The sequence below is a fragment of the Streptomyces sp. NPDC051740 genome (assembly GCF_044453165.1).
GTDB classification, from domain to species: domain Bacteria; phylum Actinomycetota; class Actinomycetes; order Streptomycetales; family Streptomycetaceae; genus Streptomyces; species Streptomyces atrovirens.
The window spans coordinates 1-54945 of record NZ_JBITCL010000029.1; the positions used below are offsets into that span (position 1 = coordinate 1).

General features: G+C 70.9%; 58 protein-coding genes, 1 tRNA gene, 6 pseudogenes and 1 riboswitch (1 of these 66 only partly in view). Of the genes and pseudogenes, 38 read left to right on the forward strand and 27 right to left on the reverse strand.

Translation table 11 applies throughout. The annotated features are described in order from the left end of the window. The first annotated feature begins 98 nt into the window (after positions 1-98). A complete protein-coding gene (locus ACIA6T_RS31960; protein WP_399450015.1) occupies positions 99-416 on the forward strand; it encodes an IS3 family transposase in 318 nt (105 codons plus the stop codon). 119 nt (positions 417-535) lie between these two features. Continuing rightward, the gene (locus ACIA6T_RS31965; protein ID WP_399450087.1) at positions 536-994 is read left to right on the forward strand and encodes a cytochrome P450; all 459 of its coding nucleotides are present in this window, start codon (positions 536-538) and stop codon (positions 992-994) included. A 161-nt stretch (positions 995-1155) separates the two neighbouring features. On the opposite strand, the gene ACIA6T_RS31970 is transcribed toward ACIA6T_RS31965, so the two are convergent. The 3 genes from ACIA6T_RS31970 to ACIA6T_RS31980 form a co-directional block, all read right to left on the reverse strand. Then, positions 1156-1431, reverse strand: a complete 276-nt coding sequence (locus ACIA6T_RS31970; protein WP_399450016.1) for a hypothetical protein — start codon at positions 1429-1431, stop codon at positions 1156-1158. A 73-nt stretch (positions 1432-1504) separates the two neighbouring features. Beyond that, positions 1505-2275, reverse strand: a complete 771-nt coding sequence (locus ACIA6T_RS31975) for an IS5 family transposase (RefSeq protein ID WP_399450017.1) — start codon at positions 2273-2275, stop codon at positions 1505-1507. A gap of 353 nt (positions 2276-2628) precedes the next feature. After that, positions 2629-3513: a helix-turn-helix transcriptional regulator gene (locus tag ACIA6T_RS31980; RefSeq protein WP_399450018.1), complete on the reverse strand. Its 885-nt coding sequence runs from the start codon at positions 3511-3513 to the stop codon at positions 2629-2631. 197 nt (positions 3514-3710) lie between these two features. On the opposite strand from ACIA6T_RS31980, the gene ACIA6T_RS31985 reads away from it, so the two are divergent. From ACIA6T_RS31985 to ACIA6T_RS32000, 4 genes are all read left to right on the forward strand, one after another. Further along, positions 3711-4727, forward strand: coding sequence for a zinc-dependent alcohol dehydrogenase family protein (locus ACIA6T_RS31985; RefSeq protein ID WP_399450019.1), 1017 nt, complete (start codon positions 3711-3713; stop codon positions 4725-4727). 31 nt (positions 4728-4758) lie between these two features. Further along, on the forward strand, positions 4759-5169 hold the full coding sequence (locus ACIA6T_RS31990; protein ID WP_399450020.1) for a cupin domain-containing protein: 411 nt from the start codon (positions 4759-4761) through the stop codon (positions 5167-5169). Between the two features lie 107 nt (positions 5170-5276). Next, the gene (locus ACIA6T_RS31995) at positions 5277-5936 is read left to right on the forward strand and encodes a cyclophilin-like fold protein (RefSeq protein WP_399450021.1); all 660 of its coding nucleotides are present in this window, start codon (positions 5277-5279) and stop codon (positions 5934-5936) included. A gap of 43 nt (positions 5937-5979) precedes the next feature. Then, positions 5980-7383 carry an MFS transporter gene (locus ACIA6T_RS32000; protein ID WP_399450022.1) on the forward strand — a complete coding sequence of 468 codons (1404 nt, stop codon included), beginning with the start codon at positions 5980-5982 and terminating at the stop codon, positions 7381-7383. 401 nt (positions 7384-7784) lie between these two features. Here ACIA6T_RS32000 and ACIA6T_RS32005 read toward each other — a convergent pair. Both ACIA6T_RS32005 and ACIA6T_RS32010 read right to left on the reverse strand, forming a co-directional pair. Continuing rightward, positions 7785-7858, reverse strand: a tRNA-Met gene (locus tag ACIA6T_RS32005). A gap of 46 nt (positions 7859-7904) precedes the next feature. Next, positions 7905-8108 carry a cold-shock protein gene (locus tag ACIA6T_RS32010; protein ID WP_009192932.1) on the reverse strand — a complete coding sequence of 68 codons (204 nt, stop codon included), beginning with the start codon at positions 8106-8108 and terminating at the stop codon, positions 7905-7907. Between the two features lie 454 nt (positions 8109-8562). Here ACIA6T_RS32010 and ACIA6T_RS32015 point away from each other — a divergent pair, with 454 nt between their 5' ends. Further along, positions 8563-8724 carry a hypothetical protein gene (locus tag ACIA6T_RS32015; RefSeq protein ID WP_399450023.1) on the forward strand — a complete coding sequence of 54 codons (162 nt, stop codon included), beginning with the start codon at positions 8563-8565 and terminating at the stop codon, positions 8722-8724. Between the two features lie 475 nt (positions 8725-9199). On the opposite strand, the pseudogene ACIA6T_RS32020 reads toward ACIA6T_RS32015, so the two are convergent. Further along, positions 9200-9304, reverse strand: a pseudogene (locus tag ACIA6T_RS32020) (WhiB family transcriptional regulator); the annotation flags it as partial. Positions 9305-9730: 426 nt separating this feature from the next. On the opposite strand from ACIA6T_RS32020, the gene ACIA6T_RS32025 reads away from it, so the two are divergent. The 3 genes from ACIA6T_RS32025 to ACIA6T_RS32035 all read left to right on the forward strand — a co-directional run bounded on the left by ACIA6T_RS32025 (position 9731) and on the right by ACIA6T_RS32035 (position 11388). Next, complete coding sequence (locus tag ACIA6T_RS32025) at positions 9731-10525, forward strand: BlaI/MecI/CopY family transcriptional regulator (protein WP_399450024.1); 795 nt, start codon at positions 9731-9733, stop codon at positions 10523-10525. Positions 10526-10861: 336 nt separating this feature from the next. Beyond that, a complete protein-coding gene (locus ACIA6T_RS32030) occupies positions 10862-11065 on the forward strand; it encodes a hypothetical protein (protein ID WP_399450026.1) in 204 nt (67 codons plus the stop codon). A gap of 104 nt (positions 11066-11169) precedes the next feature. Continuing rightward, a complete protein-coding gene (locus ACIA6T_RS32035; protein WP_399450027.1) occupies positions 11170-11388 on the forward strand; it encodes an EF-hand domain-containing protein in 219 nt (72 codons plus the stop codon). A gap of 60 nt (positions 11389-11448) precedes the next feature. On the opposite strand, the gene ACIA6T_RS32040 is transcribed toward ACIA6T_RS32035, so the two are convergent. From ACIA6T_RS32040 to ACIA6T_RS32050, 3 genes are all read right to left on the reverse strand, one after another. Then, positions 11449-11709: a hypothetical protein gene (locus ACIA6T_RS32040; protein ID WP_399450028.1), complete on the reverse strand. Its 261-nt coding sequence runs from the start codon at positions 11707-11709 to the stop codon at positions 11449-11451. Then, positions 11706-12335, reverse strand: a complete 630-nt coding sequence (locus ACIA6T_RS32045) for an aminotransferase class I/II-fold pyridoxal phosphate-dependent enzyme (RefSeq protein WP_399450029.1) — start codon at positions 12333-12335, stop codon at positions 11706-11708. Before ACIA6T_RS32045 ends, ACIA6T_RS32040 begins: the two co-directional genes overlap by 4 nt. Before the next feature lie 344 nt (positions 12336-12679). Continuing rightward, positions 12680-12907 carry a hypothetical protein gene (locus ACIA6T_RS32050; RefSeq protein WP_399450031.1) on the reverse strand — a complete coding sequence of 76 codons (228 nt, stop codon included), beginning with the start codon at positions 12905-12907 and terminating at the stop codon, positions 12680-12682. 71 nt (positions 12908-12978) lie between these two features. Between ACIA6T_RS32050 and ACIA6T_RS32055 the strand changes: the two genes are divergently transcribed. From ACIA6T_RS32055 to ACIA6T_RS32065, 3 genes are all read left to right on the forward strand, one after another. Continuing rightward, positions 12979-13833, forward strand: coding sequence for a hypothetical protein (locus ACIA6T_RS32055; protein WP_399450032.1), 855 nt, complete (start codon positions 12979-12981; stop codon positions 13831-13833). Then, positions 13734-13970 carry a helix-turn-helix domain-containing protein gene (locus ACIA6T_RS32060; protein WP_399450088.1) on the forward strand — a complete coding sequence of 79 codons (237 nt, stop codon included), beginning with the start codon at positions 13734-13736 and terminating at the stop codon, positions 13968-13970. Before ACIA6T_RS32055 ends, ACIA6T_RS32060 begins: the two co-directional genes overlap by 100 nt. 324 nt (positions 13971-14294) lie before the next feature. After that, positions 14295-15380 (forward strand): PQQ-binding-like beta-propeller repeat protein, encoded by a 1086-nt coding sequence (locus ACIA6T_RS32065; RefSeq protein WP_399450033.1) that lies wholly within the window; start codon positions 14295-14297, stop codon positions 15378-15380. Here ACIA6T_RS32065 and ACIA6T_RS32070 read toward each other — a convergent pair. Further along, entirely contained in the window at positions 15295-15711 is a 417-nt protein-coding gene (locus ACIA6T_RS32070; RefSeq protein ID WP_399450034.1) for a transposase, read from the reverse strand. The genes ACIA6T_RS32065 and ACIA6T_RS32070 overlap by 86 nt on opposite strands. Before the next feature lie 562 nt (positions 15712-16273). Here ACIA6T_RS32070 and ACIA6T_RS32075 point away from each other — a divergent pair. Beyond that, positions 16274-16489 (forward strand): hypothetical protein, encoded by a 216-nt coding sequence (locus tag ACIA6T_RS32075; protein WP_399450035.1) that lies wholly within the window; start codon positions 16274-16276, stop codon positions 16487-16489. A gap of 132 nt (positions 16490-16621) precedes the next feature. Here ACIA6T_RS32075 and ACIA6T_RS32080 read toward each other — a convergent pair whose 3' ends face one another. Both ACIA6T_RS32080 and ACIA6T_RS32085 read right to left on the reverse strand, forming a co-directional pair. Beyond that, entirely contained in the window at positions 16622-16813 is a 192-nt protein-coding gene (locus ACIA6T_RS32080; protein ID WP_399450036.1) for a hypothetical protein, read from the reverse strand. Between the two features lie 120 nt (positions 16814-16933). Beyond that, positions 16934-18589, reverse strand: coding sequence for a multicopper oxidase family protein (locus tag ACIA6T_RS32085; RefSeq protein WP_399450038.1), 1656 nt, complete (start codon positions 18587-18589; stop codon positions 16934-16936). 513 nt (positions 18590-19102) lie between these two features. On the opposite strand from ACIA6T_RS32085, the pseudogene ACIA6T_RS32090 reads away from it, so the two are divergent. After that, positions 19103-19649: pseudogene (locus tag ACIA6T_RS32090) on the forward strand (winged helix-turn-helix domain-containing protein). 15 nt (positions 19650-19664) lie between these two features. On the opposite strand, the pseudogene ACIA6T_RS32095 reads toward ACIA6T_RS32090, so the two are convergent. The 6 genes and pseudogenes from ACIA6T_RS32095 to ACIA6T_RS32120 all read right to left on the reverse strand — a co-directional run. Continuing rightward, positions 19665-20051, reverse strand: a pseudogene (locus ACIA6T_RS32095) (transposase); the annotation flags it as partial. A gap of 499 nt (positions 20052-20550) precedes the next feature. Beyond that, positions 20551-20943, reverse strand: a complete 393-nt coding sequence (locus tag ACIA6T_RS32100) for a beta/gamma crystallin domain-containing protein (protein WP_399450039.1) — start codon at positions 20941-20943, stop codon at positions 20551-20553. A 251-nt stretch (positions 20944-21194) separates the two neighbouring features. Beyond that, positions 21195-21458, reverse strand: a pseudogene (locus ACIA6T_RS32105) ((2Fe-2S) ferredoxin domain-containing protein); the annotation flags it as partial. 28 nt (positions 21459-21486) lie between these two features. Beyond that, positions 21487-22308, reverse strand: coding sequence for an ABC transporter ATP-binding protein (locus ACIA6T_RS32110; protein ID WP_399450040.1), 822 nt, complete (start codon positions 22306-22308; stop codon positions 21487-21489). Next, a complete protein-coding gene (locus ACIA6T_RS32115; protein ID WP_399450041.1) occupies positions 22305-23318 on the reverse strand; it encodes a FecCD family ABC transporter permease in 1014 nt (337 codons plus the stop codon). The genes ACIA6T_RS32110 and ACIA6T_RS32115 overlap by 4 nt, the downstream gene beginning before the upstream one ends. Further along, a complete protein-coding gene (locus tag ACIA6T_RS32120) occupies positions 23315-24367 on the reverse strand; it encodes an ABC transporter substrate-binding protein (protein WP_399450042.1) in 1053 nt (350 codons plus the stop codon). The genes ACIA6T_RS32115 and ACIA6T_RS32120 overlap by 4 nt, the downstream gene beginning before the upstream one ends. A 54-nt stretch (positions 24368-24421) precedes the next feature. Further along, a riboswitch (cobalamin riboswitch) is annotated at positions 24422-24598 on the reverse strand. Between the two features lie 27 nt (positions 24599-24625). On the opposite strand from ACIA6T_RS32120, the pseudogene ACIA6T_RS32125 reads away from it, so the two are divergent. The 3 genes and pseudogenes from ACIA6T_RS32125 to ACIA6T_RS32135 form a co-directional block, all read left to right on the forward strand. Beyond that, positions 24626-24715 (forward strand): annotated as a pseudogene (locus ACIA6T_RS32125) (cation transporter); the annotation flags it as partial. Positions 24716-25106: 391 nt separating this feature from the next. Beyond that, positions 25107-25857: pseudogene (locus ACIA6T_RS32130) on the forward strand (TSUP family transporter); the annotation flags it as partial. Between the two features lie 269 nt (positions 25858-26126). Next, positions 26127-26486 (forward strand): DoxX family protein, encoded by a 360-nt coding sequence (locus tag ACIA6T_RS32135; RefSeq protein ID WP_399450043.1) that lies wholly within the window; start codon positions 26127-26129, stop codon positions 26484-26486. Positions 26487-26587: 101 nt separating this feature from the next. Here ACIA6T_RS32135 and ACIA6T_RS32140 read toward each other — a convergent pair whose 3' ends face one another. Then, entirely contained in the window at positions 26588-27781 is a 1194-nt protein-coding gene (locus ACIA6T_RS32140) for a Cmx/CmrA family chloramphenicol efflux MFS transporter (RefSeq protein WP_399450044.1), read from the reverse strand. 545 nt (positions 27782-28326) lie between these two features. On the opposite strand from ACIA6T_RS32140, the gene uppS reads away from it, so the two are divergent. Further along, positions 28327-29040: a polyprenyl diphosphate synthase gene (gene uppS, locus ACIA6T_RS32145; protein ID WP_399450089.1), complete on the forward strand. Its 714-nt coding sequence runs from the start codon at positions 28327-28329 to the stop codon at positions 29038-29040. A 146-nt stretch (positions 29041-29186) separates the two neighbouring features. Then, positions 29187-30536, forward strand: a complete 1350-nt coding sequence (locus ACIA6T_RS32150) for an oxygenase MpaB family protein (RefSeq protein ID WP_399450045.1) — start codon at positions 29187-29189, stop codon at positions 30534-30536. Between the two features lie 138 nt (positions 30537-30674). Here ACIA6T_RS32150 and ACIA6T_RS32155 read toward each other — a convergent pair whose 3' ends face one another. Next, a complete protein-coding gene (locus tag ACIA6T_RS32155; RefSeq protein WP_399450046.1) occupies positions 30675-31631 on the reverse strand; it encodes a hypothetical protein in 957 nt (318 codons plus the stop codon). A 598-nt stretch (positions 31632-32229) separates the two neighbouring features. Next, positions 32230-33519, reverse strand: a complete 1290-nt coding sequence (locus ACIA6T_RS32160; protein WP_399450047.1) for a LuxR C-terminal-related transcriptional regulator — start codon at positions 33517-33519, stop codon at positions 32230-32232. Positions 33520-33672: 153 nt separating this feature from the next. On the opposite strand from ACIA6T_RS32160, the gene ACIA6T_RS32165 reads away from it, so the two are divergent. From ACIA6T_RS32165 to ACIA6T_RS32175, 3 genes are all read left to right on the forward strand, one after another. Next, on the forward strand, positions 33673-34758 hold the full coding sequence (locus ACIA6T_RS32165) for an S-(hydroxymethyl)mycothiol dehydrogenase (protein ID WP_399450048.1): 1086 nt from the start codon (positions 33673-33675) through the stop codon (positions 34756-34758). Then, entirely contained in the window at positions 34755-35384 is a 630-nt protein-coding gene (locus ACIA6T_RS32170; RefSeq protein ID WP_399450049.1) for an MBL fold metallo-hydrolase, read from the forward strand. The genes ACIA6T_RS32165 and ACIA6T_RS32170 overlap by 4 nt, the downstream gene beginning before the upstream one ends. 180 nt (positions 35385-35564) lie before the next feature. Continuing rightward, positions 35565-36137, forward strand: coding sequence for an STAS domain-containing protein (locus ACIA6T_RS32175; RefSeq protein WP_399450050.1), 573 nt, complete (start codon positions 35565-35567; stop codon positions 36135-36137). On the opposite strand, the gene ACIA6T_RS32180 is transcribed toward ACIA6T_RS32175, so the two are convergent. Continuing rightward, complete coding sequence (locus ACIA6T_RS32180; protein WP_399450051.1) at positions 36040-36459, reverse strand: winged helix-turn-helix transcriptional regulator; 420 nt, start codon at positions 36457-36459, stop codon at positions 36040-36042. The two genes, ACIA6T_RS32175 and ACIA6T_RS32180, sit on opposite strands and share 98 nt — an antisense overlap. Positions 36460-36546: 87 nt before the next feature. Between ACIA6T_RS32180 and ACIA6T_RS32185 the strand changes: the two genes are divergently transcribed. Next, positions 36547-37368: an NmrA family transcriptional regulator gene (locus tag ACIA6T_RS32185; RefSeq protein ID WP_399450052.1), complete on the forward strand. Its 822-nt coding sequence runs from the start codon at positions 36547-36549 to the stop codon at positions 37366-37368. Positions 37369-37528: 160 nt separating this feature from the next. Here the strand turns inward: ACIA6T_RS32185 and ACIA6T_RS32190 are convergent, their stop codons facing one another. Then, positions 37529-38062 (reverse strand): 2'-5' RNA ligase family protein, encoded by a 534-nt coding sequence (locus tag ACIA6T_RS32190; protein ID WP_399450053.1) that lies wholly within the window; start codon positions 38060-38062, stop codon positions 37529-37531. Positions 38063-38646: 584 nt separating this feature from the next. Here ACIA6T_RS32190 and ACIA6T_RS32195 point away from each other — a divergent pair. From ACIA6T_RS32195 to ACIA6T_RS32205, 3 genes are all read left to right on the forward strand, one after another. Next, entirely contained in the window at positions 38647-39267 is a 621-nt protein-coding gene (locus ACIA6T_RS32195; protein ID WP_399450054.1) for an SRPBCC family protein, read from the forward strand. Between the two features lie 38 nt (positions 39268-39305). Then, positions 39306-41618: an FdhF/YdeP family oxidoreductase gene (locus tag ACIA6T_RS32200; protein ID WP_399450055.1), complete on the forward strand. Its 2313-nt coding sequence runs from the start codon at positions 39306-39308 to the stop codon at positions 41616-41618. 489 nt (positions 41619-42107) lie between these two features. Continuing rightward, a complete protein-coding gene (locus ACIA6T_RS32205; protein WP_399450056.1) occupies positions 42108-42842 on the forward strand; it encodes a D-Ala-D-Ala carboxypeptidase family metallohydrolase in 735 nt (244 codons plus the stop codon). A gap of 172 nt (positions 42843-43014) precedes the next feature. On the opposite strand, the gene ACIA6T_RS32210 is transcribed toward ACIA6T_RS32205, so the two are convergent. After that, the gene (locus ACIA6T_RS32210) at positions 43015-44211 is read right to left on the reverse strand and encodes a cytochrome P450 (protein WP_399450057.1); all 1197 of its coding nucleotides are present in this window, start codon (positions 44209-44211) and stop codon (positions 43015-43017) included. Between the two features lie 771 nt (positions 44212-44982). Continuing rightward, positions 44983-45258, reverse strand: a complete 276-nt coding sequence (locus ACIA6T_RS32215; protein WP_399450058.1) for a hypothetical protein — start codon at positions 45256-45258, stop codon at positions 44983-44985. Positions 45259-45523: 265 nt separating this feature from the next. Here ACIA6T_RS32215 and ACIA6T_RS32220 point away from each other — a divergent pair, with 265 nt between their 5' ends. Both ACIA6T_RS32220 and ACIA6T_RS32225 read left to right on the forward strand, forming a co-directional pair. Next, the gene (locus tag ACIA6T_RS32220; RefSeq protein WP_399450059.1) at positions 45524-46351 is read left to right on the forward strand and encodes a helix-turn-helix domain-containing protein; all 828 of its coding nucleotides are present in this window, start codon (positions 45524-45526) and stop codon (positions 46349-46351) included. 42 nt (positions 46352-46393) lie between these two features. Continuing rightward, positions 46394-47256, forward strand: a protein-coding gene (locus ACIA6T_RS32225) for an IS5 family transposase (RefSeq protein WP_399450060.1) whose coding sequence is annotated in 2 segments (ribosomal slippage) — positions 46394-46750 and positions 46753-47256 — 861 coding nt in all. Because the reading frame shifts where the segments join, the coding sequence is not laid out codon by codon here. A gap of 98 nt (positions 47257-47354) precedes the next feature. Here ACIA6T_RS32225 and ACIA6T_RS32230 read toward each other — a convergent pair. Continuing rightward, on the reverse strand, positions 47355-47651 hold the full coding sequence (locus ACIA6T_RS32230) for a hypothetical protein (protein ID WP_399450061.1): 297 nt from the start codon (positions 47649-47651) through the stop codon (positions 47355-47357). A 566-nt stretch (positions 47652-48217) separates the two neighbouring features. Between ACIA6T_RS32230 and ACIA6T_RS32235 the strand changes: the two genes are divergently transcribed. The 7 genes from ACIA6T_RS32235 to ACIA6T_RS32265 all read left to right on the forward strand — a co-directional run bounded on the left by ACIA6T_RS32235 (position 48218) and on the right by ACIA6T_RS32265 (position 53047). Beyond that, positions 48218-48580, forward strand: a complete 363-nt coding sequence (locus ACIA6T_RS32235; RefSeq protein WP_399450062.1) for a rhodanese-like domain-containing protein — start codon at positions 48218-48220, stop codon at positions 48578-48580. Then, complete coding sequence (locus ACIA6T_RS32240) at positions 48577-49980, forward strand: rhodanese-like domain-containing protein (RefSeq protein WP_399450063.1); 1404 nt, start codon at positions 48577-48579, stop codon at positions 49978-49980. The genes ACIA6T_RS32235 and ACIA6T_RS32240 overlap by 4 nt, the downstream gene beginning before the upstream one ends. Next, entirely contained in the window at positions 49977-50558 is a 582-nt protein-coding gene (locus tag ACIA6T_RS32245) for a rhodanese-like domain-containing protein (protein WP_399450064.1), read from the forward strand. The genes ACIA6T_RS32240 and ACIA6T_RS32245 overlap by 4 nt, the downstream gene beginning before the upstream one ends. Before the next feature lie 5 nt (positions 50559-50563). Then, a complete protein-coding gene (locus ACIA6T_RS32250; RefSeq protein ID WP_399450065.1) occupies positions 50564-51424 on the forward strand; it encodes a sulfite exporter TauE/SafE family protein in 861 nt (286 codons plus the stop codon). A 171-nt stretch (positions 51425-51595) separates the two neighbouring features. Continuing rightward, a complete protein-coding gene (gene trxA, locus ACIA6T_RS32255) occupies positions 51596-51952 on the forward strand; it encodes a thioredoxin (protein WP_399450066.1) in 357 nt (118 codons plus the stop codon). Positions 51953-51993: 41 nt separating this feature from the next. Next, positions 51994-52260, forward strand: a complete 267-nt coding sequence (locus ACIA6T_RS32260) for a metal-sensitive transcriptional regulator (RefSeq protein ID WP_210921691.1) — start codon at positions 51994-51996, stop codon at positions 52258-52260. A gap of 502 nt (positions 52261-52762) precedes the next feature. Continuing rightward, positions 52763-53047 (forward strand): FAD-dependent oxidoreductase, encoded by a 285-nt coding sequence (locus ACIA6T_RS32265; RefSeq protein ID WP_399450090.1) that lies wholly within the window; start codon positions 52763-52765, stop codon positions 53045-53047. Between the two features lie 136 nt (positions 53048-53183). Here the strand turns inward: ACIA6T_RS32265 and ACIA6T_RS32270 are convergent, their stop codons facing one another. After that, positions 53184-53327, reverse strand: a complete 144-nt coding sequence (locus ACIA6T_RS32270; protein WP_399450067.1) for an HAD hydrolase family protein — start codon at positions 53325-53327, stop codon at positions 53184-53186. A 365-nt stretch (positions 53328-53692) separates the two neighbouring features. On the opposite strand from ACIA6T_RS32270, the gene ACIA6T_RS32275 reads away from it, so the two are divergent. Together ACIA6T_RS32275 and ACIA6T_RS32280 are read left to right on the forward strand one after the other, a co-directional pair. After that, on the forward strand, positions 53693-53824 hold the full coding sequence (locus ACIA6T_RS32275; RefSeq protein ID WP_399450068.1) for a hypothetical protein: 132 nt from the start codon (positions 53693-53695) through the stop codon (positions 53822-53824). 313 nt (positions 53825-54137) lie between these two features. Further along, positions 54138-54945 carry the 5' portion of a rhodanese-like domain-containing protein gene (locus ACIA6T_RS32280; RefSeq protein ID WP_399450069.1) on the forward strand. The gene runs 557 nt beyond the window's last position, so the window shows 808 of its 1365 coding nt (coding positions 1-808); its start codon is at positions 54138-54140; its stop codon lies beyond the right edge, outside the window.

Sequence of the window (54945 nt, forward strand, 5' to 3'; positions counted from 1 at the left end):
CGGCTGGAAGACACCCGCCGAAGCCCTCAACGACCATCTACTATCGATCACATAAGCCGGTGTTGCATCCACTGGTTGAACCCGGTCAATACACGTCCGTGAAGCTCACAACACGCCTGGTCAGGGCCGAGATTCAGGCGTCCATGGGCTCGGTCGGCGACTCGTTCGACAACGCCCTCGCGGAGAACCTGTGGATGGTCATCAAGACCGAGTGCATCCGCGGACGGACCTTCGCCACCCGCGCCGAGGCGAACCTCGCGCTCTTCGAGTACATCGACGGCTTCTACAACCCCCGCCGCATCCAGAAACGCCTCGGCTACCTCAGCCCGATCGAGTACGAGGAGAAGCACTACGCCATCCAGGCACCGACCGAACAAGTGAACCTGAAGCCACGTCAAACCTCCCTGACCAGCTAGTCAGCCACCCCCGCACAGCGGGGGAACCTCACTTCTACCTGCTGGCCGCCCAGGCGCCCGCCCTCACGGCGGCCTGGGTCATCGAGCGCGCCGCGCGCACACCGGACGTCTGGCAACGACTGGTCGGCGAGGCGTCTGCGCAGGATGACACCGCCCCCTACACAGACGCGGTCATCCGCGAAACGCTGCGTCTGCGACCACCGGTCACAGCCATCCCCTGGCTGCTGCGCGAACCGTGCGACATCGGCGGCCACCACGTGCCGGCCGGGACGTTCGCCGTGGCGAGCCTGTGGGACCTGCACCGAAACCCGGCCCTGTACCCCGGTCCGGAAGCGTTTCGTCCCGAACGGTTCCTACGGAGCCGGCCCCCACGCGGCGCCTGGCTGCCCTTCGGGACCGGCTCGCACGCCTGCATCGGCGGTCAGCCGGCTTTCATCCAGGTCAAACTACTGATTCACACTCTTCTCCGCCGCGGGCAGCTGCGGCCGGCGACGGACCGGGACGAGGGGATCCGCCACCGCTGCAGCACAGAGGTCTACCCTGCCCAAGGCTGCCGGGTCACCCTGCGCCTGTCTTGAGGACGTGATCCGTAGGGCCCTCGATGATTGTTGGCCGGCCGGGTCATCGCCCTGCAGGTCCTTTGCTGCCGACCGGCCGGTTCCCCGGCCGGCGCCGGGAAGCGCCAAGCGGCGTTGACTCGGACGATCCAGGCCGTGTTTCAGGTAGCTCGGGTGGCCAGTCATTTGGTGAGGTCGCCCGCGATCTGGTCGATGTTCGTCTCGACGGTGATGTCGTGCTCGCGGCGGCTGGTGTCACGCCGGACAATCTCGTAGCCGCCCGTCTCCAGGACGGCGACGGACGCGAACCAGGCGGGGTCGTCCTCGTCGGGCTGGATGACGACGAAGGTGTTGTCTGCGCTGTTCAGGTCGCTTACCAACTCGAACAGGGCGTCTTCGGACGGGTCGTCGACGTGGTCGCCGTTCTCGCTGTCCGCGCAGTAGCAATCAGCGGCCACCGGACCTCCCCATGCGTGTGCTGCTCGAAGTGCCGGCGGCCGGCATGCCACGGCCGCCTGGCCGCCCGACGGCTCACAGCCACTGGTGGATCGCCCCGACGTGCACCGTCGCCTCGTACCGAACCGCGAGCTCGTCGAATCGGGTGGCCCCTGCCCGGTGCTGCTTGAGACGGCTGATCCCGCACTCGACCGCATGGCGCTCGCGATAGTCGATCTTGTCGAACTTCGGCGGTCGGCCACCTCGTGAGCCATGCTTCCTGCGGTTGCGGACTTGATCGGCCTTCTCCGGGATCGTGCGTCCGATGCCGCGTCTGCGTAGGTGGGCACGGTTCACGCGGGAGCCGTAGGCCTTGTCCGCCCGGACCTTGTCCGGGCGGGATCGCGGCCGGACAGGACCGGTCCGAGGCACCCGGATTGCCTCTAGGACTGGCTGGAACTGCGGGCTGTCGTGCCGGTGCCCGGAGGTGACGAGCAGCGACAACGGCCTCTGCCCCTGCTCGCAGGGGCAGGCGGGCTTCGTGGTGGACCCACCCCTTGACCGGCCCAGCGCGTGGTCGTCGGGCTCGATGGCGATACCACCAGGCGCCTCCTTCTGCCCCGCGCCGTCCCGGCGGGCACCGGCCGCATGCCGGTGAGCCCGGCAGATCGTGGAATCGACGTTGACCTCCCACGTGATCAGCCCGGCCTCATCGGCCCGCGCCTGCAGCAGCGTCAGCAGCCTGACCCCCACCCCCCGCCGCTGCCATCGCCGGAACAACCCGTACACGGTCTGCCAGGGCCCGTACTCGGGCGACAGGTCACGCCACGGAACACCCGTCCGCACCCGCCAGCACACACCATCCACCAGCCGTCGCCGACCGCTGGTGCCGCGGGCAACGCCCTTTCGCTCCGGCCACGATCACCGCCGTCACCCGCTTTCTACGCTTCGTACCGACAGGCAACAGCCGGCTATGACGCCCGTTCTCGGCCACCGACGACCGTCGCGACGTCCTGACCTTCACCATGCGGGAGACCGGCGACTGCATCCGCAGGATCGACGTCATCACGCCCGGCACACCGGTACGCGGCGAGGGTCTCTTCGGGCAGTTCGACCGAGCTATCGGTGAGCCTCGGACAGACGCACACCTCGTCCGGCCTCATGGGCGTGGACGTCGCGCTGCCCCGACAAGCCCGGCGTCAGCCCCCGGCAGCGTCCGATCAGCGAGCTGTCGACTCCGTCGCGGAAGCGGACTGCGTAGCCGCCCAGGAGGCGAGCAGGCGCAAGCCCTCGTCGGAGGGCGAGCCGGGTTCGGCGGTGTAGACGGTGAGGACGAGGCCGGGCTCAGCCGCCAGCTCCAGCCCTTCGTAGGCGAGGGTGAGGTCACCGACCGCCTCGTGGTGGAAACGTTTGGTACCAGTGCCGTGGAGGCGGACATCGTGGGCTCCCCAGCGCGTGCGAAAGGCATCGCTGCGGGTGGACAGCTCCCCTACGAGGTCGTGGAGCTCCTTGTCGTGCGGGTTACGGCCGGCCTCGGTGCGCAGGATGGCGACGGTGATGTCCGCGGCCAAGTCCCAGTCGGGGTAGAAACGGCGCGAGAGGGGGTCGAGGAACTGGAAGCGAGCGAAGTTCGCCTGGTTGTGCGGGTTGGCGTAGAGGTCGTGGTGGAAGGCTCGGGCCAGGCTGTTGGTGGCCAGCAGGTCCATGCGGCCGTTGCGGACGAACGCGGGGCATGCGGTGACCGCGTCCAGGGTCCACTGCAGGCTGGGGTGCGGCTTCCACTGCCGGGTGGCGCGGCGCCGGCGGCGGGTGAGGGCGTCGGAGCCGTCGGCTGCCTGGGCCAGATGGAGCAGGTGGGCGCGTTCGGCGTCGTCGAGCCGCAGCGCGCGGGCGACGGCCTCCAGGACAGCCGGTGAGACGCCCGCGAGGTTGCCACGCTCCAGCTTGGCGTAGTACTCCACGCTGACGTCGGCCAGGGCGGCGACCTCGCTGCGGCGCAGTCCGGGAACCCGGCGCCGGGGGCCGGCGGGCAGCCCGGCCTGCTCTGGGGTGATCTTGGATCGCCGCGAGGTGAGGAACTCGCGGACCTCTGCTTGGTTGTCCACACCTCGACGGTACGGTCTGGCCGACGCCGGAGGGATGTACTGCTGGTGCACCCCTTGTCAGTGACTCGCTGCGCGCGCGAAGTGCCGGTTACCTGGATGGCGTGATGTTCCTCCTCTGCTCCTCCGGCAGGGCGGGAACGCCGGCACACGGGCCGCTCCCGGACGGTTCGGCCCCTTCGTACGTTAGGAAGACCCCCATGCGCGGCGCAATGATCCACGCCCCCGGCGACGTCCGCTTCGAGACCCTGGACGACCCGAAGATCCTCCACCCCACCGACGCGATCATCCGCACGGCCGTCACCTGCGTGTGCGGCTCCGACCTGTGGCCCTACCGCGGCGCGGAGCCCATCGGCGAGGCGCACCCGATGGGGCACGAGTACGTCGGCTTCGTCGAGGAGGTCGGCTCCGAGGTCACCTCGGTCCGGCCCGGGCAGTTCGTCGTCGGCTCGTTCGCAACTTCCGACAACACCTGCGCGAACTGCAGGAACGGCTTCCCGTCGAACTGCCTGCACCGCGAGTTCATGTCCACCTGCCAGGCCGAGTACGTGCGCATACCCAACGCCCCGGGCACCCTGGTCGCCACCGACGAGGTCCCGGACGAGCGGTTCTGGCCCGGCCTGCTGGCCAACTCCGACGTGATGGGCACCGGCTGGTGGGCCGCCGACGCCGCCGAGGTGAAGCCCGGCTCGACCGCCGTGGTCGTCGGCGACGGCGCGGTCGGCCTGTGCGCGGTGATCGCGGCGAAGGAACTGGGCGCGGAGCGGATCATCGCGATGAGCCGCCACGAACCCCGGCAGAGGCTCGCCCTCGAGTTCGGCGCCACCGACGTCGTCACCGAGCGCGGTGACGAGGGAGTCGCCCGGATCAAGGACCTCACCGACGGCATCGGAGCCGACTCCGTCCTGGAGTGCGTCGGCACCGCCCAGGCCATGCGCCAGGCCCTGCACTCCGCCCGGCCCGGCGGCAACGTCGGCTTCGTCGGCGTCCCCCACGAGGTCGCCGTCGACGGCCAGGAGCTGTTCTTCTCCCACGTCGGCCTGCGCGGTGGCCCCGCCCCCGTGCGCCGCTACCTGCCCGACCTGATCGACCGCGTCCTGTCCGGCCGGATCGACCCGGGCAAGGTCTTCGACCTCACCCTGCCCCTGGAACAGGTCGCCGAGGGCTACAAGGCGATGGACGAACGCCGCGCCATCAAGACCCTCCTCAAGCCCTGATCCCTCCCGCCACCCCGTACAAGGAGCAACCATGCGGATCACCCGCAGCTTGATCGACACCGCCAAGGGCCCGGCCGACTGGTTCACCGGTGACGTCTACATCGACGCCGTCGCCGCCGCCCCCGCCCCGTCCCGCGTCACCGCGAACCTCGTGCACTTCATGCCCGGCGCCCGCACCCACTGGCACCGCCACCCGCTGGGCCAGACCGTCTTCGTCACCGAGGGCGTCGGCCTGTGCCAGCGCCGCGGCGGACCGGTGGAGGTCATCCGGCCCGGCGACCGCGTCCTGTTCGAGGCCGACGAGGAGCACTGGCACGGTGCCGCCCCGAACCGCCTGATGGTCCACCTGGCCATCAACGAGGCGGACGCCGACCACGACGTCGCCCACTGGCTGACCCCCGTCACCGACGAGGAGTACGCCGCCGCCCCGACCACCGGCTGACCCCGGTCAAAGTCCTCGACATCGCCCTCTCCCCTGCACCACCCCGCTCTTTACCCGGGCCCCAGAAGCGGCCCGTCCCGCTCACGTCGCCCTTGAGGAGAACCACCGTGACCACGTTCGCCCTCGTCGGAGCCGGTCCGGGCCTGGGTCTGGCGGCCGCCCGCCGCTTCGGCGCCGCCGGCCACCGCGTCGCCCTCGTCTCGCGCAACATCCACCACCAGGACGACCTGGTAGCCGAACTGGCGCGGGAGAACGTCCATGCCCGCGGGTTCACCGCCGACGTCCTGGATGCCGACTCCCTCACCGCGGCCCTGAACGAAGTCGCGGACACGCTGGGGCCCGTCGAGATCCTCCAGTTCAGCCCCGTGCCCCGCGGCGACTTCATGAAGCCGGTCCTCGAGACGACCGCCGCTGACCTGATGGACATCCGGGTCACCCTCGACGGCCGCCCCGTCGACGCGACCTTGAACGACAGCCCTCCGGCGCGCGACTTCGCCGAGCTGCTCCCGCTCACGCTGGACCTGGAGGACTTCCACGGCATCGAGCGGGTCGCCGACCTGCCGCGCAGGCTGGACACCGACGGTGCCCCCGAACCGGCCGCGGCCAAGATCGGCGACATCGCCTACTACGCGCCCTGGGGCAACCTGGCCCTCTTCTACCAGGACGGGCCCGCCCCCTCCGCCGACCTGCTCGTCCTCGGCCACCTCGACGTCAGCGCCGACCGGCTCGGCAGCGCGACACGCATCACCATCGAAGCCGCCCCCTGATCTGGACGACGGCCTGAAATCCCTAGAGGAAGAGAAACACTGTATGCCTTCCGCAGCCGGCACCCGAGGGGGCAAGCTGCCCCTCGTCGTGTGGGTGCTCGCCGCCGGCACGTTCCTGATGGGCACCACCGAGTTCGTCATCGCCGGACTTCTCCCGGAGATCGCCGGTGACCTCGGCGTCGGCGTCTCCCACGCCGGCCTGCTGATCACCGCCTTCGCGATCGGCATGATCGTCGGCGGACCGACCATGGCCCTGGCCACCCTGCGCCTGCCCCGCCGCCTGACCCTCGTCGCGGCCCTGGCCGTCTTCGCCCTCGGGCACGTCGTCGCCGCGCTCAGCTCCTCCTTCACCGTCGTCCTGGCCGCCCGGGTGATCACCGCGCTGGCCACCGGCGCGTTCTGGGCCGTCGGCTTCGTCATCGTCACCACCGCCGCCGGTCCCGCGCGCGCCACCCGGGCGGTGGGCGTCATGATGGGCGGCCTGACCCTGGCCAACGTGATCGGCGTGCCGGTCGGCTCCTTCGTCGGCCAGTACACCGGCTGGCGCGGCCCCTTCTGGGCCCTGGCCGTCCTCGCCGCCCTGGCCGCCGTGTTCGTCGGCCGCTTCATCCCCCGGACGGAGCAGCGGGCCGAAGTCCCGGTACGGGCCGAGGTCCGTGCCCTGCGCCAGGGCCGACTGTGGCTGGCGCTGGCCGCCGCCGTCCTGATCATGGGCGGGGTCCTGGCCACCTACACGTACATCACCCCACTGCTGACCGACCGCGCCGGCATCCCGGCCGGGGCCGTCCCGCTGGTCCTGATCGTCTTCGGGCTCGGCGCCCTGGGCGGCACCGCCGTCGGCGGCCGGCTCGGCGACCGTTACCCGATGGCCGCCACCATCACCGCTGCCGCCGTGACCGCTCTGGCCCTGCTGCTGCTGATCCCGCTGTCGACCGGCCCGGTCACGGCGGTGGCTCTGGTCTTCCTCATGGCCCTGGCCGGGTTCACCGTCAACCCCGTCGTCACCTCCCTCGCCGTCCGCTTCGCCGGCGACGCCCCCACCCTGACCTCGGCGCTGACCACCTCCGCCTACAACACCGGCATCGCCGCCGGCTCCGCCCTGGCCGGGACAGCCATGAACACCTCCCTCGGCCTGACCGGACCGGCCCTGGTCGGCACCCTCTCCGCCACCCTCACCCTTCTGCCGCTCATCGCCCTCGCCCTCGGCGGCACCCGACGGCGTCCTGCCGGCCATCGAACCCGGGGTGCTGTTCGAGGGCGACGGCCTGGGCAAGTGGCTCCAGCGGCAGAAGAACCCCGGCACCTGGGGGCGCAGCTTCTCCCCGAGCAGCAGGAGCGACTGTCGAAGCTGGGCGTGCAGCCCGCTGAGGCCGCGTCTCCCGAGCGGGAGCTTTCCGCTGATGAGGTAGTCGATCGGGTTTTGGCCTGTCGGGCGATCGCCCCGTGAGGCCGTAAGCCGGCTGTCTTCCCTCCCGTTGAACGCTGGGCGGGCACGGCCGTTGCAAGGCGTCTTCCTCAGGGGCGGGTGAGCATCTCTGTGTCGGGCGGCCCCACGCGGCGTGTGACGGGCGCGGGCCGCCAAGTCCCGCCGTCCTGTCCGAGCGGGCCCGAGGTGACCTTATGCAGGCGTGATGTGCACCGCATGCGTTGTGCCGCGAAAGAGGGACGGCTCTGGATCGCCAAGGCGGCCGTGGGTGATAGCTGTACGGGGTTCGGGTCGTGTGCCGGGTTCATCCACCGTCGGGCGGCTACCCAGCCGACAAAAACGGCGGGGTCGGCGAGGTGGTCGCGCAGTTCTCGGGGCGGAGGAACGTGAGAGGGGCCCGGCTGTGCCGGGCCCCTCTCACGTAGCGGGGACAGGATTTGAACCTGCGACCTCTGGGTTATGAGCCCAGCGAGCTACCGAGCTGCTCCACCCCGCGTCGGTGAGGCCACTCTACACAAGATCCCAGAGGCCGGCCGAGGGTGTCAGCCGCGGACGATGTTCTCGGCCTGGGGGCCCTTCTGGCCCTGGGTGACGTCGAACGTGACCGGCTCTCCCTCGACCAGCTCGCGGTAGCCGTTGCCGGAGATGTTGGAGTAGTGGGCGAAGACGTCCGGGCCTCCGCCGTCCTGGGCGATGAAGCCGAAGCCCTTTTCGGAGTTGAACCACTTCACGGTGCCGCTGGCCATACTGCGTGTCCTTCGATCTCGCCGGGAGTGCCGGCCGGGGTGAATAGCGGCGTCCTCCGTTGTAGGAAGACGTCCGGCATCCGTTCTACCCCGGCCAGGGCCTGGTCATTCGATCATCCGTCCGCGAGATCGGATGCGGTCCGGTCCGGCAGTGGTACGGCCTGGCAAAGAACGCTGAGCAGGTGGGGCGCGGCGCTGGGGCACGGTGGTGCGTGGAGGGCGGGCCAGCGGTCCAGTACTTCCCCGCTGTGCAGGGCATCAGCGTGGTGTGCGTCTGCCGCCCGGGCGGTTGCCCTGCGGTGCGGACTGGAACACCGCGGCGTTCGAGGATACGGCGCACGATCAGCTTCTCGGCCTGAGGCCTGAGGCCTGAGGCCTGAGGCCTGAGGCCTGAGGCCTGAGGACAGTGTCACTCACCTGGTTTTCGTGTGCGGCTCACGGCCGGGCAGGAGGCTTGCCGCATGACCTGCGGGCCACGTGGCTGAGGTACATCGACTCGCCAGGTACCGAGGTGGAGCTGACGGGCATGTCCTGGCGGTTCCCGCAGACGCCGTGGGTCACGCTCGAGGCCGGATTCACTTCGCTGATCGGTGCCGTCCTCGAGCCTGCGCTCTGACTCGGCGTCGGTGCGCGATACACCGCTCGCTATGACGAGATCGGCGAACCGCTACCCGGCCGGCACCCACACCGAAGCGATGCAGAAAGCCCGTTCGCGGGACGCGAGATGGAGATCGCTGCCATGGCCGTCAGACTCATGGAGGCAAGTCATCGGCGCGGCGCCGACCGTCGGCCACCCAAGGAGCCGACCGTGCCCGAGGGGTTCGAAGACCCGCAGATGTACCAGCAAGATCCCTCCCCTTCGCAGCAGTCGCCGCGCCTGCGGCAGGGCTGGGCTTGCCGAGCCGGTGCCGGACCCGCGGACAGGGGGCTGTTCTCGGACACCTCTTGCTTTCTCCGCACGCGGGTGAATGGTGCTGCGTAGAATGGGTGTTGCTGTCCCGGTGGTCTCCCCCGTACCACCGGGACGCTGCCTTTCAGCGGTCACGCCGAGCATCTACGGAGAGAAGGCGTCAGCGTGATCGTGCTACCGGTCAGCCGGCGCGCGGCCGTTCCTGCTCGTGGCGAGCGCTTTCCAGGGCCTGCCGCCATGAGGTGACGTTCGGTCTGCGGCGCAGCAGGGCCCGGCGTTCGCGTTCGTCATGTCTTTTCTCTCCGTCATGGCTCGGCGACAGTGCCGAGCCTATTGCGCAGATCACGGCCATGGCGGTGTGGTTCACTGCGCCTGTGCGATCGGCGGCCGGCCGGGATTGGCAGTGGACGTTTCGCCGGGCGGGTCGGAAGGGGCCGCGCATGATCCCCCGGGTCGCGCGGCACGGGACCTTGGCGGACCGGTGCCACGGCGGAGTCGTCTTCGCGGACAGGGCTTCTGCGCGGGGCAGGTCGGGCTGGAGCCGGTGGGTTGGTTTCGCCTCTGGTGTCTTGTCCGGTGGGCCGGTGTGAAGGGTGAAGGGGGGCCTGTGTGGCAGTTCGCAAGGGTGGTGTTTACCCAGGACAACGGCGGGGTCCCGTTGGGGTGAGCAACATCCGGCAGCAATACTCCCTTGTGTGAAGGAGTTTGGCGCGTGGCCACCGAGCTGGAAAAGCCCACCACTCAAAGCCTCCAGAGTCAGTATGCGGAGCAGTTCACCCATCACCTCAGTGCCAACCGAGAGGAACAGGCCCGTCTGCGGGCGCGTCTCGAGCAGCTCGAGACGGACGAAGCCTGGCTGGTGAGGGCACTGGAGACGCTGTCCGCCCCGGCTGAAGGCGGCTTGGACACCCAGGCGGCCGGAGACGAATCGGCACAGCCGCAGGGCAGTGCGTCCGGGCCCGCCGAAGCGGCCGAGCCGTCCGAAGTGGCTGATGTTGAGACTTCCGCAGCGGTGCCGAACCAGCGGCAGGACAAGCAGGTCAAGGCACCCGCGAAGAAGACCGCGGTCAAGAAGGCGGCCGTGAAGGAGACGGCGGCCAAGAAGACCACGGCGAAGAAGACGGAGGCGAAAAAAGCGGCGGTGAAGAAGGCTCCTGCGGCGAAGAAGACGGTGGCCAAAACAGGTGAACCGACCCTGGGTGAACTGCTGTTGAGCGTCCTCGGCAGGCATGCCGGGCAGCCGAGCACCGCGGGCGAGGTCGTCGGTGACCTGGAGCGGGAGTATCCCGAGCGGGCCCGTGACACCGGCACTGTGCGCAGCACCCTGGAGCGGCTGGTCGCCAAGGGCCGCGTCGAGCGGATGCGGCAGAAGAACACCGTGCTGTACACCGCTGTGCCCGAGTCCGCGCCCGCCGCGGACGGCTCAGCCGTGAAGGCGGCACCGGCCGCCGAGACAGCCGGTGCCGAGGAGACCGGGAACACCGAGAAGGTGTCGGCGCAGGCCTGACTCCCTCACCGAAGCGGTGACGCCGGCCGGCCTGAACGCCCGTTGCAGCGCGCCGCATACGGTCGGGCAACAGTGCTCAGTCGGTGAGGTGCCGAAGGTGCGCTGTCGGGTGCCTGGGCGTGACCGTCCATGTGATGGCCACGCCCAGGCACTCGGCAGCGTCCCGCTTCGAAGAGGGAATCTGCTTCAGACGGGCTGGACGGCGGAGCTGTGCCGGGCCGGAGGCATGTACTGCGGGGCCGCCGTCGCGCATGGGCTGGGTCTCGTCCGTGCGCGGTCTCCCACGGCGGGGGCCAGGTAGACGTGCTGGCGAGGCTGGGGGCCGTCGGCGGTGCCATGGCATCCAGCCACGTGGCAGACCTCGGCCCGTACACCCGTCACGACGGGCGGCGAGGCAGAGAAGCCTTCGAGAGCCGCCGCCCGGAGGCGACCACTGCCCTGGGGACCGATACCGCCCCGCTGATGATCCGGCTCATCGGGCAAGTGGCTGAAGCCGCCGAACACCTCGGCTACGTCGTGATCACTGCCCGCACGGAATGACAGGGCGGGGCGCCGGACGGAAAGGGCAAGCCCACTCGCTCGGCCGTTCAAGGGCCCACGGATAGGCTGACGCCGTCAGCGAAGATCGCGGAAGGAAGACGTACATGGCGGACGTGGTGGAAAAGGCGGCGCGGAGTGTCTTCGAGCGCTACGACCTGGACGGTGACGGCCTGGTCACCGCGGAGGAGTACCGGCAGGTCGTGACGGAGCTGGAGGGCGCCGAGATCACCGAGTCGGAGGCCCGGGCCCTGATCGACTCACTCGACACCGACGGTGACCGCCGGATGTCCTTCGACGAATTCTGGGCGGCCATAAACCGCTGACTTCTCCGGCCGGGCCGTGAAGAGCGCCTGTGGCGGGTCCGCCCGCCACAGGCGCCGTGCTCAGGCCGAGCGTACGAAGGCGGCGAACCGGTCGAGCGCCTCCTCGATGTCCTCCGGTCCGAGGGCACTGCACGACAGGCGCAGACAGCGCAGTGGTTCGATACCGGTTCCGGTCCCCGACGCCGCCGCGTCGTAGAAGTGGTGCAGCGGCGTCCACAGCACGTGGTGGTCGCGGGCCGAGCGCTCCAGCGCCGCATCGGTGACGTCGAACGGTACGTCGACGGCGACGAAGAAACCGCCCTCGGGACTGTTCCAGCTCACCCCGGACGCCGACGGGTCGGGGAAGCGGCGGGCCAGCCCCTCGACGATCCGGTCGAGGCCTCCCGGTACACCTCGCTTTCCCGCTCGGTGGCGTGGACCAGACTGCACCCGTGTTCCAGCAGCCTGCCTCCGGCCACAGCCTGGGCGATCAGCGAGGTGTTGCGGGTGACCATGCTCTTGGCCCTGGCGAGCGGGTCCGCCGGGTACGGCCCTGAATCGACCGGTTGGTCGGCTGCCGCGTAGCCGATCCGTACCCCCGGGAACACTGTCTTCGCCAGCGAACCAAGGTGGACGACGCGGCGTGCGGTGTCCAGCGCCTTCAGGGTCGGGAGGCGGTGCCCCCGGCGCGGGAAGAGGCCGCAGGGGTTGTCCTCCAGGAGGAGAACGTCCTCCTGTTCCGCCAGGTCGAGGAGGTCGCGGCGCACCGGCTCGGGCATCCGGACGCCCGAGGGGTTCGCGTGGTCAGGGACGACGTGCAGGGTGCGCGTGCGCAGCCCGGCGGCGCGGGCCTCGTCGATACGCCGCCGCAGGTCGTCCAGGTCGATGCCGTCCGGCCCCTCGGCGACCGGATGCACCAGCAGGTCCAGGAGGCGTGTCGCCCCGGTGACGCCGACGTGGGCGGGCACGACGGCCAAGCGAGCAGTGATCCCGCAGCATCCCGGCAAACGCCTGCTCCTGGCGGACCGTGGGCCGCAGAAGGAACTTGTAGGCACACATCACCCCCAACCACCCCCTCCGCCCCATCACAGCCAGTACTGCCAACCTGGCGGGCCCCACTGACAACAGCACAGATCCGTACAGAAAGCCGAGGTCAGAGCAGTGAGCGAAGCGCTCCGGGTCTGTGGGAGGCTCTGATGGGCCTCGGCGAGATGGCGTGACGAGCTGGGATTCTCCGGGGTCCGTAACCGACTGCCAGCCCCAAGCAGCAGGAAGTGTCCTGAGTTCACCCGAAACCCAGGAAGCCAGCCGGTCACGGGCCAGGTCGTGGTCCCACGAGCCGCAGGAGGAAGTGCTGCAGCCAGTACGGCCCGTCATGGCCGAGCGCCTCGGCGAGCGTCCGGCAGTTGCGCCGCTCCAGCTCCATCAGCATCGCCTCGGTCGTCTTCCGCGCCGGTAGTCGCGAATCACGGCGCGGGAAACAGTCGGCCACCTCGGCCATCAGCGCCCAGAACTCCGTGCTCCACATCTGCTCGCCCATCGTGGCCTCCACGGCCACCTGATCGTTATCGTCCGCTACCAGCCAACTCCCTCACAGAGCAAACTCGTCACATGCCGAGTCTCAGGCAGATGGCAGGGCCGGTGGTGACGGTGGACACCGACGACATCGGGGTGCCGGACCGCTTCGACTGGGGGCACGACATGGTCGACCGCGAGGTCATGCCGGTGTCGATCCGGAGTCCGCACGCACACCGCTTCCAGGGCCGGGTGGAGTCCGTCGGGTTCCCGTGCAGCCAGGTCGCGGCCTTCGGCTTCTCCCCCATGGTCGCCTGGTGCTCCCCGGCCCACATCCGCCGTCAGGACCCCGAGGATCACTTCCTGGTGCTGGTCCGAGAGGGCGCGGCCCGGTTGGAGCAGGAGCGCGGCGTCGCCTGCCTCGGCCCCGGCGGCATGGCACTGTTCTCCACCTCGCATCCGCCGGCCTGTGACTTCCTGGACAAGAGCGGTCCCCTCCGACTGCCCCTCCTCCGGCTCCCCCGCGCTGTCCTCCCGCTACCCGACGGTCGCGCCGACCGTATGCTGGCCGAGCCGCTCCCCGACGGTTCCGGCTCCGGCGCCCTGCTGGGCCCGTATCTGGCCTCCCTCCCTGCCGCCGCCCGAACTTCGGGCCCCGCCGAGCTCGCCCGGCTCGGCACCATCGGCGTGGACCTGGCCGGGTCCCTCCTCGCGGTGCGCGGTACGGCGACCAGAACTCGCTGCCCGCCGAGACCCGCAGAGCGGCGCTCCTCACCCGGATCAACGCCTTCATCGACCACCACCTCACCGACCCGGTTCTGGACCCGACGGCCGTCGCCGCCCACCACCACATCTCCGTACGCACCCTCCACCAGCTCTTCCGGGACGAGCCCGAGTCCGTCGCCGCCACCCTTCGACACCGCCGCCTGGAGCACTGCCACGCTGATCTGACCGACCCCCGCCTGCGTCACCGCACGATCAGCGAGACCGCCCTGCGCTGGGGATTCCAGCGCCCCGCGGACTTCAGCCGGGCCTTCCGCAGGGCGTACGGGGTTTCACCGAGCGAGGCCCGGGCCGGCCTGCGCTGAATGCGCAGGATCTCTGCGCTCGCAGCTGACGACCAATCCGCTCGGTACGGAGGACAGTGGGACGGCGGCACCCTGGTGACTTCCAGTGGGGGGACTGAAGCTCTGGGGTGCTGCCTGTCTGTCCGCCTGCCCGCACGGAGAATCGGGGCGAAATTGCGACGCTCATGGCTGAGAAATCGGACCGTCGATGTAGGCTGCACGGCCGTGGGACTCACTCTGCTCCTGGGGTGCACGGCAGCCGCAGAAAACAGCCTTACGGAACAGGCCACTTCACCAAAACCGTCACATACGACTCTCTCGGTCCCGCCGCGCGCATACGACCCGGTGACGAAATTCAGCGGACAGGAACTAAATTTCCCGGGAGACCTGAGCCGGGCGACGCTGGACGGCACCACCGCGTGGATCACCGGGTCCAACGACCTTACGGCCTTGGACCTGGCAACCGGGGAAAGCACGGTCATCCGGCCGAAGGGCCAGGAACCCGCTATATCGCCGCTCTTCGACCGCCCTGTCCTTACCGAAATGCAGGGCAAGCGGGTCGCAGTGGCACTCCTGCCGGTTTCCACACCCGGCAGCGGAACCCACACCGACCAGGACGCGGTCGAAATGCTCGTGGTGGACGCTCGCACCCATAAACCCATATGGAGTTCCGAGATCGCCGACGTGGAACCCGGATTCTCCGAGGCCCACGGCGGTTCGGTCATCGGCGCGGACGACGGTATCGCGATCATCGACGCCGGATCGGGCATATGGGCGGTGAACCTCACCACGCGGAAAACCGTCTGGAAGACGGACGGAGAAGCGCAGGATGTCGCCGCCGTCGGCGAGGGAATCGTCGCCCTGACCGAGAGCAGCACCTGGAGGGAAGAGCGGCTGTACGGACTCCGCGTGAGCGACGGCAGACGTGCCTGGACCTTCGGCGAACCCGAGGAGAACCTGAATGTGGCCCAGGCCGGACCGCACCGTCTCCTGGTCACGCACGGTGTGGACGTGGCGCACGACGACGGCGGCAGGCTCGTGAACCTCGCGGACGGCCGGCAGGTGGCCACACCCGAGTACTTCCCGGTGCCGGACCGCTGTGTCTACGACGACAAGTCCACCGCCGTCTGCTTCAAGCAGGAGTACGGCCAACGTGCTTCGTTCGCCCTGGACGCGACGTCCGGCAAGGTGCTCTGGGAACTCCCCACGGACGACCGCTTCGCGCCCCCCATCTCCACCGCCTGGCACGGCATCGTCTACGCCGACACCGAGGACGGCCCCCTGATGCTGGACGCACGCACCGGCAAGGACAGAACCGGTCACCTGCCCGACGTCCCGGACATGGTCAACGCCTACGTGGGCCTCTTCCAGGAGGACGACGACAGCTACGAGGGCGAACCCCCGACGTCCGTACGCCGAACGGCAGGCTGAACCCCGGGTGGCTGAGTGGAGAAAAGGTGCAGGTGCGGGCGGTACGGCGTCCGGAACAAGATTTCCTGACTGCTTGATGGCGGGCGTCGGGCAAGCAGGGCGATGAAGACCTTCTCCCAGGTCCCGTCGGCGTCCCATCTCCGCAGCCGGTTGTGGGCGCTTTCCACGAGCCGAAGTGCCCGGGCAGGTCCGTCCACGGCTTCCCGGTGCGGTACTTGAACGCGATCGCGTCGATCACCTGCCGGTGATCACGCCACCGCCCACCCCGCTCCGGAGTCCGGTCCGGCAGCAGCGGCTCGGTCCTCGCCCACTGGACATCAGTCAACGACACACATTGGCCAACGATCAGATGAGCCGAAGGAGGCGGCTCAGGCGTGCTGGCTGACGGGCGGATGCGTGCCTGCTACCACTACCGGCCGTCGGCGTACTCAGCCGTACTTCCGCAGAATGCCTTCTGCGATCGCGACGAGCTCGCTGAGACCGGGGCCCACTAGGCCTCCGTCACGAGCCGCCGGGGCACCACTGGGGACACCGGGGCTTCAGGTCCGGCGGCTTGGGCAGGAGTCGCCAGGAGCAGGGGATGGTCGCGAGGGCGAGGGCCCCGAGTGCGGTGCGTGGCTTCAGATTGTGATCAATGATCCACGGGCCCACGAGACACGCAGCCCGGCATCGAGTCGTGCAGGTCAAGCCCGCGTCGTTTGGTGCCGTGCGTCGCAAGGCGGAGCGGCTTACGTGTACTGGGCGTACCCGGTCCCGCGACAACGCCTCGAGGTGCGACGCCGGACAACGTGGGTCAGGCAAGATCCAAAAGAGACGGCCCAGCCGCCGGCACTCTGCTGGGACCGGAGCAGGCCGCCGCGCGACTCGGTGTGTGCAGGGTTGGGTTCGACTGGATGATGCAGCTCGGTTGGATCCGCTCGCCGCAGTCGATCGAGGTCCGCTTCGGTACGAGCCGGGCCGGGGCCGTCGACGTGGCACTCCACGCCACGGCGTCCGTCGACGCGGTGGTCGCCGCGCGCTCGGAGGTCGACTGGGATCGGTTGCGTGCGGTGGAGGAAGGCCGGAGCTCTCCGCTCGCGGCGATGGCGAAGCAGGCCGCCGTGGCGTGACACCGGCAGAGCCCCGTTCGTTGAACGGGGCTGCGGAGCAAGGGACAAGCCTCCAGGGCCGGTCGGGCCCCGGAGGCTTCGTCGTTGCAGCACTCCGGCACATGCGCCGAATGGCACGTCGGATGCGGTGGATCAGCGGCGGCGAAGTTCTTCGGCCCCCCGGAGCGGGCCTTCAAGGGTGAGGTTGTCTCCGCGGCTCACGGTCTGGAGCAGTTGGGCGTACACGGTTGCTTCGGCGGCGATGCGTGAGTCGGGCCGGCCCGACGAACGGGCCAGAGCCACCGCGTCCGCCCGGAACTCCGCCGAGTACCTGTAGGTCCCCACTCGGGACTCCTCTCCCTGGACTCAAGATCCAGTATCGAGGGGTCCACGATTCAAGGTGGAGGGCCCGCGGTCAGCGTGACCGGGCTCCGGACATCACCTCGCCGCTCGAACAGGGACGCCTTACCCCTGGTATGCAAGGGTCGTCATCATCCCGGACTCCGAGTGGTAGATGTTGTGGCAGTGCAGCATCCACAGTCCGGGGTTGTCCGCGTCGAAGTCCGCCACCAGCTTGTTGTGCGGCAGCACGATCGACGTGTCCTTGCGGGCACCGTTCGAGTCCACGCCGGCGAGGGAGAACGTGTGGCCGTGCAGATGCACGGGGTGCCACATGTGGGTGGCGTTGATGACCACCAGCCGCACCCGCTCGCCCCGTTCGACCTTGTGGAGCGTGTCCGGGTTGTAGGGCTCGTGGTCGATTCCCCAGTCGTACTCCTTCATGCCACCGGTCAGCTTGACCCGGAGCAGCCGGTCGTACCTGCGGCGGGGCATCGCCACCGACTCGTCCGGCCCGAGCCGGCGGGCGGACACCAGCACCTCACGGTCCAGCTCCGCAGGGTGCGCGGACGGCTTGGGGACCGCTCCGGCGCCCGTACGCAGGACGGCCATGGCCCGGCCCCCCTTCCCCTCGGCGAGCGCGACAAGCGGGAAGACACCCGACTGCGCGGTGATCAGCACGTCGTACCGCTCGGCCATGCCGATGACCAGCGCGTCCGTCTTGTACGGCTGCACGGGAAAGCCGTCGCTGTGGGTGACGGTCATCCGGTGTCCGCCGAGCGCCACCCGGAAGGCCGACTCCCCGCCGGCGTTGATGATGCGCAGCCTGATCCGGTCGCCGGGCTTGGCCGTGAACTGCGTGGGGTCGTCCGCTGTGCGCCCGTTGATCAGGTAGTAGGGGTAGGCGATGTGTCCCGCGTGACCGCCGAGCAGCTTGCTGGTGGCTCCCGCCATCAGTCGCTTCGGCCCTTTCCGCCGGTACGGCGACGGCGAGGGCGCCCGTCCGGAGCCCTTCCCGTCGTCCACTCCCCCGGACGCGGCGTCCGCCAACGCCCCGCCACCGGCCCCCACGGGGCCCTCCGGCCTGTTGCCGTGCCCCACCGGGGGCTTGCCCTTACGGAGCTGGTAGAGAACGTCGTCGGGGGTGGAGCCGTCCACTCCGTCGATCCAGTCGTCCAGCAGGACAATCCACTCGTGGTCGTACTTGAGTGGCTCCTTCGGGTCGTCGACGATGAGTGGCGCGTACAGGCCACGGTCGACCTGCACCCCCATGTGGGGGTGGAACCAGTAGGTGCCGGGATGCGTGGCGGTGAAGCGGTAGTCGAACGTCTCACCGGGTTCGACCGGCCGCTGCGTCACACCGGGCACACCGTCCATGTCGTTGTGCAGCGCAATACCGTGCCAGTGCACGGTCGTCGCCTCCGGCAGGTGGTTGGCCAGCGTCAACGCCACAGTGTCACCTGCGGTGACCCGCACCTCCCGGCCCGGCAGCAACCCCTCGTACGTCCACGACCTGAAGGTACGTCCGGCGCCCAACTCGACCGGCGACGGGGTGGCCCTCAATGTGTGCTTACGGAGCGGTTCGGCGGGGGTCGGATGTGCCCCGCCGGCCTCTCTGCCGTTCGGAGCGGATCCGGCCGGCGCGGGCGCGCCCGGGCGGCCGCCGTCGCGCGAGCCGGCATGGGAGCAGGCGGCGAGCAGCCCGGAACCCGCGGCCGCGATACCGGCGCCGAGTACGGCGCGACGTGTGGGGGAGGTCTGACTGGTGCGGTCCGTGCGCATGACTGGGTGTACCTCGCTGGTCGGGAGAAGGCAGGTGAAGGCGTGGGTCTGCCACCACCGCCCGGACAGGACCAGACGGCCGGAGGCGCTCTTCCTCACGAGGCACCGACGGGGCGGGGAGCACATCCGGTGGGCGGCGGAACCGACTGTTGCGGAGATCGGCGAGCGTCCCTCGCCGGTGTCCGGAGCGCAGCTCAGTGCGGCCGTGCGGATATCCCGAACGGCAGGGCACCGGACGGCACCTGCCGTCCGCGCAGGCCGCGCCCGCATCCGGCCCTCGGGTCAGTCACCATGTGAGCACACTACCCCCGCCGGGTATACATTCGGGATATATCGACAGCATCGACACGGTCATGCGATCAGCCCGCCCCAAGGAACAGGGCGGCAGGCCCGGCCGGAATGCGGGGGCAGCACCGTGCGCGCACGTCAACGCCTCGAGGGTGCCCGCTACTGAGCTTGTCGGTGTGATGTCGCGAGGCTGACAAGTGACGGTTGTCGCGGTACGCCGGAAGTATGAGGTATCCGCAAGGCGGCGGCCTGACCGCCGAGCGGCGGGCGTTTCGCGAACGCGTCCGTATGGAGGCGGCCGAGATGTTCGCCGGGGGACGGGACAACGCGACGGTGGCGAAGGAGCTGCGGGCCAGTGTGCGCTCGGTGCGGCGCCGGCGCCGTTCCTGGCAGGAAGGCGGCCGACAGACCCTGCACTCCAAGGGATCGGCCGCCCGCCCCAAGCCGAACGAGGCCCTGTTCGCGGTTCTGGAGCAGGAACTGGCCAAGGGGCCGGCCGGACCAGACCTGGACCCTGGCCAGGATCAAGCCACTGATCGGACGCCGCTTCCACCGGACCCTCACGCTCTCGGCCATCGCGCGGATGCTCCGGCGCCACGGGTGGAGCCACCGGGTTCCGGCCCGAAGGGCGCTGGAACGCGACGAGGACACGGTCGCCGGCTGGGTGAAGGAGACCTGGCCGCAGGCAAAAGGACCGCGGCGGCGCTCGGCGGCTGGCTCGTCTTCGAGGACGAAGCCGGCTTCTCGATGGGCTCTGCCAAGATTTCCGTGAAGCAGTGACGGAGAGTCATGCGAGAAGGACTCGTTCGCGTAGGAGTGGAAGCGAGGCCCGTCCATACATCTGTCGCTTGAGCATCTTGATCCGGTTGACGTGACCTTCGACCGGACCGCTGCTCCAGGGCAGGGTGAGGCCGGCCAGGACAGCATCCCAGTCGCGTTCGAGTCCGTCGGCGAAAACGTGCGGCTGGGGCAGGTCGTCGGCACGGGCCGCGCAGATCCAGGCGGGGAGGTCGGTGCCGGCGCGGTCGCAGATCATGCGGACGAGGGTATGGACGTGGGTGCGCAGTGCGGCCAGTTCGGGGCAGCGGGAGAGGACGTCGTCGAGTTGTCGTTCCTCCTCGGCTCGTAGACGTCCGGGGTGACGAGTGATCCAGTTGGTGAGGTCCTGAGGCTTGGGCGGCGTTGTCCTCTTCCTCGCCCTTCAGCAGCGGCCGTCCGGGGCGCTTGCGGCGCGGGACGATCGGACCGGCGTTGATGCAGGCGCCGTCGCCGAGGACCGTCACACCCCCGCAGTGCTCGGCCGGACCGGAGTCCCGCCAGGCCTTCGTGTCCGCGGTCACGGGCTTCGTGAGCCGTCGTGGGCCCAGCCCGGTGAACCGGGCTGTCCAGGAGGGTTCCGACGCCGTGGTCCCACCAGCCACGGCGAAATCGTCTCGCTTTGATCATGCTCCAGGGCCCGCGGCCTCTGGCGGAACGTATCTCGATCGCCCGGACGGCTTCCGCGTGAGATCCTCCGCCCGTGGTCACGGAGACCGAAGTGGGAGAGCCGTTGCACCAGCACGGCTGGCGGACGGCATTCACGGTCGCTGATCGGCACCGCCCCTGACGCAGCATGTTCCTCAGCCTCGTGGGATTACGGGACAGCTCCGAGGCGACTCTCGCCGGACCCCGGCTTATTTAACCGGGCACTCCACGGGACCTCCACAGATAAGCACGTTGTACACGCGGGCGTGGAGACCCCAGTCGATGGTGTAGTCCTGCCATTTGCTCAAGGTGCGCTCGGTGGCGTAGTTGTTCTCCTCGATGATGTAACTGAACCTGACGGTGTTGTTGCCCGAGTGGAAATGTCTGACGTCGTTGAAGGACACCCTCAAGCTGCCGGCGTTGGCGAAACACATGCGATTGCCGGTGCTCGTTTCCACCCATGCGAGGTCGGTCCGCGGGGGGAGGGTGGGGTCTCCGCAAGAAGTCACGTTGGCCGCGGAGGCGGGGGCCGCCGGAATCGCGAACGTCAAGCCGGCAGTGGTCACCGCTGCGACGAGAACCCTCTTGGCTACCTGCTTCATGGTTGCTCCCCTCATGTTCCGTGGAACAAGAGTCAAAATGATCATGTGGACTTGTCGGATCTCTTCACCACCGGCCCGGCACGAGCACTGCGGCCCAGGTGGAACGCTACGGAGACCGCGGATCGCAGTCGTCACCGCACAGAGCCAACCCGGGCGTAGCTCCCACGGGGGACAGGCCCCTGCTCCTTCACGTAGCCGCGGTGAAGCGCGCTCGGGGGCGTTTACCGGCGTACGCATCGGGTCGCGGCAGTCTGTACCCAGGCGGCGATGTCCTCGGCGGCGTCAAATTCGTTGAGGAGAGCGAGCCGGACCGGACGAGTGCCGGCAGCCCGTGCGGCAGCGGAGGGCTGGACGACGATCACGTTGGCGTGTTCGCACACGTCGAGGCGGTCCGAGACGCGTACGAGTACCTCCTCGGCCAGGCGCGCGAGTTGTCGTTCGTGGTCCACGCCGGCGACTTTCGGGGTTCCGCAGCGGCAGCCCCGGCAGACGACGGCGCGGCATGGGACCGGTTCGGCGGTGGTGTGCTTCGTGCCCGCTGCTTCAGGGCGCTGTCGAGGCGTCGCTCGTCACCTTCCTTTTCGGGGGATGTCCATCCCGGACCGCCGGCCGCAGGAAACGGATCACGGGGCGGTCGGGGACATGGGTGACCTCGGCGCGAACGCCGTAGACCTGTTCGATGAGAGCGGGAGTGAGGACCTCGGCCGGGGTGCCCTCCGCGACGGTGCAGCCGTCGTGCAGGACGAGCAGGCGGTCGCAGTACATCGCGGCGAGGTTGAGGTCGTGCAGGGCGATCACCGTGGTGACGGGCAGGCTCGCCACGAGGTCCAGCAGGTCGAGCTGGTGCTGGATGTCGAGGTGGTTGGTGGGTTCGTCGAGGAGGAGTTCGCGGGGTTCCTGGGCGAGGGCGCGGGCGATCTGGGCGCGTTGGCGTTCGCCACCGGAGAGGGTGTGCCAGGACTGGTCGGCCCGGTCGGTCAGTCCGGTGCGCCGCAGAGCCTCGGCAACGGCTTCCGCGTCGGCCGCCGTCGGCGGCGACCAGGCGCGGCGGTGCGGGATGCGGCCGAGGGCGACGACGTCCCGGACGGTCAGTTCGGTCTGGGTGTGGGCGTGCTGCTCGACGGTGGCGATCCGGCGGGCGGTGGCGCGGCGGCCGACCTCGGCGAGCGGGCGCCCGTCCAGCGTCACGACTCCGGCGGTGGGTGCGAGGACCCCTGCCATCAGCCTCAACAGCGTGGACTTTCCCGAGCCGTTGGGGCCGAGTAGGCCGACGGTCTCGCCGGGGCGCAGGGTGAGGGTGACGCCGTCGACGACGAGCCGGTCGGCGAGGCGCCGTACGACGCGGTCCGCGTCCAGGCCGGTCACGTCCTTCTCCGTCCGCGGTGGAGTACGGCCACGAACGCCGGTACGCCGATGAGGGACGTCACCACGCCCACGGGAACCTCCTGGGGATCGAGGACGGTACGGGCGAGGGTGTCCACCCACACCAGGAAGACGGCCCCGGTCAGCGCCGTGACCGGCAGCAGGCGGACGTGGCCCGCGCCGGTGAGGGCACGGGTGGCGTGCGGGAGGACCAGGCCGACGAAGCCGATCGCACCGGCACAGCTGACCAGCGCGGCGGTGAGCAGTGCGGTGGCGCAGAGCAGGACCAGGCGGGTGCGGGCGACCCGGACCCCGAGTCCGGCGGCGGCCTCGTCACCGAACGCGAAGGCGTCCAGCGTGCTCGCGTACCCGAGGCAGACGACGAGGACCACCGTCAGGACGGCGGTGCAGAGCAGCACCTGTCCCCAGTCGGCGCCTGTGAGCGAGCCGAGCAGCCAGAACAGCACGCCCCGGGTGGTCTCCGCGTCCGCCGAGGTGAGGACGATGAAGGAGGTCAGCGCCGAGAACAGCTGCATGGCCGCGACCCCGGACAGGACGACCCGGTCGGTGCTGCCGCCGAGGGTGTGGCTGAGCAGCAGCACAAGCGCGAAGGAGAGCAGCGCCCCGAGGAAGGCACCCGCCGACAGGGACACCACCCCGCCGCCCACCCCCAGCACGACCACGGCGACCGCACCCGTCGAAGCGCCTGAGGACACCCCGAGGACGAAGGGATCGGCCAGCGGATTACGCAGCAGCGACTGCATCACCGCCCCGCACACCGCGAGCCCGGCGCCGCACACGGCGGCGAGGAGGGTGCGGGGCATGCGCAGGTTCCATACGATGCCGTCCCGCAGCGGTGCCGGCGTGCTCTCGCCGAGGCCGAGATGGGCCGCGACGGACGCCCAGACGTCACCGGTGGAGATGTCGGCGGGGCCGATCGTCACGGCCACGGCGATCGACGCGAGCAGCGCGGCCAGTCCGCCGGCCGGCGGCAGCAGGGTGCGGACGCTCACTCGGCGAGCCCGAAGCCGCGCAGACCGGCCGCGACCTTCTCGATGCCCTCGATGGTGCGGATGGACGGGTTCATCGCCTGCCCGCTCAACAGGACGTACCGCTTCTTCCTCACGGCGGCCAGATTGCGGGTGGCGGGGTTGGTCTCCAGGAAGCGTATCTTGGCCGCGGCGGTCTCGGCGGTCTGCTGCTTGCGGGTCAGGTCGCCGATCACGATGACGTCGGGGTCACGGTCGGCGACGGTCTCCCAGTTGATCTGGGGCCATTCGTCGTGGGTGTCCGCGAAGGCGTTCTCGGCACCGACGGCGCGGGTGATGGCGCCGGGCGCGCCACAGCAGCCGGCGAGGTAGGGCGACTGGGAGTTGGCGAACCAGTACATGAGGGAGACGTCGGATGCGTGCAGTCCGGCGGTGGCCGTGCTCACCCGGTTCTTCAGCGAGGCGACGAGCTTCTCGCCGCGCTCCTCCACGCCGAACGCGCGGGCCAAGTCGCGTATCTCGCCGTAGACGGCGTCGAGGGTGAGCGGTTCGCTGCGCGATCCGTCACCGCCGCTGTCATTGTCCTTGCCCTCGGAGCAATCGGACGGCGAGACGTACGTGGGCACGCCCAACTCCTCGAACTGCTCGCGGGTGGCGACCCCGCCCTTGCCGAGGGTGGAGACGAACGAGGCGGTGACGAGGTCGGGTTCGGCGCCCAGGACCTTCTCGAAGGAGGGGTTGTTGTCGGCGAGACGCGGCACGGACGCGTTGGCCTTCTCCAGCCCCTTCATCACCGGGTCGGTCCAGGTCGCCGTACCGGCCATGCGGTCGGCGAGTCCCAGGGAGAGCAGAATCTCCGTGGTGCCCTGATTGAGGGAGACGGCCCGCTTCGGCACCGACTTCAGGGTGACCTCGTCACCGCAGTTGTCCAACGTCACCGGGTAGCCGGCGACGGAGGTCTCCTCGGGCTTCGCGTCATCGTCGCCGGAGGAGCCGCAGGCGGTGAGCGGCAGGGCGGACGCGAGGAGGAGCGCCGCGGTGCGGAGAAGGGCGGGGGTACGGAGCACGGGCATGCCTCCGGGGTCGGGGCTCGTACGCGGAGCCTGGCCTACGGACGTCCCTCCGCGCCGGGGCGCGAAGGTGCCAGCAGGTCTTCGGACTCGGGTTCGTCCGGCCGGAGCGCCTTCCCGGTCTCCCAGTGGCGTCGTGCCCCGCCCGTCCCCCTCACCGCTGCGCGTCAGTTCCGGATTCGCACCGGATTCCCTGGCCTCGGGTGTGGCTCGACTGGCCCATGGAGACTATCAAGTCCGTCGTACGGTCAGCTCGTGCGCTCGGTCACGATCACCTACAACGTCATCGAGGCGATCGTCGCCCTGACCGCCGGTACCCTCGCGTCCTCCACCGCTCTGATCGGCCCCGGCCCCGGCCGTGGCTGCGGAGGCCGACGGGCACGGCGGCCCGCCCGGCTGTTCCTGCTGTTCGTGAACATTCCGTCACGGGCCCGCCCTTCGCTCGCTCGCCCCGCTGATACTGGCCGGGCAGCGGTCGGAGCGCGGGGGGTGTTGGCGGTGCCGGCCTCGGCTCGGGTGTCGTGCTCGCGCATCCACGTTATGCAGACCTGCCGCCCGCGAACTGCCCGGCGTTGCGCCGGACCGGGCGGTGGCCGGACCTCTGATCAGCGTCTCCGACGGCACCTCCCGGGCCCGGTGACACCACCCCCCAGGTCATCCGTTCGACAGGAGGACACAATCATGCCGGGCCCGGAGGCCAGCGGCCCCGTTGCGGGACCGCAGAAAACACAACGGGGGCCGGGTGGAGTGGACGGTGTGGGCGGGCTTGTCGGCCTGCCTGCCGACCGCGATGGTGACCGCGCCGGTCGGGGTGTCGGGGCCGTGTTCCTCCTTCCGGTTCACCTGAGCGTCTTCGCCGTGCCTAATCCGGCGATCACGTCGACGAATCCGCTGTTCAACATGGTGGCCGGGCCGGGCGCCCTGTGGCGGTACCGCCACGACAGCGCTCTGCGCGACGGCCTGGCCCGGCGCCAGGCCGCCGGAACCCTGCCCGGCGTCGTCCTCGGCACCGCGATCCGCGTCCTCGCCCTCCCCGGCCCCGGCGTCTCCCGGCTGCTGACCGCCGCCCTGCTGCTGCCGCTCCGCCCATGGCTGTGCACCGGCACCCTCACCGCGGCCACACGCCGGCCGGCCGCCAAAGCGGAGCCGTCCCCGGCCGCGCCCACCGCGCTCGCCCTCGCGGTCGGGATCATCGGCGGGGTCTACGGCATCGGCGGCGGCTCCCTGCCCGGGCCGATCCTCGCCGCCCGCGGCGTGCCCATGGCCCGCATCGCACCAGCCGCTCTCGCCGCCACGTTCACCACCTCACTCGTCGGGGCCGCCTACGCGCTGCTGTCGCTGCTCGGCTCCGGCGACGTCGCCCCCACTCGCCGCCCGGCCTCGCCTGCGGGCTCGGCGGCCTGGTCGGCGGCTATCTCGGCACCCACCTCCGGCCCCGCCTGCCCGAGACCGCGCTGCGCCTGCTCCTCGGCACACCCGTCTTCACGGCCGGCATCGAGATCGACGACACCATCGCGGACGTCCTCTGTGGGACGTCATGTGATTCCCCATCAGCAGCATCAACTTCCCCATCCAAACGTCCGGGCATGGCGCCGGGTGCCGTCCGCGCCCCCGACCGCACAATCATCGCGCCGGCTCACGGCAACCTCCGTATCCTGGCGCCATGACGGACGAGGAAGAGCCGAGGTTCTCTGTGAACCGCTGGGGCGGCACGTCGGACCCGGCTACGGGCCCACGAAGCGGTGGCCCGTGAACGGGAATCATGAGCATCGCCTATTGGATCGTCGCGGGACCCCTCGCTCTCTTCCACCTCTACGCGGGCACGCCGAAGACGGTCCGCAGCCGCGATCAGCTCCGACCGATGACGGCCTGGGTCGACCACGTGTCCTCGCCCGCCCTCAGGACGCTGGGGACGGTCGAAGTACTCGGCGCGACCGGCCTGGTCCTGCCCCCGCTGACGGGTACCGCGCCCTGGCCGGCGTCGGCCGCGGCCCTCTGCTTCGTCCTCCTGCGGATCGGTGCGATCGCCGTCCACCTGGCCGGCGAGGACCGCAGGAACGCACTCGACGTCGGACTCGTCGTCACCGCCGCCGTGACCACCTGGGCGGCCACCGGGCTGTGATCGAGCGACGTCGGTGACGTCCATGCGGCGGTGCGGGGCCGGCGGTGGTTGCGGTGGACGTTCCGGAGCGCGACCGTCCGGGCCCGTTCCTCTTCACGGGTTCAGGTGCCGACGTGGAGGGCGCCGGCCTCGGCGCCTCGGCCGGCCGCGACGGTGGTGCGGAGGGGGAACGCGATGAGCAGCGCGACAGCGACCAGGATCCCGCTCGCCCACAGTGGCCCGAGGTTCCCGGCCGTGGTGTTGAGGGTGGCCGCGGCGATGAGGGGGCCGACGGCGGCGCCGGCGTTGAGGGCGGCGGTCGCGTAGGAGCCGGCCATGGTGGGGGCTCCTGCCGCCTCGTAGAGGACCCGTGTGATCAGCGTGCTGCCCAGCGCGAACGACAGCGCGCCCTGGACGAGGACGAGGGCGAGCAGGGCGACCGGCTCGTCGGCCAGTACGGCCAGCACCGGCCAGCCGAGGAGCAGCAGCGGACCGCCGACTGCGAGGACCAGGGCGGGGCGCTCGTCGGACAGCCGTCCGGCAACGGTGACACCCACGAAGGAACCGGCGCCGAAGGACACCAGAGCGACAGAGATCCACAGCTCGCCCAGCCCGGCGGTGTCGGTCACCACGGGGGCGAGGAAGGTGAGGCTCGCGAAGGTCGCCGCGTTCACCAGCGCGCCGAGCAGCATCACCAGGAGCAGCCGCGGCCTGGCGAGCTGGGCGAGCTCCGTTCGCAGGGCCGGCCCGCCGGTCGCCTCTTCCTTCACACGTCCTGCCGGGATCCCCCTCAGGATGCCGAGAGCCGCGGGCAGGCAGAGAGCGGCGACAGCCCAGAACGTGGCCCGCCAGCCGAGCAGCGTGCCGAGTAGCGACCCACCGGGGACACCGGCGATCGTGGCCGTCGTCGTGCCCGACAGCAGCACGGCCAGCGCACGTCCCTTCCTGTCGGGCGGGACCAGCGTGGCGGCAGCCGTCAGAGCGACCGCGAGGAACGCTGCGTTCGCGAGCGCGGCGACGACCCGGGTGGCGAACAGGACCGGGAAGCTCGTGGTGACGGCGCCCACGGCGTGAGCTGCCGCGAAAACGAGGATGAAACCGAGAAGGCTGGAGCGTCTGGGCCAGTTGCGGGCAAGCGCGGCCACCAGGGGGGCGCCGACGGCCATGCCGACCGCGAAGGCCGGGGTGAGCGTGCCCGCTGTCCCGACGGTGATGTCGAGACCTGAGGCGATGTCCGGCACCAGGCCGGCGAGCATGAACTCCGAGGTGCCCATGGCGAAGACCGCCAGGGCGAGCAGGTACAGCGGGAAGGGCATCGAGTGGCTCCGGGGTGAGGAGAAGCACGAGAAGGTCATCTCGTCACCGCGGTCAGCCCCGAGCGCACACTCGTCCCACCGCGGAGCGCGGCGCGACGGCAGGGCTACGAGCTCAGTGGTTCAGGGGGCTGACGGCGTGACCGAAAGCCCCCACCTTGTCCGACTCAGGACTCGACATGGCCCGCACACTATCCGACCGGTGCCCGTCGAGGCACCTTGGTTTCACCGGGATCGGCCCATGCCACCGGCGTCGTCTCCCGCACCCGCTTTGCCGCGCGCCGGCGCCTTCACCGTTCCGACCCGCACATACGCACCAAGGGTGAATTCATGGGATGTGCGGACTGCGCGGCGTCGAATGCTGTCAGTCTGCCGTTGATGACCGTAAGACGGTGGCGGCGTCACTGGACGACGCCTCCTCCACCGCGCGACGGCATCCGTGTGGGTCGCTGAGAGGGGCGGGCGTGACAGCGGAGCAGTCCACGACCGAACGACCCGCTTCCCGTCCTGCCGCCGCCGAGGGCACGGCGCCGCCGGGGCCGCGTGAGGTGCCGCGTCACGTCGCGTGTGTGATGGACGGAAACGGCCGGTGGGCAGCAGAGCGATCGCTCCCACGAACCTCCGGTCACCGTGCCGCGGAGGCAACGGTGATCGACGTCATCGAGGCGGCGCGGGCGGCCGGAGTGGGCTGGCTGAGTCTGTTCGCGTTCTCCACCGAGAACTGGCGCCGCCCGGACGCCGAGATCGAATTCCTCATGCACCTGGTGCGCCGGGTGGTACGCAAGCACGCCCCGTTGCTGCACGCGCGGGGCGTCCGCTGCCGCTTCCTCGGCATGACCGATCCCCGCATCCCTCCCGGACTGGCCCGGGACATCGCCGACCTGACGACGCTGACCGGCCGGAACCGGCAGATGACGCTGACCGTCGCCTTCGATCACGGCGGCCGCAGGGACATCGTGGAGGCCGCACGGTCGCTGATCCGCAGCGGCGTGCCGCCCGAGGCCGTAACGGAGGAGAGCTTCGCCGCTCATCTGCCCTTTCCCGACACCCCCGATGTCGACCTGGTCATCCGCACCTCCGGTGAACAGCGCATCTCCAACTTCATGCTCTGGCAGGTCGCCTACGCCGAATGGGTCTTCCCGCCGGCGCTGTGGCCCGACTTCCGCGCGTCCGACTTCTTCGAGTGCCTGCACGCCTACCGGCAGCGCGAGCGCCGCTTCGGCGGCGTACTGCCGAACCAGAACGGAGAAAGCCGATCGTGACGACCGCAGACAGCCCCCAGTCCCCCACCGCTGGTGCCGGCACAGGGGGCCACGGAACTGGGGATCGCGACTTCGGAGGAGAGCCCCTGTTCGGTCCTGGCTCACAGTTCCACACGCTCTTCAACGACCCGCGCTGGGCGTTGGCCATGATTCGGGCAACCGTGCTCGAAGCCGCGCACCCGCAGATCGGCGCCGCCCTGATCGAGAACTCCACCTTCGTCGTCCATCCCTGGCGGCGACTGAGCAACACCTTCATGAGCCTGCGGCGGATGTTCGGTGCCGACGACCACGTACGGCAGAGGGAGGCGACCCGGCTCAACCGCATGCACGCACGGCTGCACGGCACCGACGCACGAGACCGGCCCTACGACGCGATGGACCCGGGTGTGCGTGCCTGGGTGGTGGCGACCATGTTCGAAAGCGCCGTCACCATGTGCCGGCTCAGCGGACAGCCCCTCGAACAGAAGACCATGGAGCGGCTGTACACCGAGTTCCAGGCCTTCCTGGCCGCGATGGGCGACGAAGCCGGCCATCTTCCGCCCACCCTGGACGAGTTCTGGCCCTACTACGACCGGGTGGTCGCAGAGGAGCTGGAGAACACCGAGGCGATGCGGATCATCCTGTACAAGCTCTTCGACCACCTCCCCGCGCCACCCGTACTGAACGGCTTTCCCGCCCTGTGGGCGACCGGCCGGGCCGTCGCCGGCCCTCTCATCGGGGCGATCACCGTGGCGTCCCTGCCGGAGCCGTTCCGGCGGCGAGCCGGTCTGCCCGAGATCGTGGGAGTCCAGCCCCTGATGCAGGGTGCGTACCTGGCGGCCGGTCTGGCCCGTTTCCTGCCCGAAGGGTGGATCCAGGCCGAAAGCATCGCCGAACTGCTGTCGCTCTCCCCCGACAGCGACGATCCCCGCGCGAGGACGATCGCCGCCCTGCGGGACCGGATGAAGCAGGCCGGCGCCCTCATGCGCCTCATCGCCCCGCTCCCCCCGGAACCGGAACCCGCCGCGGCCACCACGGCGCGGCGCAGCGCGGAGGAGTTCTTCACCGACGTCCTCGACCAGACCGGCGACGGATACCTGGACTGGCCCGACCTCGCCGCCATGGCCCGCGAGCTCGCCAGCCGGCTCGACCTGGACGAGCCCGAGGAGACCCGGCTCTACAACGCCTACGCCGACTGGTGGCGCGAACTGCAGACGGCCCTCGACACCGACGGCGACGGCCGCGTCAGCGCCCGCGAGTACGCCGCCGCCGTCCCGTCGCTCGCCGGTCCCGCGCTGATCAGGGTCGCCGAAGTCCTCTTCGACGTGACCGACAAGAACGGTGACCAGAGCATCGACGCCGACGAGTACCGGGCCCTGTTCCGGACCGCTTTCCACCGCGACATCACCAGTGCCGACGAGACGTACGGCCGCAGCGCCTTCATCAACGACTTCCTGTCCTTCATGTCCGCACGCCGGCGCACCACCCCCTACGACCCCCTCCTCGCCGAAGCATGACCGCCCGCGGCCGAAGACGCCGCCTCCCGGTACGGGCAGGGCCGCCGGTGCGGCGCGGCGGGGCGGGCGTCGGACCCGATCGTCCTCGGTCGGCTGTCGTCCCCGGACGGTGGACGCCCGGCAGCCCGGTGTGATCGGTCAGCACGCGCTGCCGGTGAGCAGCGCCTCCACGGTCGAGAGCGCATTCCACTCGGGGTCGAGGCCGGTCAGCCGCTCGGCGGCCCGGCGCCAGGCCGCCGGGCCGGTGCCGAGTCCGGTGCGCACGAGGTCCGTCAGGAGGGCGCGGGCTTCGGCGGCCCGGGGTGGGGCGTCCGTGCGGCGGGCGGCGGCGCCGAGGCAGGTGAGCAGCCGTACGTCCTCGGGAACGCCGTCCAGGCGGACGATGTCCCGCCAGTACGGGAGGGGCTCCTCGGCATGGGCTGCTTCGAGGGCGGCCCAGTCCACACTCTCGCCCGGCGGGAGGGACTCGACGAGATGACGTGCGTGCGGGGCGTGCCGGGTGCGCCGCAGCTTCCGGATGAGTTTCTCCGGCGCCAGTTCGCGGTCGAGCCGGGCACGCAGGACGGCGACGGGGTCGGCGGACGCCAGGGCCTTCGCGCATACGGTGGTGGCGGAGCACCCCAGCACGTCCCGTCCCGCGAGCCGCGCCAGCCGGCCGGCGCCGCCGTGCTCGAACAGCCTCGGGCAGCCGAGCCGTTGATGTCCGAGGCCGAGCCGCGAGCCCTCTCTCGCCAGAAGCTCCTCCACAAGGTCGGGTTCGGTGGAGCACAGCCACATCAGACCGCCGGCCGGCGGCGGGGCGCCCTCGGCACGCCGGTCGGCCGGCACCCGGGCCCCCAGGGACGGCCGCCCGGTGCCGGGCCGGGACCGGGTCACGATCCGGTGGACGGCGGGCCGGGGGCTCCAGTGCCGCAGCGGGGCGAGGTCGACCTCGGGGTCGTCGAGGTCGACGAGACGCTCCACCGCGCCACTGCGCTCCACCCAGCGGGACCGGGCGGCCAGGACGCACAGCGCGTCGCGGTCGCGGTCCACGAGCAGCCGGTCGAGGACGGCGCGTGGTGTGCGGTCGTGGCGCAGCACCGCGGTTGCGATCACGGGACTACGGAGACTGCGCGATGCGGCCCGCGTGGCCCGTCAGCCGGGCACAGACCCGCGGCGTCCGCGGAACCGCTTTCTCACGTTTCTCGCGCAGGACGAAGAAGGGTGCCGGCCCCGGCCACGGGAGGGCACCCCGCCGGAAGCCATCCGTCGAGGCGCGGCAGCGCTGCGGCACCCCGATGCGGTCCGGTGTCTCTCTGCGGAACGAGGTGACCGGTCTGCGGCGGCAGCCGAAGGACACCGGGCTGGAACCGCGGATTGCCGCCTTGTCCCGGAGGAGCGACTTCATTCCGTTGAAGAGCTTCTCCGTGAGGGCACTCTCGGGGCGTCCCTCATGGAGGTCCTCGATGCGGCGGACCGGACGGTTTCCGTGCCCGAACCCTTGCGGCCGGTCGGCTGGCCTGTCACCGGCCCGCGCAGGGCCATTGCGGGCGGACCCGTCACGTCGGACGCCTTCCGGCTGCCGGACACGAGGGTACGACGGCCTGGCGGACGCGCTCTCGGGGACACTGTCCTCGGCAGCACGCCCACGGATGTCCGGCCGGAGGCGGTTCGAAAGCCGCCTGCGCGGACGTCCGGGGCCGGGACGGCACGCTCATTCCCCCCTCGCGGTCTCGGCCACGGGGCGTCGCCCGTACCCGTTCAGGGCGAGTGCCGCCGCTTCGCCCCGTGAGCTGACCTCGAGTTTCTTCAGCACGCCGGTGACATGGAACTTGACGGTGCTCTCGGTGACCCCGAGTGCGTCCGCGATGGCCTTGTTCCGTTTGCCTTGCGCGAGGAGCTGCAGGACCGCCCGTTCCCGCGGGTTGAGGCTCGACAGTCTCGCCTCACCGGGTCGCGGGGCCGGCGGGTCGAGAGGGAGGGTGATCGCGGCCCGGCTCCCCCAGCCCGACACGGCGTCGAGGTCGACCGTGGCGCCGAGCGCGCGTGCGCGGCCGTCGAGCTGGCGTGCCAGCGTGTGCACGTCCACGTGCCCGGATTCCTGCTCCCGCACGTCGATCTTCAGCGACGTGCCGTCACAGGTCCAGGCGACGCGCAGGCGCGGCGGACACGGTTGCGCGGTGAAGGCCAGCACTGCGGACCGTGTCATCGCACGGGCGGCGTGGGCGACTTCTCCCGGCAACGGCGGCGTCGCTCTGGCCGGCGGCACGAATTCGACGCGCGTCCGGTGATGCTCGAGCAGGTGCCGAACGTCCCTGCGCAGCTTCGTGAATGCGGCCGGGGCCGGCTCGTCGGTCAGGGCGAGGTCGGACTTCTGTGCGGAGCGCAACGCCACCAACGCGACGGAAGCGGACTCGGTCGCGGCCAGGCGGGCATGGCGGTCGTCGAGCGCGGTGGCGCGCAGCGTGTTCAGGATGGCGACCAGGGCGCTCTCCTGCGCCGCCGCCATCTCGGTGATGGTGCGGGCCCGCTCGCTGGAGGCCGCGCGTGACTCGGCAAGGTAGTCCGGGCTCGCCTGCGCGACCTGCTGCCTGATCGAGGTCGCGACGATCCCGAAGAAGGCCGACAGGGCCACGGGGTGCGGGAGGTGCTTGCGGGAGGCGCGCGGCACGAGGACGAGCAGCGTGTCCACCGGGTCGCGGACGGCCCAGACGGTGCGGGCGACCCCGCCGATCACCGCCGTGGTGCTCCGGGACCGGCCGGGCTCGACGAGGGCCTTCAGCTGCTCGAGTTCGTCGATCGTGACCTTGTTGACCATTTCGGCCGCGCCGGCGACCTTTCGCGGTCTGCCGGTGCACTCTCTGGTGAAGACGACGAGCGCGGTGTGCGGCCACCGGTCCGACAGAAAGCGGGAGAACCTGGGCGCGATCTCGTGCAGGGGCCCCTCGATGACCTCTCGCAGCACGAGAAGATCCGCTTCTTGTGGTGTCTTGATGTCGAGCATTCCCGGCACCCTAGCCGGTCCACCACCTGGCCGGAAGTCGAGGTTTCACTGGTCCGTCGCACAGGTCGCCCGCAGTCGCCGCGGAGCTAACGTCGCGGAGTGCACGCGTCAGCGCGCGTGCGTCGTTACCGACTGATGAGGGATGCAGCTCAGATGCCACAGCAGGTCCGCGGTGTGATTGCCCGTTCCAAGGGAGCTCCGGTCGAGCTCACCGACATCGTGGTCCCGGATCCGGGACCGGGTGAGGTCGTCGTCGCGATCGCCGCGTGCGGCGTGTGCCACACGGATCTGACCTACCGCGAAGGCGGTATCAACGACGAGTTCCCGTTCCTCCTCGGCCACGAGGCCGCCGGCACCGTGGAGAGCGTCGGCGAAGGTGTCGAGTCGGTCAGGCCCGGCGACTTCGTCGTCCTGAACTGGCGTGCCGTGTGCGGGCGGTGCCGGGCCTGCAAGCGCGGGCGCCCCCAGTACTGCTTCGACACGTTCAACGCGAGCCAGAAGATGACCCTGACCGACGGGACGGAACTCACCCCGGCGCTCGGCATCGGCGCTTTCGCGGACAAGACCCTGGTGCATGCCGGACAGTGCACCAAAGTGGACCCGTCCGCGGACCCCGCCGTCGCGGGTCTGCTCGGCTGCGGTGTCATGGCCGGTCTGGGCGCCGCCGTCAACACCGGCGGGGTGAGCCGCGGGGACTCGGTGGCGGTCATCGGCTGTGGCGGCGTGGGCGACGCGGCCGTCGCCGGGGCGCGGCTGGCGGGCGCCTCGAAGATCATCGCGGTGGACCGGGACGAGAAGAAGCTGGCCTGGGCGGTCGATCTGGGCGCCACGCACACGGTCAACGCCAAGGAGACCGACGTCGTCGCTGCGATCGCCGAGCTGACGGGCGGCTTCGGCGCCGACGTCGTCATCGACGCGGTCGGCCGGCCCGAGACGTGGAAGCAGGCGTTCTACGCACGGGACCTTGCGGGCACCGTCGTGCTGGTGGGCGTGCCCACGCCGGACATGAAACTGGACATGCCGCTGCTCGACTTCTTCTCCCGCGGCGGTGCGCTGAAGTCGTCCTGGTACGGCGACTGCCTCCCGGAGCGGGACTTCCCGATGCTCGTGGACCTGTACCTGCAGGGCAGGTTGCCGCTGGAGAGGTTCGTCTCGGAGCGCATCGCGCTCGGAGAGGTCGAGAATGCCTTTGACACCATGCACGCCGGCGAGGTGCTGCGTTCGGTGGTAATCCTGTGAGCGGTCTGCGTGTCGAGCACGTGGCCACCTCCGGTGTCTTCGCCCTCGACGGCGGCACCTGGGAGGTCGACAACAACGTCTGGCTCGTCGGGGACGACCACGAGGTCGTGGTCGTCGACGCGGCACACGACGAGCAGACGATCATCAAGGCGGTAGGGGAACGCAACGTCGTGGCCATCGTGTGCACACACGGCCACAACGACCACGTCACCGTCGCGCCGCAGCTGTCCCATGAGCTCCAGGCACCGGTCCTGCTGCACCCCGGCGACCGGGAACTGTGGGAGATGACCCACCCGGGCCGGGCATTCGGGCACGCGAGCGACACGCAACGCGTTGACGTGGCCGGCACCGCGCTCGAGGTGATCCACACCCCGGGACACTCCCCCGGATCCGTCTGCCTGCACCTGCCCGAAGCCAAGGTGCTGTTCACCGGGGACACACTGTTCTCGGGCGGTCCCGGAGCCACCGGCCGTTCGTTCTCCGACTTCCCGACCATCATCGGGTCCCTTCGCGACAGGCTGTTCACGCTGCCCGAGGACACCCGCGTCCACACCGGACACGGCGACGGCACCACGATCGGCGCCGAGGCACCGCACCTGGCCGAATGGATCGCACGCGGATACTGAGCCGGCTCCGGGCCGGGAAGCGGGGAAGGCGCTGTCGTCGCCTTCGCCCGCTTCCCGGCCCGCACGGCAACACCGTTCGATCCACCACCGAGAGGGAGCCGCTACCCAGGCACCCGGCTCCCGGCCCCTCATTCCCGCGCGGCTTCCCCCGATCCAGCGCCGCATTCCGGCAGCGGACCGTTGGTCACCGCCACCACCGCCGACGGCGTACGCGTCCTGACGTCGGCCGGGGAGATCGACCACGACAGCGGCGAGACGCTCCGCCGGGCCCTGGACGTCTCCACCACCGGCCGGTCCCGCATCGTGGCCGGCCTGCGGCAGGTCACCTTCATGGACTCCGGCGGCATCAACATCCTCCTCACCGCCCACCGGCCGCTCGCTCATGTGCTGACTCCCGGGCTGAGAACCCGAGAGAAACGCACCCCGTATACAAGCGCCGTCGGCCGCTGCGGCAGCGCCCCGAAGCCCTCGCCCTCAGCCGTCCGAGCAGATCGGTCCGTGACCACACCCCCGCCGGCGCCTTCCCCGCGCTCGCCCGACAAGCAGACCGGCTGTGCCGACGTCACGAGTTCGAGTCCAGGAGCCGTTACGGGCCATGCCGTCGTCGTCAGCGCGTCCGCGCCGGGCGGCCGATACCCGGCGGCAGCGGTTCTGGTCAGCGGATGTCATGGTCAGGATGATCCTGGTCGTACGCGCGCCGTGCCTCGGCGATGTCGGCGCGGTGGGCAAGCGACCAGTCGGCGAGCGCCTTGACCAGGTGGGTCAGACCGGCCCCGGTCTCGGTCAGGCGGTAGTCGACCTGGGCCGGGACGGTCGGATACACGGTGCGCAGCACGAGGCCGTCGCGTTCGAGCCTGCGCACGGTGAGGGTGAGCATGCGCTGGGAGATGCCGTCAATGGCGCGCTGCAGTTCGCGGAACCGGCGCGGCCCGCTCGCAAGTTCGACGATCACGAACACCGACCATTTCTCGCCGATGCGGTCCAGGACGTCGCGAATGCCGCAGTCGGGGTGATCCTCCCGTCCGCAGGGGTCGAGGTCGGCGGGGGCGGTTGTCCCGGTGTGCGTGAGTGACATCGAACTGCCTTCTTGTGGCCGGTCTGCGTGCGATCAAGGATCAAGCGTAGTGACCGATGAGAACCACGACGGAAGACTGCGATTGACATGATCTTGGTGACAGGAGCAAACGGGAACCTGGGCTCGGCCACCCTCGCCGCGCTGCGGGCCCGCGGCGTCGCGGCGACGGGCGGAAGCCGTACGCCGGGCGACGGGATGCGGCGTCTCGACTTCGACGACCACGCTGATCTCGATCTCACCGGGGTGTCGACCCTGGTGCTGATCTCCGCCGGTTACGCCGAGGACGACCAGGTCGTCGGGCGGCACGCGAAGGTCCTGGACACCGCCGTCCGCGATGGCGTCGGCCATGTCGTCTACACGAGCCTGACCACGGCCGGCGACCACCTCGGTTTTGCGCCGGCGCACCGTGCCACCGAACGCCTCGTACGGGCGAGCGGATTGCCCTGGACGGTACTGCGCAACGGTCTGTACGCCGAACTCTTCGGCGGCCTGCTGATGTGGGCCGGGGACAGCATCGAGTCCCCGTTCGGGGGTGGCGCCCTGGCGGCGGTCGTACGGGAGGATCTCGCCGATGCCGCGGCGATCGTCGCGGTGAGTCCGGCAGGACACAGCGGACGCGTCTACGACCTCGTAGGTACGCCGGTCACGGCGGGCCGGGTGGCCGACCGGCTCGGGGTTCCGCACCACGTCATCGGCCTGGGCGAGTACCGGCGCAGGCTCCTGGACGAGACACCGGGGCTCCTGCCGTTCCAGCCGCCCATGCTCGCGTCGATCGCCACGGGCATCCGGCACGGCTTCCTGGACGGCACCGCTCCCGACCTCACAGACCTTCTCGGCCGCCCGGCCCGCGACCCGCTGGCCACGGCCGTCGCGGTCGTCTCCGCCACCCGCCCGAGAGCAAGCGTCTGACAGCCGTACCGCGCTCTGAGCAGCGGACCGGGTCCTCGCGACGACCGTCTCGGGAGACACCCGCACCGCAGTCGTGCCGGAGGTTCACCTCCCTTGAGATCACCCATCGCATCGTGCCGGTGATCGCCGCTCCCCCCGCCGGCCCCGGCGTCGGGAGGCCTCAGGGGCGGGGACCCAGTACTTCCAGGGCGCCGGTCTCGGTGTCGTAGCTGCGCAAGGTGGCGAGCCGGACCGACAACGGCGGCGCCGGCAGCAACTCGGGGACCCGCCGGCCGGCGAAGGCACCGGCGCGCCGGGTACGGCCGAGGGTGATGTGCGGGCTCCAGCGCCCGGGTTCGTGGAACGGGCTGAGGGTCTCGGACGGGCTGTCCGAGACCACCGCCTCCCACACCCGGCGGTGCAGGCCGACCAGCGCGGAGTCGAGGTCCAGCGCCCAGGCCAGCACCGAGGTGGGCCGCTCGAAGCGGACCACGCCGGTGAACCGCACCGGCAGCGGCAGGGCGGCAGCCACCTCGGCGAGCTCCCAGCGGATCGGGGCGGTCAGCTCCGGGCAGGTGGCCAGGGTCAGGTGCGGGCTGTTGGTCGGTGAGCGGTGGCGTGCCTGACTGGGCAGCCCCGCGTCCGCGAGCCGCCGCCAAGCCTCCCGGACCACCAGCTCCGCGGCCTCGTCCAACAAAAGCTCGACCGTGCGCACCACCGCAGCCTACCGGCGACCGACCGCGCGTTCCCCGCCGGGCCGCCGGGCCGGGGACTCGGCGGGTGCTCATCGGGTGGCCGGCCCCTGACTGCGGTGCGTCGGGCTGCTGCGCCGCCGGGCCGCCCCCGCACACCGGGCGCACTCCGTCGGCATCCTCCCGTTCCGCGCAGCGGTCCGCGCGGGCGCGGGTGGTCGTCGGCTTGCGCTGGTGAACGCGTCCTGGAGGCGGCGCGGTCACGCGGCCGCGAGATCGAGGGCCTCCACGTCCGTGCGGGACTCCCGCAAGCCTGCGGCCACCGTTGATCACCGTGTGTCGTGCGGTCGGACGAAGAGACGGCGGCCGCGGGCCACCGCGTGGACCCTGCCCGTCGGCGGGCAATGTCCGAGCAGGTCGCAGCCCGGATCGCGGGCCGGTTCCGCAGGGTGGAGCCGAGGGCGGCCGCTCGCGCAGGACCGCGCGGGACACGGACGCACCGGAGTGACTCGAAGTGCGCGATGGGGGAACCGGGAGAGAAGATCTGACGCACGAGGGGAGGCCGGGTACCCACACACCCGGCTCCCCCACCGGAGGAGAGACCACGATGGCGCACGAAGACGACGCCCGGCAGGCCGTGCCGCACACGCCGGGGATGCCTACGGACGGTGACGGCGTCACGCGCCGCCGGCCGCTGCGGGAGCGGCACGTCGAGGAGACGGTCGAGGTCGCGGTGCCGGTACGGACGGCGTACAACCAGTGGACGCAGTTCAAGAGCTTCCCGCGCTTCTCGACCGTGGTGCGCGGCGTCGAGCAGATCAGGCCCGCGGTGACCACCTGGACCATCGGCTACGGGCCCCTGCGCCACCGCTTCGCGGTCGAGATCGTGGAGCAGGACCCCGACGCCTACCTGGCCTGGCGCGGTCTCGAGCAGAACCCCTCCCACCAGGGCGAGGTCGAGTTCAGGCCGACGGAGTCCGGCGGCACCGCGATCACCGTCCGGATGCTCCTGGAACCGCGGGGAGCCGCGAGGATCCTCACCCGCTCGTCCAGGGCCGTCCGGCTGACCGCCCGGCTGGTGCGCGGCGAACTCACGAACTTCAAGCGGTTCATCGAGGGGCTGGGGCAGGAGGGCGGGGCCTGGCGCGGCACCATCCGCAACGGCCGCGTGCAGCACGATCGTCCGGAACCGCCCAGGAGCCGCGTGGCCCAGTGGCCCGTCGGCTGACCCGCGTACCGGACCACGGCAAGAGAAGAGGCGAACCGATGCAGAATCCGCCCGGCGAGGAGCCGGAGACCACCCTCTCCGTGACACCGCCGAAGAAGTGGGCGGCCGGGGTCCCCGCGGTCGTGCACGCGCTGGAGTACTCCCTGGAGCAGACCTCCCCGCGCAAGACCGGGGTGGACCTGCTGGCCATGAACCAGGTGGGCGGGATCGACTGTCCCGGCTGCGCGTGGGCGGACCCGGCCCCGGGCCGGCGCCATCGCAACGAGTACTGCGAGAACGGCGCCAAGCACATCAACGACGAGGCCACCACGCGCCGGGTCACCGCCGACTTCTTCCGCGAGCACAGCGTCGCCGACCTCGCCGCCCGCTCCGACATGTGGCTCAACCAGCAGGGACGGCTCACCGAGCCGATGATCAAGCGGCCCGGCTCCGAGCACTACGAGCCCATCGGCTGGAACGACGCCCTGGGCGTCCTCGCGCAGGAGCTCCGGACGCTGGCCTCCCCCGACGAGGCCGTCTTCTACACCTCCGGCCGCGCCAGCAACGAGGCCGCCTTCGTCCTGCAGCTCTTCGCCCGCGCCTTCGGCACCAACAACCTGCCCGACTGCAGCAACATGTGCCACGAATCCAGCGGCTTCGCCCTGAGCGAGACCCTGGGCACCGGCAAGGGCACCGTCAGCCTCGACGATCTCCACCATGCCGACCTGATCTTCCTGGTCGGGCAGAACCCGGGCACCAACCACCCGCGTCAGCTCACCGCTCTGGAAGAGGCCAAGCGGGGCGGCGGCCGGATCGTGGCGGTCAACCCGCTGCCGGAGGCCGGGCTGCGGCGCTTCAAGAACCCGCAGAAACCGCGCGGGGTCGTCGGACGCGGCACCCAGATCGCCGACCGCTTCCTGCACATCAAGCCCGGTGGCGACCTCGCCCTGTTCCAGGCCCTCAACCGCCTGCTGCTGGAGGCCGAGGACGCCCGGCCCGGCACCGTCCTGGACCACGACTTCATCGACGCCCACACCACCGGCTTCGAGGAGTTCGCCCAGCACGCCCGCACCGTCGACTGGGACGACGTGCGCACGGCGACCGGACTGTCCCGCGAGGAGATCGAGAAGGTCCGCGACGAGGTCCTGCGGAGCGAACGCGTCATCGTCTGCTGGGCCATGGGCATCACCCAGCACAAGCACGGCGTGCCCACCATCCGGGAGATCGTCAACTTCCTGATGCTGCGCGGCAACCTGGGGCGCGCCGGCACCGGCGCCTGCCCGGTGCGCGGCCACAGCAACGTCCAGGGCGACCGCACCATGGGCATCTGGGAGCAGATGCCGGACATCTTCCTCGACGCCCTGCAGAGGGAGTTCGGCTTCGATCCGCCGCGCCCGCACGGCCTGGACTCGGTGAACGCGATCAAGGCGATGCGCGAGGGCCGCGTCAAGGTCTTCCTCGCCCTGGCCGGCAACTTCGTCCGCGCCGCTCCCGACAGCGAGGTCACCGAGGAGGCCATGCGTTCGTGCCGGCTGACCGCCCACATCTCCACCAAGCTCAACCGCTCGCACACCGTCTGCGGCGACACCGCGCTGATCCTGCCGACCCTGGGGCGCACCGAGCGTGACGTCCAGGCCGACGGCGAGCAGTTCGTCACCGTCGAGAACTCGATGAGCGAGGTGCACACCTCCCAGGGCCGCCTCGAACCGGCCTCCCCGCTGCTGCTCAGCGAAGTCGCCATCCTGTGCCGGCTCGCCCGCCGCACCCTGGACGGCAGGGCGGACATCCCCTGGGCCACGTTCGAGGGCGACTACGGCACCATCCGCGACCGCATCTCCCGCATCGTGCCGGGTTTCCACGACTTCAACGCACGGGTGACCCGCCCCGGGGGCTTCCAACTGCCCAACCCGGTCAACGAGGGCGTCTTCAACAACAAGGTCGGCAAGGCCCTGTTCACCTGCAACGAGCGCGTGGTCCCCCGGGCGCCCGAGGGTCACCTGCTGCTGCAGACGCTGCGCTCGCACGACCAGTGGAACACCGTCCCCTACACCAACGACGACCGCTATCGCGGTATCCACGGCAGCCGCCACGTCGTGCTCGTCAACCCTGCCGACCTGACCGAACTCGGCCTCGCCCAGGGCGATCGCGTCGACCTCGTGAGCGTCTGGGCGGACGGCACCGAGCGCCGGGCCGAGAACTTCGAGGTCGTGTCCTACCCGGCCGCCAAGGGATCGGCCGCCGCCTACTACCCGGAGACGAACGTCCTGGTGCCGCTGGACAGCGTCGCCGACATCAGCAACCAGCCCACGTCGAAGGGCATCGTCGTCCGCCTCGAACCCGCCCTCGACCGGACACAGCCCGCACCCGCCTGACCGGCGGCACGATCCCGACGGGACCCGCGACGACAGCGGGCCCCGTCGGGCGTTGCCGGCAGGGGCCACGTGCCCCCAGCAGGTCGGGAGGAACCCGCGGGACGGGGCATGCGGGCGGCCGGGACGGCGGAGGAACGGGTCCGGGTCCCGGGGCGAGGGAGGCACCGATGTCACCGACGTGGGCCGGGCGGCATCGGGCGCGGGGTCCCGGTCTCGCAGACGTGGTGCCGGGCGCGGCGGTGGAGCCGAAGCGGGCCGGGGGCCCGACGACCGGGCCGGTGCTGGTGGCGGCCGGGCGCCGGCCGCGTGCGCGGACGCGGGAACGTCACCTCGACGTACCGCTCTCCCGAGCTCTCCCACCGGGCGCGCGCGGACGCGGGAACGTCGGCTTCGCTCCGCGCGGAGGGCGCCATTGACGCGCGTAGCTCGTTGTCGCACTCTGGGCTCCGGTTGTGGTCGACTCAACGGCTCGACGGTCGGGAGGCCGGAATGTTCAGACGCGTGTCACACTTGCTTCTCTCATTTGTCATGCTCACGACCGGAGTGGTGGTCGGGGTGGGTGTCACCGCCGGCACCGCGCACGCCGACTCCTGCTACACCTGGAACCGCTCCCTCTCCCAGGGGTCCTCCGGCAGCGACGTGACCCAACTCCAGATCCGGGTCGCCGGCTGGGTGACCTCCGGCGAACGGCTCTCCTACGACGGCCAGTACGGCGCACGGACCGCCGCCGCCGTCAAGAAGTTCCAGGCCGCATACGGACTGAGCGCGGACGGGATCGCCGGACCCGCGACCTTCAGCAAGATCTACGCCCTCCAGGACGCCGACTGCACGCCCGTCCACTTCAGCTACGCCGAACTCAACAAGTGCAACTCCGACTGGTCCGGCGGCGCGGTCTCCGCAGCCACCGCCAAGTCGAACGCGCTCAAGACCATGTGGAAGCTGGAGGCGATGCGGCACGCCCTCGGCGACGTCCCGATCACCGTCTCCAGCGGCTTCCGCTCCCGCGCGTGCAACAACGCGGTCGGCGGCTCCGCCACCAGCCGTCACCTCTACGGCGACGCGGCCGACCTCGTCGGCTCGCCGTCCTTGTGCCGCCTCGCCCAGCAGTCCAGGACGCACGGCTTCTCGGAAATCCTCGGCCCCGGCTACCCGGGCCACAACGACCACACCCATGTGGCCTTCGACCCGTCACCGTACTGGTCGGCCCCCACCTGCGGCATCTGACCCACCGAGGACGAACAGGGGCAGGCCCGTCCTCCCCTGAGCCTTACGACGCCGGCCCGTAGGTCACCGAAGACGTCGACACGAAGACCGGGCTCCTCAACGGCCGGGCCCGCCCGCTGATCCGGCGGGCCACGCCGGATCAGCGGGATGACAGCCCCGTGGCCGCTCCGTCCTACCGGGCGAACCGTACGGGCAGGCTGCGCGGACCGCGGATCATCATTCCCGGGCGCCAGGTGATCGCCGCCGGGTGGACGTCCAGGGCCAGGTCCGGGCAGCGTTCCAGCAGCGTCCGCAGGGCGATGCGCGCCTCCAGCCGGGCCAGCGGCGCACCCAGGCAGTGGTGGATGCCGTGGCCGAACGCCACATGGCCGCGGGCGTCACGGAGGATGTCGAAGCGGTCGGGCTCGGGGAAGCGTTCGGGGTCGCGGTTGGCATCGGCCATGGCGACGAGGACGAGTTCGCCCCCTCCGGGGATGACCGTGTCACCGATCGTCACCGGTTCGGTGGTGAAGCGGAACGTGGGGGTCTCCAGCGGTCCCTCGTAGCGCAGCGCCTCCTCGACGGCTGCGTCGACGAGGGAGGGGTCCGCGCGCAGAGCGGCCAGTTGCTCCGAGTGGGTCAGCAGGGCGAGGACGGCGTTGGATATGAGGTTCACGGTGGTCTCGTGGCCGGCCACGAGCAGCAGCCAGGCCATGCCGAGGAGTTCCTCGTGGGAGAGCCTGTCGCCGTCGTCCTCCGAGTTGTGGATCAGCCCGCTCATGAGATCGTCACCGGGCTGCTGCCGCTTGCGCCCCACCAGCTCCACCAGGTAATGCGCCATCGACTTCGCCGCGGCCTGACGCAGTTCGGGGTCGGCCGCGCCGAGTGCGTCGTTCGACCACGCCCTGAAGGATTCCCGGTCCAGGTCCGGCACGCCCAGGAGTTCGCAGATCACGGAGATGGGCAGCGGGAAGGACAGCGCCTCGACGAGGTCGACGCGCCCGCCGGGGGCGGCGAGCATCCTGTCCAGGAGCGTGTCCGTCGTCTCCTGGATGCGCGGGGCGAGCTCCTCGACGCGGCGCGTGGTGAACTCCCGGGCGACCAGCTTGCGCAGCCGGGTGTGGTCCGGCGGGTCGGCCCTGAGCATATGCGTGCCGGGGGATATGGCGCCGAGGGGAAGGGAGGGTGAGGCCTTGCTCCAGTCCTTGGAGAGTCTCTGGTCCGCGAGAGCGGCGCGTCCGGCCTCGTATCCGACGACGAGCCAGGCCTCCGCGCCTCCTTCCGGCATGCGAACGCGGTGCACCGGGCCCTGCGACCGCAGTCGGGCGTAGACGGGGTAGGGGTCGCGGGTGAAGGACTCGCCGAGCGCCGCGAGGTCGACCACGCTCATGGGAATACCACCTGACTGATTCCGGGAAAAGGAGTCGTACGCCGCAGTGACCCGGGCGCGAACGTCATGGCGACGCGGAGGCGGCAGGGAGGGGATCACTCGGGAAGCGGCCGGCGGTTGTCGTCCACCGGCGTGTGCGGCGCCGTGGAGGAACGCGTTTCGGCCGGGCCGTGGGCGCGTGCACGCCGGATGCCGCCGACTCATGGTTCCGGTAATGGTCCGCCCCCTCGGATCAACACCTGACCGCCCACCGACTGTAGCTCCTGTCGCCACTGAAGGGAGGCGAATATCGGGCGCGCGGAAGGCTGTGGGCGCGTCGGTGCGACCGGTCGGGTGTCGGTTTCCGTACGGGAGCCGGTGGGCCTCGTACTGGCTTCCCGTCGTCAGCCCGTAGGTCAGTGTGCGGTGACTGGTGCCGTGCACGCCGCGTTGTCCGTAGGCCGTGCGGGAGCGGTGGGCGGCGTCGTTCCGCTCCTCGAAGATGACGACGTGGCGGGTGTTGTCGTCGCCGGTGGCGTCGATGACGAGGTCGCCGGGCTGGAGTTCGCCCATCGCAAGAGGGCGGGAGAGCCTGCGGTCGGCCGGCCCCACGGTGTTGGTGCCGGGCGTCCGTCGTCGACGGTGAGCCGGGGCGCGGCGCGCTGCAGGGCCTGCTGCCGGGAGCCGGGCCGCGGGGCGGGCGGGTCGCCCGACGGTGGCCCGCCGGAAGTGACGGGCCGTCGGTGGCCTCCTCCGGCGTGAGCGGAGGAGGCCACCGGCAGCGTCACATGCTCAGCGGTTGGTCCACAGGTTCCAGAAGAACGTGCCCTCGGCGCACTGGTAGCGGTCCCAGTGACCGCGGTCGATTCCCTGCTGACCGGCGGTCTGGCAGCCGCCCAGGGTCATGTACTTGCCGCGGTGGACGTCGAGGCCGTCGGCCGCCTGGACGGCGGACACCTGGTGGGATGCCGCGCCGGGTGCGGCGACGGCCGGCGCCGCCGCGCCCAGGCTGCCGAGTCCGACGACGGCGAGGGCTGCGAAGGCGGACAGTGCGGTGCGTACACGCATGGTGAAGATCCTTCCGGTAGGGGTTCGGGTCGGTCCGCGCGGCATCCGCCGACACGGCCATGAGGACCGGCACGCTCACCCTCGAGGGTGATCCGCTCAGCCGGTATGCCGAGTTTGCGCAGGAAACGGCACTCCTACAACCGGATCCCGGTTGCTTCATCGATGTCGGGATAAATACAGTCCTGACCTGCTGGGACGCCCCCGTCCCGGGACATGGGACAGCCGGCGGGGACGCGGTTGCCCCCTTCGCGGAAAGGCCCGATCGATGACCGGCCAACAACCGGACCCCCGCGCGGCAGCACGGAAGCTGGGAGGCGCCCTGCGCGGCCTGCAGCAGCGATCGGGGCTCACACTGCGCGGCCTGGAGGCCCGGGTCCGGATCAGCGACTCGTCCCTCTCCCGCTACTTCCGCGGCGAAACCGTGCCGGCCTGGCCCGTGGTGCGGGACCTGTGCCGGGCACTGGGCGCCGACCCCGCCGAGTACCGCGCCCTGTGGGAAGCAGCCGACCCCGCCCACCACGACGAACCAGCCACCGTCGGCAACGGCGACCGCGACCGCGACCGCGACCGCGACGAGGCTGCCGGATCCTCAGCCGGGCCCCGCCCGGTCCGGCGGCGCCGGCTGCTCAGGCCGTGGTCCCGCCGCCGGATCATCGCCACAGCCGCTTCCTCCGTCGTGGCCGGTGGGCTGGTGACAGGCCTGCTGCTCCGGCTTCCGGCCCAGAGCGGGCCCGGCACCACACCCACGCCGGGCGCCGCAGCCGGCGCAGGCAGCAGTGCCGGCGTCGTCGTCCACAACGTCGAAAAGAAGTGCCAGGAACCGCGCACGCACTACTGCGCCCTGTCCCTGGCCTACAGCCCCTACCGCCCCTACAACACCACCAACTCCGCAGGCCGCGTCTGGCACCACGACCTCCTCCCAGCCCACTGCACCATCGCCAACGGCGTCACCATCACCGACGAGGACCACAAACACACCAGTATCTGGATCCAGGTCACGCACAACGGAAAACACGTCTGGCTCCCCGGGATCCGCGTCCACCCCGACCACCTCAACCAACTCACCACCGTCCTGCCCCTCTGCACGTCCTAGGGTCCGTCTTCAAAGATCATCCGGGTGGTAGACCATGGTGGGGTGGTACGTCGTCATGAACTCACTGACCAGGAGTGGGAGTTGCTCGCTCCGCTGATACCGCGGGCCGCGACGGGGCGGCCGCGTGTGTCGGACCGGCAGGTCGTCAACGGGATGGTCTACAAGATCCGGACCGGGATCTCCTGGCGTGACCTGCCGGAATGTTACGGGCCATGGAAGACCGTGTACACCCGCTTCCGCCGCTACGCCCCCGGCGGGGTGTTCACTCAAGCCCTGCAGCAGATCCAGGCCCACGCCGACGCGGCCGGTGACATCGACTGGCTGGTCCAGATCGACTCCACCATCGTCCGCGCCCACCAGCACGCCGCCGCCACCGGCCGAAAAGGGGGATCCAGCGGCCGGACAAACCGGACGATCACGCCCTCGGTCGATCCCGAGGCGGACTGACCACCAGAATCCACCTTGCCTGCGACGGCCGCGGCCGCCCCCTCGCGATCCTGCTGACCCCAGACCAACGCCACGACAGCATCTGCGCACGCCCCCTCCCCGAACGCATTCACGTCCCGCGCACCGGTCCTGGCCGACCTCGCTGCAGACCCGACCAGGTCATCGCCGACAAGGCCTACAGCTCTCGCGGCCTCCGCGCCTACCTGCGCAGACGCGGTATCGCATACACCATCCCGGAGAAGGCCGACCAGCAGCGCCACCGGCTGAACCGGGGCCGCCGTGGCGGTAGGCCACCCTCGTTCGACCGAGAGGCCTACCGCCGGCGCAACACCGTCGAGCACTGCTTCAACCGGCTCAAGGGCTTCCGCGGGATCGCGACCAGGTACGACAAGACCGCCACCTCCTACGAGGCAGCGGTCAGCCTCGCGTCGTTCCTGCTCTGGGCAAGATCCGTTTGAAGACGGACCCTAGATCCTCAGGACGGAGAGCTGTACCGGATCGGGTGCGAGGGATGCGCATCCCGGCCCCCGGATGCGGGGCCCCGGGACAGGCGCGGTCAGTGTCCGGTGCTCCTCGCGTTCCGGCGTCGGCAGCGGCGCGGACGGGAGCCGTCGCGGGCGACGGCGGTGTCGGAGGTGGCCTGCCTGCCGCAGTGCCCGGCGTCCGACGACGAGGAGCCGGCCGCCTGGTGGACATCGACGCTTCCCCACTCCGCAGCAACCTTGCTTACGAGGGGTCCCGCGGCGGACCGTGCGTCGGCCGCGGCGGAGGCCGGCTCGGCGCGGACGGGCTCCGCCGCGGACTGCCCGGCAGCGCACAGGGACGAGACCAGCACCAGAACCCAACGCAGCACGGAACCCGCTCTGTGGTGCGAAGAGGGCACTGTCATCGTGAGGGCTCAGTAAGGCGATACCGCAATGCGGGAGCCACGACAGGGCATACCGCCAGGGGTATGCCCCCGTGGATCGTGAAGACGTCATTCGCGCCGCGCTCGGGTCGGTGCAAACACCACCCGCGGCCGGGAGCGGCGGCACCCCGAGGTCGCACCCGAGCGGCACCCCGAGGTCGCACCCGAGTGGATGCCGGGCCGCTCCCCGGCCGCAACCGTCCCGGTCTCGAGACAGGGTCGGGAGACGGCGCGGGCAACCGGGACGCCGCGGAGGTCATGACAGCGGTCCACCTCCACGACATGAGGATCGCCGGGCGCAGAAGACCGGTCAGCGGCACCACGCACAGGCTCCCTCCCGGAGTGGCGCAGCGACCCGCCACCTTCCCGTTCCGTGACGGCGCCGGAGACCTGGCATGTGAGGCGCACCACTCCCGGATACCCCCCGGGGCATAAACCGGATCCTGTTACGGTTGAGCTCAGACATACCCCCCAGGGTATTTCTGAAGACAAGTTGAGCAGGAGTTCCCCGCATGGTTCCCGAGATCGACCAGGAAAGGTTCGCCGAGGCGCACGCCGCGGGCGCCCTCGTCGTCGACGTCCGCAACAGCGGCGAGTACCGCGCCGGCCACGTCCCCGGCGCCCGGTCGGCACCGCTGCCCAACCTCCCGCTGGCCCTCGCCGAACTGCCCAAGGACCGACCGGTCCACGTGATCTGCCAGAGCGGCGGCCGCAGCGCACAGGCGACCTCTCTGCTTCGCGGCCTGGGCTACGACGCCCACAGCGTCAGCGGCGGCACCGCCGCCTGGATCGACGCGGGCCACCCCGCGGTCACGGGTGACGAGCCCGGCACGCCCACCGCCCCCGCCACCTCCACCTCCGAGGAGACGCGATGATCACCGTTCTGCCCGTCGAGACCCCTGGCCTGGGTGACCGCACCTACCTCGCCCACGACGGTTCCGTGGCCCTGGTGGTCGACCCCCAGCGCGACTACGACCGCGTCACCGCGCTGGCCGACGCCGCCGGCGTGCGGATCACCCACGTGTTCGAGACGCACATCCACAACGACTACGTCACCGGCGGCCTGGCCCTGGCCCGCGAGGTGGGCGCGCAGTACCTGGTCAACGCCGACGACGAGGTCTCCTACGAGCGGACCCCGGTGCGCGACGGGCAGGTGATCGAGGTCGGCGACACCCTGCGGGTGCGGGCGATCCACACCCCGGGACACACCCACACCCACCTGTCCTACGCCCTGGAGGCCGGCGGGGAGCAGGTCGCGGTGTTCACCGGCGGCTCCCTGCTGTACGGCACCACCGGACGCCCCGACCTGCTGGGTCCCGACCACACCGACACCCTGGTACGCGCACAGTGGCGCTCGGCGCGACGGCTGGCGGAGGAACTGCCGGACGAGACCGCCGTCTACCCCACCCACGGGTTCGGCTCCTTCTGCTCCGCGACCCAGGCCACCGGCCTGGCCAGCACCATCGGCGAGGAGAAGCGGACCAACACCGCGCTGACCGCCGACGAGGAGGCCTACGTCGAGCAGCTCCTGGCGGGCCTGGACGCCTACCCGGCCTACTACGCCCACATGGGCCCGGCCAACTCCGGCGAGCCCGGCAAGCCGGACCTGTCCGCGCCGTCCGTGGCGGACCCGGCCGAACTGCGCCGCCGGATCGAGGCCGGCGAGTGGGTGGTGGACCTGCGCGACCGCACCGCCTTCGCCGCCGGGCACCTGGCCGGCAGCCTCAACTTCGGCCTGGACGGCCAGTTCGTCACCTACCTGGGCTGGCTGATCCCGTGGGGCACCCCGCTCACCCTGCTCGGCGAGAGTGCCGCGGACGTGGCCGAGGCCCAGCGCGAGCTGGTCCGCATCGGCATCGACCGCCCGGCCGCCATGGCCACCGGCGGTCCCGAGCACTGGGCCGGCGGTGAGCCCCTGGCCGCCTACGAGCGCGCCACCTTCGGCGACCTCAAGGCCGCCCTGGACGGCGCCGACGGGTTCGTCGTCCTGGACGTGCGGCGCCACCAGGAGCGCGACGAGGCGCACATCCCCGGCACGGTGCACATCCCCGTCCACGAGGTGCCGGGCCGCCTCGAGGAGATCCCCGCGGGCCGTGTCTGGGTGCACTGCGCCGGCGGCTACCGCGCCGGGGTCGTCGCCGCGCTGCTCCACGCCCGCGGCCGCGACGTCGTCGCCGTCGACGACAGCTTCGACAACGCCCTCGACCTGGGGCTGTGCTCCCTCCCCTCCGACATCCCCGCTCCCCGCGACAACCGACAGGAGATCAACGCGTGACCACCTCCACCACCCCCCGCAGCCTGACCATCGACGAACTGCGCGCCAAGCTCGACTCGGCCAATCCGCCCCGGCTGCTCGACGTCCGTTCCCCCGCCGAGTTCGAGGGCGCGCACATCCCCGGCTCCTACAACGTCCCGCTGGACACCCTGCGCGAGCACCGCGAGGAGCTGACCCGGCACCTGGACACCGACGTGGTGCTGGTGTGCCGCTCCGGCCAGCGGGCCGGCCAGGCCGAACGCGCCCTCGCCGAGGCCGGGCTCCCCGGCCTGGCCGTCCTGTCGGGCGGCATGACCGCCTGGGAGAAGTCCGGCGCCCCGACGAACTACGGCCAGGAACGCTGGGACATGGAGCGCCAGGTCCGCCTGGTCGCCGGCTCCCTGGTGCTGGTCGGTGCCCTCGGCAGCTTCGCCGTCCCCGGTATGCAGGCGCTGTCCGCGTTCGTCGGCGGCGGACTGGCCTTCGCCGCGATCAGCAACACCTGTGCCATGGGCGTGCTGCTGTCGAAGATGCCGTGGAACCGCACACCGTCCTTCGACCCGCGCAAGGCAGTCGCCCAGCTCGCCGACGGCAGGTGACCGTCATGACGCTGACGCTCGTCCTGGTCCTCGCGCTGCTGGTCGGCGTCTCCCTCGGTCTGCTCGGGGGAGGCGGGTCGATCCTGACCGTGCCGCTGCTGGTCTACGTCGCGGGCATGGACGCCAAGGAGGCCATCGCCACCTCCTTGTTCGTCGTCGGCGTCACCTCCGCCGTGGGCATGATCAACCATGCCCGCGGTGGACGGGTCCGCTGGCGCACCGGCGTCCTGTTCGGAGCGGCCGGCATGGCCGGCGCCTACACCGGCGGACTGATCGGCGGCCACATCCCCGACGTCGTCCTGCTGATCGCCTTCGCGGTCATGATGATCGTCACCGCCGCCGCCATGCTCCGCGGCCGGCGAGGCGCCGGCCCCGACCGGGTTCATCAGCAGCTCCCGGTGGGACGGGTCCTGCTGGACGGCGCTGCCGTCGGCCTGGCCACCGGCCTGGTCGGCGCGGGTGGCGGCTTCCTCGTCGTCCCCGCCCTGGCCCTGCTGGGCGGCCTGCCCATGCCGGTCGCCGTCGGCACCTCCCTGCTGGTCATCGCGATGAAGTCCGCCGCGGGCTTCGCCGGCTACCTCTCGACCGTGCAGATCGACTGGACCCTGACCCTGGCCGTCACCGGGTTCGCGGTCGTCGGCAGCCTCGCCGGGGCCCGGCTGGCCGGACACGTCCCCGCCCACGTCCTGTCCCGGCTCTTCGCCTGGTTCGTGCTGGCCATGGGCACCTTCGTCCTGGTCCAGCAGGCCCCCGCCCACATCGCCGTCCCACTCCTGGCGGCCCTCGCCTCGTTGGGCGCCGGCGTGGGCGTCTGCTACGGCTTCGTCGCCCGCTGTCCGCTGCGACGCGCTGTGCACCGCACCTGACACTCCCCGCCCGGGCCCACCGCTGCCCCGGCGCACCGTTTCCTCGGTGCGCCGGGGCAGCGGTATGCCCGGGCAGTGGCGTGTCGGGCGGAATGCCCCGCCCCATTCCGGCGTTATGTACCCCAGGGGGTATCAACCACCCGACTCCGGCGAAACGGAAGGGACCGTTCCATGAGCACCGTCGCGCTGACCGCCGCGGACTTCGAGCAGACCGTCACCGGCAACGACATAGTCCTCGTCGACTTCTGGGCCTCCTGGTGCGGACCGTGCCGGATGTTCGCCCCCGTCTACGAGAAGGCCTCCGAGGCCCACTCCGACATCGTCTTCGGCAAGGTCGACACCGAGGCCGAGCAGGCTCTCGCCGCCGCCGCGGACATCACCTCGATCCCCACCCTGATGGCCTTCCGCGAAGGCGTCCTGGTCTTCTCCCAGCCCGGCGCCCTGCCACCGCAGGCCCTGGACCAGCTGATCACCGCCGTCCGCGGGCTCGACATGAACGAGGTCCGCGCCTCCCTCGCCGCCCAGTGACCACGGCCGACCCCCGGCCGGCCCTTCGAGAGGAACACCCCATGGTCCAGCTCCCCGCCGACCAGGTACGGTCGGCCGCCAACCGGCTCAAGCGCGCCCAGGGCCAGCTCGCCGGCGTCGTGCGCATGCTGGAGGAAGGACGCGACTGCGAGGACGTCGTCACCCAGCTCGCCGCGGTCAACCGCGCGCTGGACCGCGCCGGCTTCGCCATCGTCGCCAGCGGACTCAAGCAGTGCCTGACCCAGGAGGGCGGCGCCGACAGCCTCGACACCCAGAAGATGGAGAAGCTCTTCCTCTCCCTCTCCTGAGGCGCTTCCGCCCCGGTCAAGCGAGGGCGCCCGTAGAGCACCTCCCTGTACCCCTACCGTCCTCACCACTTCCGTGACCGGCGGGCTGCCACTGCCCACCGGGAGCGTTCGCGCCTTCGCCGCGTGGCTCTCCACACGTTGAACAGCAGCGCTTTCACAGCGCTTCGGGAGGCACTTCGGAGGCCTCCCCCAGTCGTGAACAACCGCCGTCGCGAGTCCGCCGACGAAGCCACTTCCGGGTCACCGGCCGTGGGCCGCGCTGCGCGGCAGGGGATCGACACCGGGCCGGCGACCGGGGCGGAGGGCTGCGTGGCGTTACCGCCACTACCGTGCCTCAGGAGCTTTCAGCAGCTTTCCGCCCCCGAACTGTGCGCGACGCTCACCGGCGCCACCCATCTGACCCGCCCGTGGTGCTGAGCGGGTGAGCCAGTCGATGCCGTGCCGTTGAGAAGAGGATGCCGCCGCCTCCGCCGCACTGGAGGAGGCCCTCACGGACGAAGGCATCTCCTTCCATACCGGTGTCACGCCGGTGCGCGTCGCACCCTCCGGCGACCAGATCGTCCTCACCGTCGGCGACGGCACGGGCACCAGCACGCTGTCCGCCGAGCGCCTCCTCGTCGCCACCGGCCGCCGGTCCGCGACGGACCCGCTCGACCTCAAGGCCGCCGGCCTGGAGACCGGCCCCGCCGGAGAGGTCGTCGTCGACGAGCACCAGCGCACCGCCCACCCGCGGATCTGGGCCGCCGGCGAGGTAGCCCGCCCGGAACCGGTCGGCCTCGACCAGTAGCTTGCCGAGGTCGCCCGCCTCGAACGCGGCCCCGCGCCCGAACGCGGCCGTCGACGGAGACAATGCTGCCGTTCCCGCCGATCAGTGTGGCGCCGGGGAAGGCCCCGCCGAGGACGGGCAGAAGGTCGCGGACAGGTCAGGCGGAGGCGAAGACCAGCTGGTGACCAGCGCGCTCACACGTCTCGATGGCGGCCAAGATCCGGCGGTCGATCGTCCGGCCGTCGAAGCAGAGCGTGCCGTCGATGTCGAAGACCGTGGTGCGGGCAGTGCAGGCGATCACGACGGAGATCGTATCGAGCCGACATCGTGCACGATCTACTGGCTACTGGCCGCCAAGGCGGCCTCGCCAGGTCCCAGACGGCCGCCGCACGTGCGCCGGCGCAGCGCTGGGACGGCGGGGCGGAAGAGGACGCCGGAGAGCGGCTTCGAACCTCATGCCTCCGCGACGGACGTGGCGCTTTCTGCATGTCCGTCCAGGGCGGGGCCGGGGGCTCCTGGAGCAGAGCCGTTCGTCCGGGTGCGATCGGTGAAGCGGTGGCGGTAGGACGTCGGTGTGGTCGCGTAGTGCGCGGTGAAGTTCTGCCGGAAGGTCACGGCACTGGCGAACCCGCACGCCGCAGCGAGCGACAGGTCCACGAGACCCTGATGACACTGCTGCACTCGAACTGGGCCGCGGTCACCACCACCGACACATGGGCATCGGCCGTCACCGACGAAGACCGCCTCGTCAAGAGCGACCTCGTCACCTCGGCCACGCAGGGCCTGGCCGCCCACTGACGGCGCACCGCCCTCCATAAGGTGGGAGCGCCTCGCACGAGGACGAGGCCGTGGCGCTCTCACCCGGCGGGCCCGCACCGGGGGGGGGCAGGCATGCCCCGCCCTTCCCCGCCGCCCACGCGGCAGTCACCGGGCGGCCGCCGCCCGGGCGCAGGCCCGCTGACCGGCAGGCCGTGACCTGCCGCCGAGAAACGGTCTGCCTGACGGCTGCCCGAAGCGGGTTCCCGACCGACGGAATACCCCCCTAGGTATAGGTGTTAGTGTGGATGTCAGATACCCCCCGGGGTACATCGTTCGAGAGGAGAGGTGAGCCGTGTTCTTTGTCGACACCCTGGAGTTCGAGGGCCTGGGCAACCGCAGCTACCTGGCCGGCGGACCCGACGCCGCGGTGGTCGTCGACCCGCCGCGCGACATCGACCAGGTCATCGCCGCAGCGGCCCGTCGCGGGGTGCGCATCGCTCTCGTGGCCGAGACCCATGTGCACAACGACTACGTCACCGGCGGCCTGGAGCTGGCCCGCGTCACCGGCGCCCGGTACCTGGTGCCGGCCGGGGCTCGTGTGTCCTTCCCCCGTACCCCCGTCGCCGACGGCGACACCGTGACGGTGGACGAGGGCCTGGTGCTGCGCGCGATCGCCACCCCCGGGCACACCCCTCACCACACCTCCTACGCCCTCACCGAGGACGGGCGCGGTGTGGCGGCGTTCACCGGCGGGTCGCTGCTGATCGGCACCGTGGGCCGCCCGGACCTGGTCGAGCCGCGGCTGACCGAGGAGCTGGCCCGTGCCCAGCACGCCTCCGCCCACCGCCTGGCCGACGAGCTGGACGACGAGGTGCCGGTGCTGCCCACCCACGGGTTCGGCAGCTTCTGCTCCTCCTCCCAGGCCGAGGGGGACGCGACCACGATCGGTGCGGAGCGCAAGACCAACGACGCGCTGAACCTGGACGTGGACACCTTCGTCGCCCGGATGCTCGCGGGCCTGGACGACGTACCCGCCTACTACGCGCACATGGGTCCGGCCAACGCCGCCGGCCCCGCACCGGTCGACCTCACCCCGCCGAGGCGCGCGGACGCGGGCGAGATCGCCGCCCGGCTGGCCGCGGGCGAGTGGGTGGTGGACC

Bases quoted from the DNA above. Each gene is read 5' to 3' on its own strand.
- ACIA6T_RS31985 (WP_399450019.1), top strand. From the start codon at position 3,711: ATGCGCGGCGCAATGATCCACGCCCCCGGCGACGTCCGCTTCGAGACC.
- ACIA6T_RS31990 (WP_399450020.1), top strand. From the start codon at position 4,759: ATGCGGATCACCCGCAGCTTGATCGACACCGCCAAGGGCCCGGCCGAC.
- ACIA6T_RS32000 (WP_399450022.1), top strand. From the start codon at position 5,980: ATGCCTTCCGCAGCCGGCACCCGAGGGGGCAAGCTGCCCCTCGTCGTG.
- ACIA6T_RS32010 (WP_009192932.1), bottom strand. From the start codon at position 8,108: ATGGCCAGCGGCACCGTGAAGTGGTTCAACTCCGAAAAGGGCTTCGGC.
- ACIA6T_RS32030 (WP_399450026.1), top strand. From the start codon at position 10,862: ATGGCATCCAGCCACGTGGCAGACCTCGGCCCGTACACCCGTCACGAC.
- ACIA6T_RS32035 (WP_399450027.1), top strand. From the start codon at position 11,170: ATGGCGGACGTGGTGGAAAAGGCGGCGCGGAGTGTCTTCGAGCGCTAC.
- ACIA6T_RS32050 (WP_399450031.1), bottom strand. From the start codon at position 12,907: ATGGGCGAGCAGATGTGGAGCACGGAGTTCTGGGCGCTGATGGCCGAG.
- ACIA6T_RS32055 (WP_399450032.1), top strand. From the start codon at position 12,979: ATGCCGAGTCTCAGGCAGATGGCAGGGCCGGTGGTGACGGTGGACACC.
- ACIA6T_RS32075 (WP_399450035.1), top strand. From the start codon at position 16,274: ATGATGCAGCTCGGTTGGATCCGCTCGCCGCAGTCGATCGAGGTCCGC.
- ACIA6T_RS32085 (WP_399450038.1), bottom strand. From the start codon at position 18,589: ATGCGCACGGACCGCACCAGTCAGACCTCCCCCACACGTCGCGCCGTA.
- ACIA6T_RS32100 (WP_399450039.1), bottom strand. From the start codon at position 20,943: ATGAAGCAGGTAGCCAAGAGGGTTCTCGTCGCAGCGGTGACCACTGCC.
- ACIA6T_RS32120 (WP_399450042.1), bottom strand. From the start codon at position 24,367: ATGCCCGTGCTCCGTACCCCCGCCCTTCTCCGCACCGCGGCGCTCCTC.
- ACIA6T_RS32135 (WP_399450043.1), top strand. From the start codon at position 26,127: ATGAGCATCGCCTATTGGATCGTCGCGGGACCCCTCGCTCTCTTCCAC.
- ACIA6T_RS32140 (WP_399450044.1), bottom strand. From the start codon at position 27,781: ATGCCCTTCCCGCTGTACCTGCTCGCCCTGGCGGTCTTCGCCATGGGC.
- ACIA6T_RS32150 (WP_399450045.1), top strand. From the start codon at position 29,187: ATGATTCGGGCAACCGTGCTCGAAGCCGCGCACCCGCAGATCGGCGCC.
- ACIA6T_RS32160 (WP_399450047.1), bottom strand. From the start codon at position 33,519: ATGCTCGACATCAAGACACCACAAGAAGCGGATCTTCTCGTGCTGCGA.
- ACIA6T_RS32165 (WP_399450048.1), top strand. From the start codon at position 33,673: ATGCCACAGCAGGTCCGCGGTGTGATTGCCCGTTCCAAGGGAGCTCCG.
- ACIA6T_RS32180 (WP_399450051.1), bottom strand. From the start codon at position 36,459: ATGTCACTCACGCACACCGGGACAACCGCCCCCGCCGACCTCGACCCC.
- ACIA6T_RS32185 (WP_399450052.1), top strand. From the start codon at position 36,547: ATGATCTTGGTGACAGGAGCAAACGGGAACCTGGGCTCGGCCACCCTC.
- ACIA6T_RS32195 (WP_399450054.1), top strand. From the start codon at position 38,647: ATGGCGCACGAAGACGACGCCCGGCAGGCCGTGCCGCACACGCCGGGG.
- ACIA6T_RS32200 (WP_399450055.1), top strand. From the start codon at position 39,306: ATGCAGAATCCGCCCGGCGAGGAGCCGGAGACCACCCTCTCCGTGACA.
- ACIA6T_RS32205 (WP_399450056.1), top strand. From the start codon at position 42,108: ATGTTCAGACGCGTGTCACACTTGCTTCTCTCATTTGTCATGCTCACG.
- ACIA6T_RS32210 (WP_399450057.1), bottom strand. From the start codon at position 44,211: ATGAGCGTGGTCGACCTCGCGGCGCTCGGCGAGTCCTTCACCCGCGAC.
- ACIA6T_RS32215 (WP_399450058.1), bottom strand. From the start codon at position 45,258: ATGCGTGTACGCACCGCACTGTCCGCCTTCGCAGCCCTCGCCGTCGTC.
- ACIA6T_RS32220 (WP_399450059.1), top strand. From the start codon at position 45,524: ATGACCGGCCAACAACCGGACCCCCGCGCGGCAGCACGGAAGCTGGGA.
- ACIA6T_RS32235 (WP_399450062.1), top strand. From the start codon at position 48,218: ATGGTTCCCGAGATCGACCAGGAAAGGTTCGCCGAGGCGCACGCCGCG.
- ACIA6T_RS32240 (WP_399450063.1), top strand. From the start codon at position 48,577: ATGATCACCGTTCTGCCCGTCGAGACCCCTGGCCTGGGTGACCGCACC.
- ACIA6T_RS32250 (WP_399450065.1), top strand. From the start codon at position 50,564: ATGACGCTGACGCTCGTCCTGGTCCTCGCGCTGCTGGTCGGCGTCTCC.
- trxA (WP_399450066.1), top strand. From the start codon at position 51,596: ATGAGCACCGTCGCGCTGACCGCCGCGGACTTCGAGCAGACCGTCACC.
- ACIA6T_RS32260 (WP_210921691.1), top strand. From the start codon at position 51,994: ATGGTCCAGCTCCCCGCCGACCAGGTACGGTCGGCCGCCAACCGGCTC.
- ACIA6T_RS32275 (WP_399450068.1), top strand. From the start codon at position 53,693: ATGACACTGCTGCACTCGAACTGGGCCGCGGTCACCACCACCGACACA.